This is a genomic window from Pseudomonas maioricensis, from assembly GCF_022790535.1.
GTDB classification, from domain to species: Bacteria; Pseudomonadota; Gammaproteobacteria; order Pseudomonadales; family Pseudomonadaceae; genus Aquipseudomonas; species Aquipseudomonas maioricensis.
In genome coordinates this window covers 1-57115 of record NZ_LOHG01000001.1, presented here as the reverse complement: position 1 = coordinate 57115, position 57115 = coordinate 1, and the positions used below count along the sequence as shown (strand labels likewise).

Here is a 57115-nt window from a genome sequence, read left to right as displayed (position 1 = left end):
ACGCGGCGAATTGGTCTTTCATGGACGGCAAGGGCATGTGCGATTCCTTTAACGGGAGAGCGTGCCGACCATCATAGGGCTATCGGGTGGTGGGAATAAACCGTTAAGGGCGGTTTGCCAGACATCTCACAGCGGCGGAGAAACGCAGAACCTGAGGGAGCGGTGCTTGCCTGCGATGAACGATTACGCGGTTATGCAGGTAAATCGAGGCGTCTCTATCGCGGGCAAGCACCGCTCCCTCAGGTATGGCATCCCAGCCAACGGGATTTGATCCAGCCTGTTCAAGACACATGTCCTGTACACTGCCCACCCTAAGTAGCCACGCAACAACCGGCTGCACCCCGTTATCAGTAAAAGCGTCTGGATTCCCGGCCATGCAGAAAGAAACAGAAATCAAACTCCGCGTCAGCCGCGAAACCCTCGCTGCACTGCGCGATCACCCGCTGCTGAAGAAGCGCAACAAGAGCGGCTGGGAGAGCGTGGAGCTTTCCAATCAATATTTCGATACCCCGGAGCGCGATCTGGCCAACGCCAAAGTAGCGCTGCGCGTACGTCGTGATGGCGATCAAATCATCCAGACCATGAAAACTCGGGGCCAAAGCGTTGCCGGGTTCTCCGAGCGTAACGAGTTCAACTGGGACCTGCCCAAGGCCAAGCTGGACCTGAAGAAGCTCGACGGCGAATGCTGGCCTGAGCAGTTGGCTGATCTGGACAAGAAAACCATCAAGCCACTGTTCACCACTGACTTCGTTCGTGAGCGGGCAGAAATCGCCTGGGGCCGTGGCAAAACCAAGGTTGTGATCGAAGCAGCACTCGATCTGGGCCACGTGGTCGCGGGCAAGCAGAAGGAAGAAATCTGCGAGCTGGAGCTGGAATTGCGCGAAGGCGACCCGGCTGCACTCCTGGAGCTGGCCGCTGAACTGGCCGTGACCCTGCCACTGATGCCGTGCGACATCAGCAAAGCCGAGCGCGGCTATCGTCTGCTGGACGCCAACAGCTACTCGCTGACGCTGCCTGCTCCGCAATTCCAGGCCGAAATGCCGCTGGATGACGCTTACGCCGCACTGGCCTTGCACTTGTTAGGCAGCAGCCAGCGTCTGGCCGAGCAATACCGTTTCAATGGCCACTGGCGCTTGCTTCAGGACTGGGTTGCGTTGCTCGCGGAGTTGCGCGCGCTGACGGGCAGCCTCGGTCAGGCAGCACCGCGCAGCACCAGTAGCGAACTGCGTTCCTCGCTGGATGCCTTGCTGGAAGACTGGCGTCCGCTGGTTCAAGCAGGCCAGGAAGATGAAGATGTGCGTGGCGCCGCTCACGAGCAGTTCCTTGAAGAGCTGCAAGACCCGCGTTGGGGCCTGTTCTCGCTGACCACGTCGCGTTGGTTGCTGGCACGTAGCTGGACGGTGGAACGCAATAACCGTGGCAATCGCCAAGGCGCTGCGCAACTGGACAGCTGGTTGCCGCGTTTTCTGGCCGATGAAGCCACGGCATTGCAGTTGGGTCGTTATCAGCAGCAGCCGGAAGATCTCGCTGAACAACTGCCGCGTATCGAGCGCATTCAGGCCTGGCTGCACCATGCACGTGGTGCACTGGATCTGCCGGAGCTGGATCGTCTGTACGGCGAGCTGAACAAGCTGGTGCATTTGGCTGAACAGCCGATCAGCGATGAAGTGCTGGATGCTCGCGTGCAGCAGACCATCGTCGTGTTCCAGAGCCGTGCGTGGAAGACGTTGCTGCGTTTGTAAGCCATAGTCAGGAACACGAAAACCTGTTGGAGCCGGGCTTGCCCGCGAAGAACGATGACGCTGGTATGCCTGCATAACCGCGTCGCCTGATTCGCGGGCAAGCCCGGCTCCAACAGGGGCATACGTCCAAGCTTTACGCCCCGTGTTCCACCGACCCGATAAAATTAGCCAGTTCTGGCGTTCGCGGGTTAGCGAACAGAATCTTAGGATCGCCCACTTCGTGCACCTTGCCCTGGTGCATGAACACCAATTTATCTCCCACTTCCCGGGCGAAGCGCATTTCGTGGGTCACCATGATCAGCGTCATGCCGTCTTTCGCCAACTGGCGCACCACGCTCAACACTTCGTTGACCAGCTCCGGGTCCAGAGCCGAAGTAATTTCATCGCAGAGCAATACTTTGGGCGACATCGCCAGAGCACGGGCAATCGCCACGCGCTGCTGCTGACCACCTGACAGGCGATCAGGGAAGGCATCAAACTTCTCACCCAGCCCGACACGCTCAAGCATCTCTTTGGCAATCTTCCTGGCTTCAGCTTTCGAAACCTTTTTCACCACCTGCGGTGCCAGCATCACGTTTTCGCCAACACTCAGATGCGGGAACAGGTTGAACTGCTGGAAGACCATGCCGACTTTCTGCCGCAACGAGCGCAGGTCTGCGCGGGCTGCATCCAGATATTCGCCATCGACTTCGATAACACCGTCGTTGATCGACTCCAACCCGTTCAACGTACGCAACAACGTACTCTTACCCGAGCCGCTACGGCCGATAATCGCCACGACCTGACCTTCTTCAACGGAGAGGTCGATGCCTTTGAGGACGTGATGGTCGCCGTAATATTTATGCAGCGCGGATATTCTAAGCAGAGGCATGCAGTCTCCTTTCCAGGTAGCGGGCACTGAGCGACAGGGGATAGCAGAGCATGAAGTAGCCCAGAGCGACGAAGCCATACACCATGAAGGGCTGGAACGTAGCGTTGGCGAGCATGCCGCCGGTTTTGGTCAATTCGGTAAAACCAATGATCGAGGTCACTGCGGTGCCTTTGACGACTTGCACCGAAAACCCGACCGTAGGCGCAACGGCAATGCGCAGCGCCTGGGGAAGAATCACGTAACGCAGTTGCTCCAGTGGCGTCATCGCCAGACTGGCAGATGCTTCCCACTGACCATTGGCAATCGACTCGACGCAACCACGCCAGATCTCGGCCAGGTACGCGCTGGTAAACAGCGTGAGGGCCAGTGCAGCCGCGGCCCATGGGGAAATATCAAAGCCCAGCAACGCCACACCGAAAAACACCAGAAACAACTGCATCAGCAGCGGTGTACCCTGGAACAGTTCGATGTAAACCTTGGCAATCACTCTTGGCGCATTGAGTTTGGCAATGCGCATGCACATGACCAGCAAGCCAATCACGCCGCCACCCACGAACGCTACCAGTGACAGCGCCAGCGTCCATTGCAGGCCGGTGAGCAAATTGCGCACAACATCCCAAAGGGTGAAATCCATCAGCCTTTCCTCGAAATGTAGCGACGACCGATCCAGGCCAGCAACTGGCGAACCATTAGCGCCATAAAGAGGTAAATCAGCGTGGTGACGATATACGTCTCAAAGGCGCGGAAGTTACGCGACTGAATGAAGTTGGCGAAGAAGCTCAACTCTTCGGTTGCGATCTGTGAACAGACCGCCGAACCGAGCATCACGATGATGATCTGGCTGCTCAGCGCGGGCCAGACCTTGCCCAGCGCCGGAATCAGAACCACGTATCGGAACGCCTCCATTCGCGTCATCGCCAGTGCGGCAGCCGCCTCAAGCTGACCTTTGGGGATCGCCTGAATACCTGCACGGATGATTTCCGTCGAGTAAGCGCCCAGGTTGATCACCATGGCCAGAATTGCCGCCTGCCATTCGGAAATCTGCACCCCCAGAGACGGTAGCCCGAAGAAGATGAAGAACAACTGCACGAGGAACGGGGTGTTGCGTATCAGCTCGACATAAACCCCGAAAATCGCCGAGAACGGCTGAATTTTCCAGGCCCGCACGATGGCGCCGATGATACCCAGTCCAACCCCGAGCACAGTGCCAATGGCGGTCAACTCCAGGGTGAACAACGCCCCGCGCAGTAGCAGATCGGCATTCTGCATGACCGGTACGAAGTCAAAGTTGTAAGCCATTGGCAGCCTCCGAAATCAACAAACGGTTATCAGAGGTCAGCGGGCAGAGGCTGTTTGAGCCAGGTCTGGGAGTTCTTTTCAAGCGAACCGTCTTTCTTGCCCGCTTCGATGATTTCGTTGACCTTGGCCAGCAACGTCGCCTCACCTTTGTTCACGCCGACGTAGACCGGGGAATCCTTGAGTTTCACTTTCAGCTCAGGAATGCGCTTCGGGTTCTTCTCGCTGATCGCAACCATCACCACGTTACCGCTAGCGATGAGGTCGGTCTGGCCGGCCAGATACGCAGCGATGGTGGAGTTGTTGTCTTCAAAGCGCTTGATGGTCGCTTCTTTCGGCGCAACAGCAGTCAGCTCGATGTCTTCGATGGCACCGCGGGTCACGCTGATGGTTTTGCCTTTCAGATCGTCCAGACCTTTGATCGACGCTTCAGGTGGACCGAATACGGCCAGGTAGAAAGGCGCGTAGGCCTTGGAGAAGTCGATGACTTTTTCGCGGTCAGGGTTTTTGCCAAGGCTGGAGATCACCAGGTCCACCTTGCCGGTGGTCAGGTACGGAATACGGTTGGTGCTGTTGACCGGAGTCAGTTCCAGTTTGACCTTGAGCTGGTCAGCAATCAGCTTCGCGGTGTCGATGTCCAGGCCACGAGGCTTCATGTCCGGGCCCACCGAGCCGAACGGCGGGAAGTCCTGCGGAACAGCAACTTTCAAAGTGCCGCGCTTCACGACGTCGTCCAGACCATCGGCGTGGGCAGGTGCCTGGCTGAGCATGAGGCTGGCAAACAGGGCAGTAAGCAGAGCGCTGTAACGCTTGGTCATAGGAAGACTCCGTGGTGGACGACAGGTGTTTGTACGCAACCTCAGTGCACAGCCCATGCCATCCCATCATGCACAGCCATAAACCAAGGCTTTGCGCGGTATTTCGGTCTTACTGGTCTGACCAGTCAGATCATTCGACGCCCTGCTTTGGCGCGCCTTGAGGCCCGGCCGCCCTAGGCTTGGGCGTCGCTTGCCGGATTGCACAGATGGTTATAAAAGGGACTTTTAGCGGACTGACTGGCCTGAACAGTGATATCCCATAGCCCACTAGCCGTACCCGAATCTGCCCTGAGGGCGATCCGTAAACTGATTGCCGAGCAAGGCTATATGCCGGGTGACAGCCTGCCGTCACAGCGTGATCTCGCGGCATTGCTTGGGGTCAGTCGTGCGTCCTTGCGTGAAGCGTTGTCGTCGCTGAGCGCACTTGGCGTGGTCAGCGTGCAGCCAGGCAAAGGCGTGTTCGTTCAGGCGACTTCTGAACCAGAAAAGCGCACAAGCGGTTTTTCCTGGCCTTTCGACGCACAGGTTTCACCGGCTGACACCTTTCAACTGCGTTATGCGCTGGAAGGCTTTGCTTCAGGGCTGGCTGCCGTAACCTTGACCGCCGACGAACGTGATGTGCTGGAGGACAACGTCGAAGCCATGCGCCTTGAACTGCGCGCCGGGGATTTCGAATCAGCGTCACGACTGGATTTCGAGTTCCATCGGCACATCCTGATCGCCAGCGGTAATCAGGCGATGCTCGGCATCATCACAGCAGGGGCCGATATTTTTCTGGAGAGCCAGAAAATGCCCTTCATCCGCCCCTCAAGGGCCATGGAAACCTGGCAGGAGCACCGCAAGATCCTCCGCGCCCTCGCCCGCCACGCATCAGGCCCTGCGCAAAAAGCCATGCACGAGCACATTCGCAATGCGGCGCTTCGGACCGGGATTGTGTTTGTTTCGCCAGCGAGCTAGAGCATTAATCCGTCGCAAACACGGCCCCTGTAGGAGTGAGCTTGCTCGCGATTCGGTCTACCAGTCGACTAATTTATCGCCTGACCTGACGCTATTGCGAGCAAGCTCGCTCCTACAGGTCCGTGTGCGCCGCGAGACGGCGCGGCGCCATGGCGGACCAGAAACCCTCCCGCTATAACCAGACTCATGGACGTCTATAGCCAGACTCAATCAAAGCCGACTTCCTGAACGGGGCAAGGCCCGCTATGATGGGCCACGTTTTTTAGCCTACTAACTCGGAGAACTCCATGAGTAGCGACCTTATCAAGCATGTCAGCGACGCCAGCTTTGAAGCCGACGTCCTCAAGGCTGACGGTGCTGTACTAGTTGATTACTGGGCTGAGTGGTGTGGCCCGTGCAAAATGATTGCCCCGGTTCTGGACGAAATTGCCGAAACCTACAAAGGCAAACTGACCATCGCCAAACTGAACATCGACGAGAACCAGGAAACTCCAGCCAAGCATGGCGTGCGTGGTATCCCGACTCTGATGCTGTTCAAAAACGGCAACGTCGAGGCCACCAAGGTTGGTGCGCTGTCGAAGTCTCAGTTGGCAGCGTTCCTGGACGCCAACATCTGATGCGCCAAAGCCCTGCAAATTGCGGGGCTTTTTTTCGGCCGTCGTACTAGACGGCCTGAAAATCAAGTGGTACATTCGGCCCCGCAACGGCTTCTCCGTTGCCCCCTGCTAGCCGTCGCCGACGCTCTCCTTTCGATTTAGTACGCGATCCTGTCGCCTTCTCTGCGGCGCGGCCTCATTAAGCCCAACAGCTTAATTTTTCCCCTCCCTACATGATTACGTCATTCCCCTATGAATCTGACTGAACTCAAGCAAAAGCCGATTACCGATCTGCTCGAAATGGCCGAACAGATGGGCATAGAAAATATGGCCCGTTCGCGCAAGCAGGATGTGATTTTCTCCCTGCTGAAAAAGCACGCCAAAAGCGGCGAGGAAATTTCCGGTGATGGCGTGCTGGAGATCCTCCAGGACGGCTTCGGTTTCCTGCGCTCTGCAGACGCTTCCTATCTTGCCGGCCCAGACGATATCTATGTCTCGCCGAGCCAGATCCGCCGCTTCAACCTGCGCACCGGCGACACTATTGTCGGCAAGATCCGGCCACCGAAAGAAGGCGAACGTTACTTCGCACTGCTCAAGGTCGACACGATCAACTACGACCGTCCGGAAAACGCGAAGAACAAGATCCTCTTCGAAAACCTGACGCCGTTGTTCCCGAACGTGCGCATGAAGATGGAAGCCGGTAACGGTTCCACTGAAGACCTGACCGGCCGTGTGATCGACTTGTGCGCACCGATCGGTAAAGGCCAGCGCGGCCTGATCGTTGCTCCGCCAAAAGCGGGCAAGACCATCATGCTGCAGAACATCGCGTCGAACATCACGCGTAACAACCCGGAAGTGCATCTGATCGTTTTGCTGATCGACGAGCGCCCGGAAGAAGTAACCGAAATGCAGCGCACCGTGCGCGGCGAAGTGGTTGCCTCGACGTTCGATGAGCCGCCAACCCGTCACGTGCAGGTTGCTGAAATGGTGATCGAGAAGGCTAAGCGCCTGGTCGAGCACAAAAAAGACGTAGTGATCCTGCTCGACTCCATCACCCGTCTGGCTCGCGCCTACAACACCGTGATTCCTAGCTCCGGCAAGGTACTGACCGGTGGTGTCGATGCCCACGCCCTGGAGAAACCGAAACGTTTCTTCGGCGCAGCGCGGAACATCGAAGAAGGCGGCTCGCTGACCATTATCGCCACCGCGCTGGTTGAAACCGGCTCGAAGATGGACGAAGTGATCTACGAGGAATTCAAAGGCACCGGCAACATGGAGCTGCCTCTGGATCGCAAGATCGCTGAGAAACGTGTGTTCCCGGCTATCAACATCAACCGTTCCGGCACCCGCCGCGAAGAGTTGCTGACCGCCGATGACGAGCTGCAACGCATGTGGATCCTGCGCAAACTGCTGCACCCGATGGACGAAGTCGCTGCTATCGAGTTCCTGATCGACAAGCTGAAGCAGACCAAGACCAACGACGAGTTCTTCCTGTCGATGAAACGCAAGTAACAGGCAGAACCGCAGCACAAAAAATGGCGCCCTCACCGGCGCCATTTTTTTATTCTGAAATAGCGCGAAATCCCTGTGGGAGCGAGGCTTGCCCGCGATGAGAGCGCCGCGGTTTTTACCTGAAATCGAGTCCAGCCTTATCGCGGGCAAGCACCGCTCCCACAGGAGACATACCCACCTCAGCACTTCAAAGCTGCCACGAACTCTAAGAGCAGGTACGATACGAACCTATTTTATCGGTGGCCGGGTTAATGAAATTCAAGGATCTACGGGATTTCGTGCAGCAGCTTGAGCAGCGCGGAGAGTTGAAACGCATTCAGATGCCCATTTCCCCAGTACTGGAAATGACCGAAATCTGTGATCGGACCTTGCGCGCCAAGGGTCCGGCTCTGCTGTTCGAAAAGCCGGTGGGCTTTGATATTCCGGTGCTGGGCAACCTGTTCGGCACACCGGAACGAGTGGCCATGGGCATGGGTGCCGAAGAAGTCAGCGAGCTGCGGGAGATTGGCAAGCTGCTGGCCTTCCTCAAAGAGCCCGAGCCACCTAAAGGCTTGAAAGACGCCTGGTCCAAGCTGCCGATTTTCAAGAAAGTCATCTCGATGGCGCCCAAGGTCGTCAAAGATGCGCCTTGCCAGGAGATCGTCATCGAAGGTGATGACGTGGATCTGGGCATGCTACCGGTGCAGACGTGCTGGCCTGGCGACGTTGGCCCGCTGATCACCTGGGGCCTGACCGTGACCCGCGGCCCTAATAAAGAACGACAGAACCTGGGCATCTATCGCCAGCAAGTCATTGGCCGCAACAAGGTCATCATGCGCTGGTTGAGCCATCGTGGCGGCGCGCTGGACTTCAAAGAATGGTGCATCAAGCACCCAGGCGAGCCGTTCCCGGTATCCGTCGCCTTGGGCGCGGACCCGGCAACCATTCTCGGCGCAGTGACGCCGGTACCAGACAGCCTCTCCGAGTACGCGTTCGCAGGTCTGCTGCGCGGCAATCGTACCGAGCTGATCAAGTGCCGAGGCAATAACCTGCAAGTGCCGGCCAGCGCGGAAATCGTTCTGGAAGGCGTGATTCATCCTGGCGAGATGGCCGATGAAGGCCCGTATGGCGATCACACCGGTTATTACAACGAAGTCGACAGCTTCCCGGTATTCACCGTCGAGCGAATCACCCATCGCATCAAGCCGATTTATCACAGCACTTACACAGGCCGCCCACCTGATGAGCCTGCGATTCTCGGCGTCGCGTTGAACGAAGTGTTCGTACCGATCCTCCAAAAGCAGTTCCCGGAAATCACCGACTTCTACCTGCCGCCTGAAGGCTGCTCGTACCGGATGGCCGTGGTGACCATGAAGAAGCAGTACCCCGGCCACGCCAAGCGCGTGATGCTCGGTGTATGGTCGTTTTTGCGACAGTTCATGTACACCAAGTTCGTTATCGTCACTGACGACGACATCAATGCCAGGGACTGGAACGACGTGATCTGGGCCATTACCACGCGCATGGACCCCAAGCGCGATACGGTAATGATCGAAAATACGCCGATCGATTATCTCGATTTCGCCTCACCGGTCTCCGGGCTGGGTTCGAAAATGGGACTGGATGCAACGCACAAATGGCCGGGCGAGACCACGCGTGAGTGGGGTCGGGTTATCGTCAAGGACGAAGCTGTCACACGTCGGGTCGACGAAATCTGGAATCAGTTGGGAATAGATTGATGCGCGTAACTTTGCAGCCTTCGGGTGCGGTGCTGGAAACCTTACCCGGCGAGCGGATCCTCGATGCGGCTCAACGGCTGGGTTATGAGTGCCCGCAAAGCTGTCGCAACGGCAATTGCCACGTGTGCTCTGCCCTGTTGGTGCAAGGGCGGGTGAAGCAAGCCGACGACGAGCTGACCCACGGCGAGATCTATACCTGTCTCGCAGAACCGCTGGAAGACTGCGAAGTGCTGTGGGACGGTGTGCTCGCCCTGGGTGAACTACCCGTGCGTACGCTTGCCTGTCAGTTGAGCGAATGCGTGGAGGTGGGCGGCGATGTCTGGCGAGTCGGCTTGCGTGCTCCGGCTGGCAAGCCACCGCGCTATCACGCTGGTCAGTACTTGATGATCCACAAGGACAGCGGCGAGAAATCGGCGTTCTCGCTGGCTTCCGCACCCCACAGCGGTCGCGACCTGGAAATGCACGTACTGGTCCGCGAAGCCAGCGCACAAAGCCTGATCGAGCAACTCCAACGCAATCAGATGGCCAGGATTGAGCTGCCGTTCGGCGACACTCATCTGGCCGACCTGCCCGATGGCCCGCTGGTACTGATCGCAGCCGGTACCGGCATGGCTCAGATGCACAGCCTGATCGAACACTGCCGCGCCAAAGGCTTTAGCCACCCGGTGCACCTGTACTGGGGCGCGCGCCGCCCGGACGATTTCTACGAAATCAAACATTGGGAAGAGTGGAAAAGGCTGCCCAACCTGTTCCTGCACAAAGTAGTCAGCGACCTGTGTGGCTGGGAAGGACGTTGCGGCCTGCTGCATGAAGCCGTTTGCGAAGACATCGACGACCTGTCGGCAGTCCATGTCTATGCAAGCGGATCACCCGCGATGATTTACGGCACCCTCGACGCACTGGTCAGCGCCGGGATGGATGCACATCAAATGCGTGCCGACGTATTCGCCTACGCGCCACGGCCCTGATTCACCACGACGTTAGAAACGAAACCCCACATTGAGCATCGCAGCGGAGGCTCCTAACAGGATGACCTCCGCGTTGACCGGCCCTAGATGAACCCCTATCCCAGGGATAACCACCGGGGCTATACCGTAGCGATTCAACGGAATCTTGTCGCGGTACTCACCCCGATAGCCGTGCAGCAACCCACCCGTCACCTTCACATAGACCGGATACCGACTGCTGTCGAAGCGTTTCCCCATATAGCCATAAACAGAGCGTTGGGCGAACGAATTACGGAACGTGGCCGCACCATAAACAAGTCCTGAAGCCTCGTTGCGCTCCAGACCAATCAGATTCTGATGGTTGTTGTGCTCCGGCGCGGGAGAAAAATGCCGGGTATAGACACTGGTCTGTATGACCCAAAAGCCCTGCTGAGGCTTATCGGCCTTAACCTGAGCGGCGAAGGCCCACAGCGCCAGACAAAGTGCCAGACAAAGTGCCAGCTTGATGATTGATCCCACTTTCAGACTCCGAGCTTTCGCTTAATACATTCCTAGGCTCGGCGTTATACAGCGCACATCAAGGGCTCAATAGTTGAATAGTCCTGCCGTTATGTAGGAATGGTCCTTGAATTAAACATGGACCCGTTGTGTCGCTTATCGGGAAGTCCGGGGGATCCGCCGACAGGTAACTTGCATGGATTGCTAATTGCATTAAAGATATCGAATCGTTTCAGCAGTGAAACGGCTTGCCAGCGCTTAGAAACGAAACCTGGCGGACACTGGCCAGGCCACGTCGTCCGCCCCGTCACTGCGCTCACCACACAAGATCCGCTACAACTGGCAGCGTAACGGCCAGGGGAGCCCGAATGGAGAATCAAATCAATAGCTTGTCAGCGGCCGTACACGACGGTCTGGGGCTGACGTATCCGCCTGTCATCGATCTGGGTCCACAACTGACCCGCGAGCAACTGATGCTCTCGATGAAAAACACGATGCAACGCCATGAAGGTGGGCCCGTATGGCTGTTCGCTTACGGGTCATTAATCTGGCGGCCCGAATGCACCGCTGTCGAGCGCCAGCGCGGCCGTATTCATGGCTACCACCGCGGTTTGTACCTGTGGTCTCACGAACATCGTGGTACCCCGGAAATGCCCGGACTGGTGTTTGGCCTTGATCGCGGCGGCTCTTGCAGCGGCTTTGCCTACCGCTTGCCGGAGGAAAATCTTGAAGAATCGCTGCTTGCCTTGTGGCAGCGAGAAATGCCCTTCCCTTCCTACCGTCCGCATTGGCTCAGTTGCCGCCTTGCTGACGGCCGACGGGTTCAAGCGCTCGGATTCGTGCTGGAGCGACACTTGCCAAGTTACGCAGGCAACCTGCCGGACAGCGTTCTCAGCCAAGTGCTGGCCAGCGCCAGCGGCCGCTACGGCACAACACGCGACTACGTCGAACAGACCGCCAACGCACTGCGCAGCCACGCCATGCCGGATCTGAATCTGGAGGCGCGGTTGAAGCGGTGTTGGGTTGAGGAGCAGGGGGCTTAAACCGTGGGACCGGATTTATCCGGGAAGAGGCCGGGAGGCAGCGACGCAGACGGACTCACGGATTGAAATACTTTTTACTGTAGGAGTGAGCTTGCTCGCGATAGGGGCAGTTCAACCGACAAAATTCGTCGGCCAGAAGACCGAATCGCGAGCAAGCTCACTCCTACAGATCCATGCTCGGCACGATTCTGCCAGGCCAGGGCAAACGCATAAATCAACGAATGCCCCGTCACCGCCTTAGCGACTAGTGCTCTCAATCTGCTTGTGCCACAACGTCGGCAGCAAGAAGACGATAGACAGCACGCATGCACCGATCAGCAGGACAAAACCACCATCCCAACCGAAGTGGTCAACGGTGTAGCCCATGGCGGCGCTGGCCGCAACCGAGCCACCCAGATAGCCGAACAGGCCGGTGAAGCCCGCCGCCGTACCCGCAGCCTTTTTCGGTACCAGTTCCAGCGCCTGCAGGCCGATCAGCATGACCGGGCCGTAGATCAGGAAGCCGATGGAAACCAGCGCGATCATGTCAACAGTCGGGTTGCCCGGCGGGTTCAGCCAGTAAACCAGCGTCGCGACGGTCACCAGGACCATGAACACTACGCCTGTCAGGCCACGGTTACCTTTGAAGATCTTGTCCGACATCCAGCCGCACAGCAGCGTGCCTGGAATACCCGCCCACTCATAGAGGAAGTAAGCCCACGACGTCTTGTCGACGGTGAAGTGCTTGGCTTCTTTCAGGTAAGTGGGTGCCCAGTCCAGCACGCCGTAACGCAGCAGATAAACGAACACGTTCGCCAGAGCGATGTACCAGAGCATCTTGTTGCGCAGCACGTACTTGACGAAGATTTCCTTGGCGGAAAACTCTTCTTCGTGGCTGGAATCGTAGCCCTCAGGATAATCGTTCTTGTAGACCTCGATTGGCGGCAAACCCACCGATTGCGGGGTGTCCCGCATGGTTGCAAACGCAAACACCGCCACCAGCAAAGCAACTGCTGCCGGTACGTAAAACGCAGCATGCCAGTCGTTGGTCCAGCCCATACCCAACAGGAACAGCGGGCCAATCAGACCACCACCCACGTTGTGCGCAACGTTCCACACCGATACCACGCCACCGCGCTCTTTCTGCGACCACCAGTGCACCATGGTCCGCCCGCTTGGCGGCCAGCCCATGCCCTGCGCCCAACCGTTGATGAACAACAGGATGAACATGATCGTCACACTGGACGTAGCCCAGGGCGCGAAACCGAACACGAACATGACGCCCGCTGAAACCAGCAGACCAAATGGCAGGAAGTACCTTGGGTTGGAACGGTCGGAAATGATGCCCATCAGGAACTTGGACAAACCGTACGCAATAGCAATCGCAGACATCGCCACACCCAGCTGTCCACGGGTGTAACCCTCGTCGATCAGGTAAGGCATTGCCAGCGAGAAGTTTTTACGAAGCAGGTAGTAACCGGCATAGCCGATGAAAATACCCGCGAATATCTGCCACCGCAGACGTCGATAGGTACTGTCGACCTTTTCTTCAGGCAGGGGTGCCTGATGTGCGGCGGGACGGAAGAAAGCAAACATCGGGACACTCCATTTTTGTTTTTCTGCGCGAAAGCGAATATTACATTTTCATTACAGAAAAAAGCACTGTTTCTCGTCCGAGAATTTGCAGGAAATGTGGAGTAGTGCGTGTTGTTTTATGAACATGTCGCGAAGGTATAACCGGATGCACCTTATTTAGGATCACTCCTACAGCCGTCTCGGAAGTCACCGGGTTCTGCTCCCCCACGGCGGCCGCCTACCATCGCAGCCTGCTGGGCCAACCTGGGTCCATCACCGCTAGAGGTAAGTCGTGAGGTTATTTTTATTCATTTTGATTGGCTGGTTTTCCACTGCAGCCTCGGCAGGCGACACCCTGCTCATTCCTGTTTCACAAGCAGCCACGTCCTACCCAAAACCCATATACCTGCCCTCCCCCAAATATCCCGCAACGATGTTCAAGGACAAAGAGGGAGGTTCGGTCACGGTTCGTATATTCATTCATGCCAATGGAAGCGTGACATTCAAGGAAGTCGTCAAGGCTTCCGACTCACGGCTCGCCGACGCGGTAAAGAAGGTAATTCCAGAGTGGCGCTTCGCTGCCTGGACACCGCCTGCTGACAAACCTGACGGGGAGAGCTCACTTGTGAGTTACAACTTCGATGCTAAGGCATATGACACAAACCTGGTCGCGAATATAGATCTGAAAAAACGGCGTTGCAGCCAGCTAAACAACGAGTTGATCTGGACTCGACACAGCCATTCCGTCAAAGAAGCGAAAACGTTTCGTGACACTCGGGATTACCTGCTCAACGGAGCCGTCATCAGGGAGTTCGTAACTGAAGAGGAAAGGCAGGCACTAATCGACGATTTCGACTTGGCGATACCCGCGATTATTGAAGGGTGCAGGAAACGTCCACGGGCTTTTTATGCTGACTTCTTGCCGGCACAAATGAGGGCGATGTTGTAAATCGTCAATGATGATCTGGATCTGACATCCGTCACCGATGAGAGTGGCGGATGCTTCCAGGCAGTTCAGCGCATATAGAGAGAAAGCTCCCGAAACAAGATGCTCACCGAACCCCAACAACAACCTTCCCAACCGCCCGCCTCGCCCCCAATGAATCAATCGCCTCACCCGCCTTACTCAGCGGATAAACCTTCGATACCAACGGCTTCAACTTGCCCTGCGCGTACCAGCCGAACAATTGCTGAAAGTTCGCCACATTATCTTCAGGCTGACGTTGTGCAAATGATCCCCAGAAAACACCAATGACTGAGGCGCCCTTCAACAGTGCGAGGTTGACGGGCAGTTCGGGAATGCGGCCGCTGGCGAAGCCGACGACCAACAGGCGGCCGTTCCAGGCGATGGAGCGAATGGCCTGATCAAAGAGATCGCCGCCGACGGGATCGTAGATGACGTCGACACCATTGCCATTGGTGAGGCGTTTAATTTCTTCTTTGAGGTTGGCTTCGCTGTAGTTGATCAGTTCGTCTGCGCCAGCCTGTTTGGCAACGGCTAGTTTTTCCGCAGAGCTGGCGGCGGCGATGACACGGGCGCCCATGGCTTTGCCGATTTCAACAGCGGCCAGACCAACGCCGCCCGATGCACCGAGCACCAGCAGGGTTTCGCCGGGTTGCAGGTTGGCGCGTTGTTTAAGCGCGTGCATGGAGGTGCCGTAAGTCATGCTGAACGCGGCAGCGGTGTTGAAATCCATCGCGGGTGGCATGGGTAATACGTTGTATGCGGGTACGGCGACTTGCTCGGCGAAACTGCCCCAGCCTGTGAGGGCCATCACTCGGTCGCCGACTTTTAAATGGGTAACTTTTTCGCCAACCTCAGCCACAACACCTGCGGCTTCTCCGCCTGGGGAGAAGGGAAATGGCGGCTTGAATTGGTACTTGCCTTCGATGATCAATGTGTCGGGAAAGTTGACCCCGGCAGCGTGCACATCCAGCAGGATTTCGTTCTTCTTGATTTGCGGGCTGGCGATGTCTTCGAGGACCAGGTTTTCGGCGGGGCCGAACGCTTTGCACAGCAAGGCTTTCATCGGACTATTCCTTTTGGATTTGTGGCCGATACGTTCAGGTATGTAGATTTTCGGGTCAATGAGCATGATCCGCCCTGATACTCATGCATAAGCTCAAGTAAGCTAGGCGGCAAACCGGATAAAGGAGTGGACTGTGAAAGCGTGGATCTTGATGTTACTGGCCCTGACGTTGCCGACCATGGCGCTGGCTGAAGAAGCAGCGAAAGAAGGCGAGGCGCCCAAGGTTGCCTATGTATCCCTGACGCCACCGTTCGTGGGCAATTACGCACTGGATGGCGGCCCGAAGCTGCGCGTTTTCAAAGCCGATGTCGCCTTGCGTGTGACTGGCACGGAAGCACAGGCCGCAGTAAAACGTAACGATCCGCTGATTCGTAACCAGCTAGTTGCGCTGTTCACTCAGCAAACCGTCGACACCATGAGCAGCGCCGAGGCCAAAGAGAAGTTGCGCCAGGAAGCGCTCAAGCAGGTTCAGCAAGTGATGAATGACGAAGAAGGCAAGCCAATCGTTGAAGACTTGCTGTTCAACAACTTCATCGTTCAGTAAACGTTAACGCAGTGCCAGGATCGCCGCCCATTGTTCGGCGGTCACTGGCATTACGGACAAACGAGTACCCTTCTGTACCAGTGGTAATTGCTCCAGCGCGCTTTGCTGCTTCAGATAACTCAGGCTTAGCACTTTCGGGAAGGCGTCGACAAAGCCTACGTCGACGGCGCTCCATTGATTTTTGTCCGCATTGGCTTTGGCATCGTAGTAATGACTTTGCGGATCCAGCGCCGTCGGGTCCGGATATGCCGCTTGCGTGATGCGCGCGATACCGGCAATGCCTGGCTCTGGGCAGCTGGAGTGGTAGAAGAAGAATTCATCGCCTACGGCCATGGCGCGAAGAAAGTTACGCGCCTGATAATTGCGAACGCCATCCCAGCGGGCTTCGCCAAGCCTTTTAAGGTCAGTGATAGAGAGCTCATCAGGCTCTGATTTCATCAGCCAGTAGGCCATTTTTGTTGCTCCTGAAATGTGTCGCGGACAAGTTGTCAGACAGTTTCATGACAAACCGACAGTCGGCTGACGTCAACGTTTGCGTGTGCGCACGTGTTGTCGCAGAATGCCGGGATTTTAAGCTCCACGCTGCTGCACGGCCTATACAAAAACCGATGCTGACATCGTATTGATTTGCCTAAGGAGGGCAGTCAATGAAACGCAAGCCGGATTTACTTTGGATTTTGGTTATTTTGTTCGGCTTGGGTGTCGTCACTACCGGTTACGCGCAAAGCTTGTGGTCCAGCAAAACTGATGCCCCTGTTGAAATCACCCAACAGCAGCAGAAGTATCCTTCGCGGCATTGAGCTGCACACCTGTAGGAGTGAGCTTGCTCGCGATAGCGTCAACGCAGGCGATATTCATCGGCTAGCAGACCGAATCGCGAGCAAGCTCACTCCTACAGGGCCGTAAACGCCGCGTTTTACGCCAAGTACCACCGGCGATCCGACACTGTGCCGTCCAGCGGCACGTCCCAACTGGCCTGAGCCAGACGCTCGACCTTCTGACACTCATGAGCAAGCCCGAGCAGCGCTGGTTTAAGCCACGTTTTTCTGCGGGAGCGATAGGCCAGGCTACGGTCATAAAAACCTCCGCCCATCCCCAGTCTTCCACCCTCGTCGTCAAAACCTACCAGTGGCATCAGGATCAGATCCAGCGCCCAGATTTTACGCTGTCGGGCCAGGTTGATACGCGGTTCGGGAATGCGGAAGCGGTTGGGTTTGAATTTCTCTCCAGGCTTTACCCGCTGGAAAACCATTTTGGTTCTGGGCCACGCACTGAGTACTGGAAGATAGGTCGCTTTACCGCGCTTTTGAGCCGCGCGCAGTAATAGACGCGGATCAATCTCACCGTCCATAGGGAGGTAAAGCGAGATATGCCGCGCGCGACGAAACAGAGGGTGCTGAACTAACTGACGATAGAGGCCGCGTGCCGCTTCACGCTGCTGGCTGGTGCTCAGGGCGCGACGCGCCATACGTAACTTGCGGCGCAATTGCTGGCGTGTCAGCGGAGCTTCACTGGTCATGAGCGACGGGACATGCAGACTGATCCATAACGGTTGAACCAGAACCGAGGACGCCAGAGCGACGACCTCGCGGATATCGTTGTCGGGCAAAACCGGCAACGAACAAAATTGAGACTCCCCGACGAACCGCTGTCGGTGTAGCCCTTGAACCCGAAAGTTCAAGGTGGAGATTGCAGGAGGTTTTAAGGCTTTCCGTCGAGCGGACATGCACACCAACCCCAACGTGCAACCCCCGTGGTTGTGCGTATCGGCTCAGGGACATGACCGACTGGCAAGCACTCCAGGGAGCGGGCGCAAGTATACCGAAACTAGCCGGAGAATTCAGCCCCGAGGCGCATCCGGAGGCAAATCGGAGTCTGTGGCGAGCACCAGATCAACGCGATCGAGCAGGTCGCGGACCTGTTCGCGGGTCGAGCCACTGGCCTGCAGGTCTGGCAGATCCTGCTTATGCAGCAAATCATGAGTAATGTTCAACGCCGCCATCACCGCGATCCGGTCAGCACCGATTACTTTGCCGCTGCTGCGGATTTCACGCATCTTGCCATCCAGGTAACGCGCGGCGCTGACCAGATTGGTGCGCTCCTCCTGAGGGCAGATGATCGAATATTCTTTGTCGAGGATCTGTACGGTGACGCTGTTGCCATTGCTCATGAGTCTTGCTCCAGGGCCTTGAGGCGCGAAATCATTGTCTCGACCTTTTGCCGGGCGATTTCGTTTTTTTCAATCAAATGCGCGCGTTCCTCGCGCCACGACTTTTCCTGAGCTAATAGGAGTCCGTTTTGGCGTTTTAGTTGCTCGACACGAGTGATCAGTAATTCCAGTCGGGCCATCAGCGCTTGCAGGTCGGTGTCTTCCATTGTTTCCCACTGAATACTTTCTGATGAGTGGCACAGGAGCTGGCTTTACGCCACGGCCTCTGAAGCGCCGCCTAAGGCCGCGTAGATGATCTTGTGGCCCGGATAGTCTAGGATACAGACCTTCATTCTAGACACTGAGCCGATTGGCGACTAGCTACCCATGCCTATTCAGAATTCCCCGTACAAAGCCTTCGCCACCCTGCTCAGCAGCAGCGGTCACCCTGTGTCTCCCGCCGAGCTGCATGGCCTGTTGCTAGGTCGCAGTTGCGCCGGTTCCGGCTTTGACGCCGGGGACTGGTTGAACGATGCGGCCGAGCTGCTCGAGTCCGCGCCCGAAGACAATGTCCGTCAGGCGTTGATCGGTTTGCAAGAGATGGTCAAAGGCGAGCTGACCAGCGACGACATGACTGTCGTGTTGCTGCTCCCAAGTGACGACGAACCGCTGGGCGAACGTGCCATTGCGCTTGGTCAATGGTGCCAGGGCTTCCTGACCGGCTTCGGTCTGACGGCGGGAGACACTGCGTTGAGCGCCGAGGCCATGGAAGTGTTGCAGGATCTCGCTGCCATCGCTCAGGTACAGGATGCGCTGGAAGAGTCCGACGACGGCGAGAGCGACTACATGGAAGTCATGGAATACCTGCGCGTCGCGCCGTTGCTGCTGTTCACCGAGTTCAACAAAGCCGTTGCTGCCGAGCCAAAGCCTTCCTTGCATTGATCCTTCATCGCCGCTTTTGCGGTCATCGTCCATGATCTTCGACGATGGCCGCAGCGCTCAAAGGGAATCCGCCTGCCTATGATCCATATCCCGAAGTCGGAATACGCTCGTCGACGCAAGGCCTTGATGGCGCAGATGGAACCCAACAGCATCGCCATCCTGCCCGCTGCTGCCGTGGCGATCCGCAATCGCGATGTCGAGCATGTTTATCGTCAGGACAGCGACTTTCAGTATCTGAGCGGCTTCCCCGAACCCGAAGCAGTGGTGGTGTTGATCCCCGGCCGTGAATACGGCGAGTACGTGCTGTTCTGCCGTGAGCGTAACCCTCAGCGTGAACTCTGGGATGGGCTGCGCGCTGGCCAGGAAGGCGCTATTCGTGACTTCGGTGCCGACGACGCCTTCCCGATCAATGACATCGACGAAATCCTGCCTGGCCTGATTGAAGGCCGTGACCGGGTGTACTCGGCAATGGGCAGTAACGCAGAGTTTGATCGGCACCTGATGGAATGGATCAATGTCATCCGCTCCAAAGCTCATCTGGGCGCGCAGCCGCCGAACGAATTCGTTGCCCTGGATCACTTGCTCCACGACATGCGCCTGTATAAATCGGCGGCAGAAATAAAGGTGATGCGCGAGGCTGCGCAAATTTCTGCCCGTGCGCACGTGCGCGCCATGCAGGCGTGCCGCCCGGGGTTGTATGAGTTCAGTATCGAGGCAGAGCTCGATTATGAGTTCCGCAAAGGCGGCGCGAAGATGCCCGCTTATGGCTCCATCGTTGCCTCGGGCCGAAACGCCTGCATCCTGCACTATCAGGAAAACGATGCGCTGCTCAGGGATGGCGACCTGGTGATGATCGACGCCGGCTGTGAGATTGATTGCTACGCCAGTGACATCTCACGAACCTTCCCGGTCAGCGGCAAATTCTCCCCTGAGCAGAAAGCTATCTATGAGCTGGTGCTCAAGGCTCAGGAGGCAGCCTTTGCGGCCATTGGCCCGGACAAGCACTGGAACCAGGCGCACGAGGCGACGGTTCTGGTTATTACCGAAGGCCTGGTGGAGCTGGGCTTGCTACAAGGCGATGTGGACGAACTGATCGCCGACGAGGCGTACAAAGCTTTTTACATGCACCGGGCCGGACACTGGTTAGGGATGGACGTGCATGACGTGGGTGACTACAAGGTCGGCGGCGAATGGCGGGTACTGGAAGTCGGCATGACCCTGACGGTCGAGCCGGGTATTTATATTGCGCCGGACAACCAACAGGTCGCGAAAAAATGGCGAGGTATCGGTGTGCGAATCGAGGATGACGTCGTGGTGACCAAAAAAGGCTGTGAAATTCTTACAGGTGGCGTGCCCAAGTCTGTCGCAGAAATCGAGGCGTTGATGGCCGCCGCCCGCAACCAACCGGAATTCGCAGCATGAGCCGTTTCAATCTGGCAATCGTGGGCGGCGGCCTGGTCGGTGCAAGCCTCGCCATGGCGTTGCAGGCCGGTGCCAAAGAGCGAGGCTGGAAGATCGTGTTGATCGAGCAGTTCGCACCAGGCGATACCTATCAGCCTAGCTATGACGCTCGCTCTTCGGCGCTGTCGTTCGGCGCTCGACAAATTTATGAGCGTCTCGGGCTGTGGCAAGCCATCGCCCGCCGCGCCGAGCCTATTCTGCAAATTCAAGTGTCAGATCGCGGTCGGTTCGGCTCTGCGCGCTTATCGGCAATGGAAGAAGGCGTGCCCGCCCTCGGCTACGTGGTAGAAAACGCCTGGCTGGGCCAGTGCCTCTGGCAAGGCCTGGACAAGGACGTGGTCAGCTGGAGGGTTCCGGCTGAAGTCAAACACATGCAGGCGTTGCCCAATGGCTATCGTCTGCTGCTTGACGACGAAACCGAGCTGGAATGCGATCTGGCGGTTCTGGCTGACGGCGGCCGCTCAAGTCTGCGCGAACAGTTGGGCATAGGCGTTCGTCAGCGCCCCTATAATCAGAGCGCACTGATCGCCAATATCACCCCGAGCGAAGCCCATTGCGGCCAGGCATTCGAGCGTTTCACCGATGAAGGCCCGATGGCCCTGTTGCCGCTGCCGGAAAATCGCTGTGCGTTGGTCTGGACCCGCACGGGGGCCGACACTCAGCGCTTGCTCGAACTGGACGACCGCAGCTTCCTCAACGAACTGCAGACTGTATTCGGCTATCGCCTCGGTACGCTGCAGCAAGTCGGGGCGAGGCATGTCTATCCGCTGAATCTCATCGAAGCCGAAGAACAAGTCCGCTCACATCTGGTCGTACTGGGTAACGCAGCGCACAGCCTGCACCCGATTGCCGGGCAGGGTTTCAACCTGTCGCTACGGGATGCCCATGCGTTGGCGCAGACGTTACTGACCAGCGGCACGCTGCCCGGCGACCTGTCGACGTTGCAGCTCTATCGCGAACAACAGCGTCTGGACCAGCAACTCACGGTCGGTTTTTCAGATCAGGTCACCCGCTTGTTCGGCAGCAACCAGCCGCTGATCGCGGCAGGGCGTAACCTCGGCTTACTCGGTCTTGATTTGTTGCCCCCGGCCAAGCGCTGGTTTGCGCGGCAGGCAATGGGGCTGGGAACCCGACCCAATGTTTGATCTTCAGTCTCTTAACCACCGGCTCACGCCTACAGCGGGAACGATTTAAAGCATGGAAATCCGCGCAGATCTGCTGATTGTCGGAGCCGGAATGGTCGGCAGCGCCCTGGCGCTTGCACTTCAAGGCAGCGGCTTGAACATTGTCGTGGTCGATGGCGGCCCGCTGAGCGTCAAGCCGTTCGACTCCCAGGCCATGTTCGAACCTCGGGTCAGCGCGTTGTCTTCCGCCAGCCAGCGGATCCTGCAACGCTTGGGCGCGTGGGAAGGCATCGCCGGGCGTCGCACCAGCCCCTACGGCGAAATGCAGGTCTGGGATGGCAGCGGCACCGGGCAGATTCATTTCTCGGCTGCCAGCGTGCATGCCGACGTACTCGGCCATATCGTTGAAAACCGTGTTGTTCAAGACGCCTTGCTGGACCGTCTGCATGATTGCGATATCGGCCTGCTGGCCAACGCGCGGCTGGAGCAAATGAGACGCTCTGGCGACGATTGGTTGCTGACACTGGCTGACGGTCGCCTGCTACGGGCACCGCTGGTCATTGCCGCTGACGGCGCCAACTCGGCTGTCCGACGCCTGACCGGGACTCAAACCCGTGAGTGGGACTACCAGCATCACGCTATCGTGACGAGCGTACGGACCAGCAACTCGCACCGCAAAACTGCATGGCAACGTTTTACCGATAATGGTCCGCTGGCATTTTTACCGTTGCAGCGTGAAGGCGAGCATTGGTGCTCCATTGTCTGGTCGGTGACTCCAAAAGAAGCAGAACGACTGACAGCCCTTGATGATGAAACCTTCTGCCGTGAGCTTGAACAGGCCTTCGAGGGGCGTCTGGGTTCAGTTGTGGCCGCAGACCCTCGCGTGTGCGTGCCATTGCGCCAGCGCCACGCCAAGCGTTATGTCGCTGAAGGCCTGGCCTTGATCGGCGACGCCGCACACACCATCCACCCACTGGCAGGCCAGGGCGTAAACCTGGGCTTCCTCGACGCCGCAGTGCTGGCCGAAGTGTTATTGCATGCCAGCGAGCGCGGCGAACGTCTGGCCGATGTGCGTGTGCTGAGCCGCTTTGAGCGTAGGCGCATGCCCCACAACCTGGCTCTGATGGCCGCTATGGAAGGCTTTGAGCGCTTGTTCCAGGCAGATCAACTGCCATTACGCTGGTTGCGCAACACAGGTCTGAAAATGGTTAATCAGGTCCCTGAAGCCAAAGCGACATTCGTGCGACAGGCTCTGGGGTTGAGTGGGGACTTGCCGGAGTTGGCTCGGCTGTAGACCGCAACAGACCTGTGGGAGCCGGGCTTGCACGCGATACAAACACCTCGGTGCAGCAGACATATCGCGTCATCGTACATCGCGGGCAAGCCCGGCTCCCACAAGACTGAGGCACAATTTCGCAACATTCTGTTACGCGTCTATCCAGACGTGGCAAATGGGATTAACTACCATTTCGCCTCATTTTTGAGATTGCGAGACCCTTCCATGCAGGCGAGCAAGCGTCTTCTGGCTGCTTTGACACTGACAGTGCTTGGCAGCACAGCCCAGGCTGCCGACGAGGTAGTGGTTTACTCCTCACGAATCGATGAACTGATCAAACCGGTATTTGATGCGTACACCGCCAAGACCGGCGTGAAGGTCAAGTTCATCACCGACAAGGAAGCACCGTTGATGCAGCGCATCAAGGCCGAGGGCGAGAACGCCACAGCCGATCTGCTGCTCACCGTCGATGCGGGCAACCTCTGGCAAGCCGAACAGATGGGCATTTTGCAGCCATTCACCTCACCGGTGATCGACGCCAATATTCCTGCGCAATATCGCTCCTCGACTCATAGCTGGACCGGCCTGAGCCTGCGCGCCCGGACCATCGCCTATTCGACTGATCGTGTTAAACCCCAAGAGCTGACCACCTACGAAGCTCTGGCAGGTAAGGACTGGGAAGGTCGCCTGTGCCTGCGTACCGGCAAAAAGGTTTACAACCAGTCGCTGACCGCAACCCTGATCGAAACCCACGGCGCCGAGGCCTCCGAGAAGATCCTCAAGGGCTGGGTGAACAACCTGTCCACCGACGTATTCTCCGACGACATCGCCGTGCTGGAAGCGATCAATGCCGGGCAATGCGATGTCGGCATCGTCAACACCTACTACTACGGCCGCCTGCACAAGGAAAACCCTGATCTGGCAGTGAAGCTGTTCTGGCCGAATCAGTCGGACCGTGGCGTGCACGTCAATCTGTCCGGTATCGGCCTGACCAAATACGCCCCTCACCCGGAAGCTGCCAAGGCCATGGTCGAGTGGATGACTGGTCCGGAAGCACAAGCGATCTTCGCGGGTACTAATCAAGAGTTTCCGGCCAACCCGAAAGTCGCGCCTTCCGAGGAAGTTGCGAGCTGGGGTCAGTTCAAGGCTGATACCATCCCGGTCGAAGTCGCAGGCAAGCGCCAGGCCGAAGCGATCCGCATGATGGATCGGGTTGGCTGGAATTGATTACCGCCTGAACGCATATTCCTCCTGTGGGAGCAGAGCTTGCTCGCGATAAGGGCACCGCGATATCAGATAGATCGCGTCGCTCTTATCGCGAGCAAGCTCTGCTCCCACAGGCGTTTCCAACAGACTGATTCTGCTGCAGAGAGCCCTCTTGGCCCACCCCGCCCAACGCCGCTGGTATCCGCTGGTCTTCGCCATCGCTGCTTTGGTGCTGCTGCCGCTCAGCGTTTTGCTGATGTCGTGGCAGACCATCGACATGCAGATCTGGTCGCACCTGTGGGAAACACAGATGCCACGCCTGCTAGGCAACACCCTGACGCTGATCGTTGGGGTCGGCGTTGGGGTTACCTTGCTCGGCGTCAGCCTCGCGTGGCTCACCAGCCTGTGTGAATTCCCCGGGCGACGCTGGCTGGACTGGGCCTTGATGCTGCCTTTTGCAATTCCGGCCTATGTGCTGGCCTTTGTGTTTGTCGGCCTGCTGGACTTTGCAGGCCCCGTACAAACACTGTTGCGCGAGTGGTTCGGCACCGGGCTGCGACTGCCACGCGTACGCTCCACCGGCGGCGTGATTATCGTGCTGGTGCTGGTGTTTTATCCCTACGTGTACCTGCTTGCCCGCACCGCGTTTCTCGCGCAGGGCAAAGGTTTGATGGAAGCCGCAAGAGTCCTCGGCCAAACGCCTTGGCAAGCGTTCTGGCGCGTAGCACTGCCCATGGCACGCCCTGCCATTGGTGCGGGGGTGGCACTGGCGCTGATGGAAACCCTCGCCGATTTCGGCGCGGTTTCGGTGTTCAACTTCGATACCTTCACCACCGCCATTTATAAAACCTGGTACGGCTTCTTCAGCCTCTCCAGCGCAGCGCAGCTGGCCAGTTTGCTGCTGCTGGCGGTGATGATCGTGCTGTACGGAGAACGCCGAGCCAGAGGTGCGAGCCGGGCGACCAACGAGCGGCCTCGGGTCAAGGCGCTTTATCACCTGCGTGGTATCAAGGCGGCAGCCGCCAGTAGTTGGTGTGGGCTGGTATTCATCTGCGCCTTTGCGATCCCGCTGTTGCAACTCATCGTCTGGGTCTGGCAACGCGGGCGCTTCGATCTGGATGAACGCTACACCGGGCTGATCCTGCACACCTTGTATCTGGGTAGCATAGCAGCGCTCATAACCGTGAGCGTGGCGTTGGTACTGGCATTTGCCCGACGCCTGGCCCCGACTCCAGCGATCAACTCCGGGGTCGGTCTTGCGAACCTGGGCTATGCGCTGCCTGGCTCGGTACTGGCCGTGTCGATCATGCTTGCCTTCAGTTATCTGGATCGCGTGCTGGTGATCCCTGTGTCCAGTTGGCTCGGGGGTGCGGGCAAACCGTTGCTGCTGGGAAGCCTCGCCGCGTTGCTGTTGGCCTATCTGGTGCGTTTCATTGCAGTGGCCTATGGACCGCTCGAGAACAGCCTGTCACGCATCCGCCCTTCTCTACCGGAAGCAGCACGTAGTTTGGGTGTCAGTGGGCCCCGATTGTTTTTCAAGGTGTATCTACCGTTGCTGGTCCCTGGCGCACTCAGCGCAGCGTTGCTGGTCTTCGTCGATGTGCTCAAGGAGATGCCCGCCACCCTGCTGATGCGCCCGTTTGGCTGGGACACTCTGGCGGTGCGCATCTTCGAGATGACCAGCGAAGGCGAGTGGGCCCGCGCTGCCCTGCCCGCCCTGACGCTGGTTCTGGTTGGCCTGTTGCCGGTCATCGGCTTGATCAGACGCTCGGCTCGTCAATTTCGTTAGATGCGGGTCTACAACCTTGCGGCTACAATGCGCCGCAATCGGTGTGGTCTGTCAGACTGTTCGACATGTTGCTATCTGTTCTACACCCCAATTCACGGGGGCATGTGAGCACTCTGCCTGTCCGCATCTTCGCCACGCCCGGAAGGAGAAACCCATGGGACAGCGCACGCCGCTTTTTGACCTGCACCTCGCGCTTGGCGCGAAGATGGTCGATTTTGGTGGTTGGGACATGCCGTTGCATTATGGATCGCAGGTCGAAGAGCACCATCAGGTGCGCCGCGACTGCGGTGTGTTCGACGTCTCACACATGCATGTGATTGATGTAACAGGCAGCCAGGCAAAAATCTGGTTGCAGTACTTGCTCGCCAATGACGTCGACCGGCTGAAAAATGTCGGGCAGGCGTTGTATAGCGCAATGCTCGATAACGATGGCGGGATCATCGACGACATGATCGTCTACCTCACCGACAGCGGTTACCGACTGGTGGTCAACGCCGCCACGGGTGAGAAAGACCTGGCCTGGATGTTCGTGCATCTGAATGACTTCGATGTTCAGTTGAACAAGCGTAATGACCTGTCGATGTTGGCCATCCAGGGCCCCAACGCCCGAAACAAGATCGCCGAACTGGTCAGCGCCTCCCGCGCCGAACTTATCCGTCAGCTCAAGCCGTTCGAAGGTCGCGACGATGGCGACTGGTTCATAGCCCGCACCGGGTACACCGGCGAAGACGGGCTGGAAATCATTCTGCCGTCGCAACAAGCACCTAGTTTCTTCAATGATCTGGTGGGCGCGGGTATTTCTCCGATTGGTCTGGGTGCAAGAGACACCTTGCGCCTTGAAGCAGGGATGAACCTTTATGGCCAGGACATCGACGAGCAGGTCACGCCACTGGTAGCCAATATGGCCTGGACCCTCGCCTGGGAGCCGACTTCGCGCAAATTCATCGGACGAGCAGCTCTGGAAGCCGAGCGCGCACGGGGCATAGCGTCAAAACTGGTCGGACTGGTACTCGAAGAGCGCGGCGTTTTGCGTGCTCATCAGGTGGTCCGTATCGCAGAAATTGGCGAAGGAGAGATCACCAGTGGTAGTTTCTCTCCTACGCTAAGCAAGTCGATTGCCTTGGCACGTGTGCCCATGGCCACTGCTGACCGTGCCGAAGTCGAAATTCGTGGCAAATGGTACCCGGTTCGCGTGGTGAAGCCCGCGTTTGTACGTCATGGCAAAGCCCTGATCTGAATTTTCCTGGCGGGTTTACCGCTGACCCGATTTTGAGGATGACTAAATGAGCAATATCCCCGCCGAACTGCGTTTTGCTGAAAGCCACGAGTGGGCGAAGAAAGAAGGTGACTTGATCGTTGTCGGTATTTCCGATCACGCTCAGGAAGCGCTGGGTGACGTGGTATTCGTCGAGCTGCCAGAAATCGGCAAGGTCTTCGCTGCTGGCGACGCTGCAGGTGTCGTTGAATCGGTGAAAGCCGCTTCCGATATCTATTCGCCGATTGCTGGCGAAGTCGTCGAAGTCAACGAAGCGCTGGCCGATGCGCCGGAATCGTTGAATAACGACTCTTACGGTGCCTGGATTTTCAAGATCAAGCCAAGTGCAGCGGATGCCGACCTGGCAAAACTGCTGGATGCTGCAGGTTACAAGGCCGCTATCGGCGAATAAGCCAAACAGCCCGCCATAAAAAATGCCGCTCATTGAGCGGCATTTTTTTTCCTGCAATTACTGGTTTTCAGCAACCAGATTCTTGGCCAGGATGGCGTTGGCCAGATCCATGTCCGAAGCATTGAGGCCTGGGTTTTCACTGCGAACCTGCTGGATGGCAGCTTCCAGGAAAGGACCACGGATGCCGCCGTCGCTGGCAACGAAGCTGCCTGCGTCGTCTTGAGCAGCCACGATCAGCTTGTGATCCTTGAAAGTCAGGTAGGTGGAGCCGGTAGTGGCACCAGAGGAAATAACATCACGCCAGAACCCAGCGTCAGCCATTGCTGAACCGACCGGGAGAGAGAGCAGAGCAAACGTGGCGACAGCGAGCTTGAGACGCATGGTGAAGTACTCCAACAGTGATTGTTCTGAAACTGTTGGATGTCGGGAGTGATGCGGTAGTTCCATGTGGGAGCCGAGCTTGCTCGCGATAGGGACGACACCTATCTCAGATGCATTACGTCCAGCCTTATCGCGAGCAAGCTCGGCTCCCACAGGTGCTGCACCGGCCCCCACCTAAATCGCCTCAACCCGCAATATCGCCCCATCCTGGCCAATCACCCGCACCTGCGTGCCCACTGGCGAGTCTGGCCCACTGGCCAGCCATACGCCATCGCCGACCTTGATCTTGCCGCGACCGTCGACAATTGCGTCCTGAACGACAAAAACACGACCGATCAACTCCTGGCCGCGCATATTCAAACCGGGTTGATCGGAAGGCCGGTTCACCGTTCGCTGGCGGCGCCACCAATAGACGGCGGTCAGCACCGAGGTCACTGCAAAGAGCAAGAACTGCAGGGTCCAGAGCATGCCGGGAATGATGAACGTCAGCACCCCGACCGCTGCAGCTGCTACGCCCATCCACAACAGATAGCCGCCCGCGCCGAACACTTCAAGAATCAACAGCACGGTGCCTAACCCCAACCAATCCCAGAACGACAGGTTTTGCAGGTATTCCATAGCGCCCGCCTCAGACCTTCTTGCTGTCAAAAGTGGCCTTGACGATTTCGCCGATGCCACCGACGGCGCCAATGACCTGACTGGCCTCCAGAGGCATCAGGATGACTTTACTGTTATTGGCTGAAGCCAGTTTGCCCAGCGCATCAATGTACTTCTGCGCGACGAAATAATTGACCGCTTGAACATTGCCGCTGGCGATCGCTTCGGACACCACCTGAGTGGCTCGCGCTTCGGCCTCGGCTTGACGCTCACGCGCTTCAGACTCCAGAAACGCCGCCTGCCGGCCGCCTTCAGCCTCAAGAATCTGCGCCTGCTTCTTGCCTTCAGCCGTCAGAATCGCCGACGCCCTCAGGCCCTCGGCTTCGAGAATTTGCGCCCGCTTGATCCGCTCGGCTTTCATCTGACCGGACATGGCGGCCATCAGATCGGCTGGCGGGCTGATGTCCTTGATTTCAATCCGGGTGATCTTGATGCCCCACGGCGCCGTGGCTTCATCCACCGTGCGCAGCAGCCGCTCGTTGATGTTGTCACGCTGGCTGAGCATCGCATCCAGCTCCATGGAGCCCAGTACGGTGCGGATGTTGGTTTGCAGCAAGTTGCGAATGGCATGCTCGAGGTTGTTCACCTCGTAGGCCGCCTGCGCGGTATTCACCACCTGAAAGAAGCACACCGCATCGATTTGCACCGTTGCGTTGTCAGCTGTGATCACCTCCTGCGGAGGAATGTCGAGCACGCTTTCCATGACATTGATTTTGCGCCCGATACGGTCCATCACCGGCACGATGATGTTCAGGCCTGGCTTGAGGGTTGTCGTGTAGCGGCCAAAGCGCTCGACCGTCCATTGGTAGCCCTGCGGCACAACCTTGAAGCCCATGAAGACGATGGCGATTGCCAGCGCAACGAAAAGTAAAACCACACTGCCCAGTTGCATAACATTTCCCTGTTGGTTACGAACGGTTATCAGGGAGCTATTTAGTCAGACTTCGGCCACAGAAAGCCAATGATTCGATGGAATATTGGTTCTGGATGTGAACTTTAGAGCAGCGCGGGCTCTTCGTAGGAGCGGCTTCAGCCGCGAGGGCTTCACACATGGAAGAGACTGCATCGTCAGCAACCAAGTCCTTCCGGCTAAAGCCTGTCCTACGGGGCTGCGTTGACCTCAGCGCTGCTCGCTCTGCGGCGTCACGCGCAGTACTTCTTCAAGCGTAGTCAGCCCTGCGGAGACTTTCTGGGCGCCGGACAGACGCAAGCTGCGCATGCCCTCCTTGAACGCCTGGCGGCGCATCGCCGTGAGGTCAAGATCAGCGCTGATCAAGCCTTGAACGCCATCGGACATCAACATGATTTCATACACCCCGGCACGGCCACGGTAACCGGTATCACGGCACTCCACGCAACCTACTGCCCGGTGCGCTCCCGCAGGGACTGGCGCTTGCCAGGGACGGGTCAAACTCTGCCAGTCGCCTTCGTCGAGCTGCACGGGAGCCTTGCAGTGCGGACACAAGGTTCGCACCAGCCGCTGCGCCATGACGCCGAGGATGGTGGCTTTGAGCAAATAATGCGGCACCCCAAGCTCCAGCATCCGGCTGATCGCACTCGGCGCGTCATTGGTATGCAGTGTCGAAAGCACCAAGTGACCGGTGAGCGCCGCCTGAATAGCCATTTCGGCGGTTTCCAGATCACGTATCTCGCCGATCATGATGATGTCCGGGTCTTGCCGCATCAACGCGCGTATACCGCTGGCGAAAGTCAGGTCGATGTTGTGCTGAACCTGCATCTGGTTAAAAGCGGGCTCGACCATCTCGATAGGGTCTTCGATCGTGCACAAATTGACTTCAGAGGTCGCGAGCATCTTGAGCGTGGTGTAGAGCGTGGTGGTCTTGCCCGATCCAGTGGGCCCGGTAACCAGAATGATGCCGTTGGGTTGGCGGGTCATCCCTTCCCAACGTCGCAAGTCATCGTTGGAAAAACCCAATTGATCAAAGTTTTTCAGCAGCACTTCCGGATCGAAGATCCGCATGACCATCTTTTCCCCAAACGCGGTAGGCAGCGTCGACAAACGTAGCTCGACCTCACCGCCATCGGGCGTGGTGGTTTTGACGCGCCCGTCCTGAGGCTTGCGCTTCTCGGCAACGTTCATACGCCCCAGGCTTTTCAAACGGCTGACAATCGCCATCGTCACCTGTGCGGGGAACTGATAGACATTGTGCAGCACACCGTCAATCCGGAAGCGTACCGTGCCTTGCTCACGACGGGGTTCGATATGTATGTCGCTGGCTCGTTGCTGAAACGCGTACTGGAACAGCCAGTCGACGATGTTGACGATATGCGCGTCGTTCGCGTCAGGTTCCTGATCGCTGGCTCCCAGTTTGAGCAGCTGTTCAAAGTTGCCCATGCCGCTGATTTTCTGATCCGTCGCGGCAGCGCCACTGACGGATTTGGCCAGTCGATAAAACTCCACTGCAAGCCGCTGAATATCAGTCGGGTTGGCCACCACACGTCTGATTGGCAGCTTCAGTACATGAGTCAGGTCGGCTTCCCAGGCACGCACATACGGCTGTGCACTGGCGATGGTTACAGAATCACGATCCACCGCCACTGCCAGAATTTTGTGGCGCTGGGCAAACGCGTAAGACATCAGCGGGGTAACCGACGCCACCTGGATCTTCAACGGGTCAATGCGCAGGTAAGGCTGCCCGCTTTGCGCGGCAAGCCAGGCAGTCAGTGTTTCCAGATCCAGCTTGCGCCCCGGGCGCTTGAGGTCGTCGAGCTGTTGCGCGGCGATAAATTCCAGAGGGTGCAGTTGCAGGTTCGCGGCGCTGCGGCGCTGCGTCAACGCTTGCTCGGCGCTGTTCTGATCAATGAACTCTTGGGCGACCAGATCGCGCAGCAGATCATTCAGATCCAGCCAACGGTCCTGTGATGATGAGGCGTGAGCTGACATGCGGATTCCTTTGGACAATTCGGTTCAAACGAACCAAGAGTAGCCCCCAGCGTGTCAGTTATTTCGGCATATGCGTACACATGAGTGACGTTTTCTTTCAGCCTGGCTCAACCGACGGCTAGGGAAACCGTTGAGGTTGAGACGTGTGGCTGAGCAACTTGTTCCAGCTCAACTGAACAGACATTGATCAGGCTGCGCATTTTTTCCGCAATGACCTGCGCCCGGTGCCAGGTCAGGTGGGTGACTTCGACATCGATGGCCAGCGCGTCGTCCTGCTGTAAAACGTTGACCTGACGAGGTATCAGGTACTGCATCGCAAACAGATTCAACACTCGACACAGCGAATCGGCCTCAGCTTCGATAATAATTTCAAAGCGCGCATAGCAATGGGCATTGTCGGCCGACCAGCTGTCTGGACGGTGTGGCAGAGAGGTGACGGCTTCGAGATTGGGCATGTTGGCCTCTGCGATGTCGAGGTTTGAACGATTGAAGAAATTCTTACATGCAGAAAAAGAAATTTCTGGTCCATGATTGATTGATTTAGTCTCAATAAGACTTGTTAATGCTCGCTATGGATTAATCAGGAAATAATTATGCAAATCGAGCTGGATGCGTACGATCGCAAGATCCTCGCGCTGCTGCAGGAGGACGCTTCGCTGTCCAGCGCGCAAATTGCCGAGCAGGTAGGTTTGTCCCAATCGCCCTGCTGGCGCAGGATTCAGCGGCTTAAAGATGAAGGGGTTATTCGCCGCCAGGTTTCCCTGCTGGACCGAAAGAAAATTGGCCTGAACACGCAGATCTTTGCCGAGGTGAAGCTCAATGCTCACGGGCGCTCGAACTTCACGGAATTCACCGAGGCGATTCGCGGCTTTCCCGAAGTACTGGAATGTTACGTGCTGATGGGCTCAGTCGACTTTCTGCTGCGCATCGTGACGCCGGATATCGAGGCTTATGAGCGATTCTTTTTTGAAAAGCTGTCGCTGGTGCCGGGCATACAGGAGGTGAACTCAACCGTGGCGCTGTCGGAGATCAAGTCCACCACCAGTTTGCCGGTCTAATGCTCCGCCTGTAGGAGCCGAGCTTGCCCGCGATAAGAACACCACATATCCGAATATGATGGTGCTCTTATCGCGGGCAAGCCCGGCTCCCACAGGTATGCGTCAGGCCTGCCAATTAATTGATCCAGACCATGGATATAGCAGGCCAAGCGCCAGCTTCAAAGCTTCGCGTTGGCGTTAGCCATGGATCGTGGCACGATGGCGCGGTTATCGACCGAGATTTTCTGATCATGCCGCAATCCAAAGCCAAGAATCTTTCCCTGATCGCCGCCATTGACCTTGGCTCGAACAGCTTCCACATGGTGGTGGCCCAAGCCAACTCAGGTGATATCCGCATCCTGGAGCGCCTGGGAGAGAAGGTTCAGCTGGCAGCCGGCATTAACGAAGAGCGGCAACTCAACGAAGAATCCATGCAGCGCGGCCTCGATTGCCTGAAGCGCTTCGCACAGTTGATCAACGGCCTGCCGCTTGGTGCGGTGCGCATCGTGGGTACCAATGCCCTGCGTGAAGCACGCAACCGTAATGAATTCATCGTTCGCGCCGAGGAAATTCTGGGCCACCCGGTGGAAGTGATTTCAGGTCGTGAAGAAGCCCGCCTGATTTACCTAGGTGTGTCGCACACACTGGCTGATACTCCCGGCAAACGACTGGTAGCGGATATCGGCGGTGGCAGTACTGAATTCATTATTGGCCAGCGTTTTGAACCGCTGCTGCGCGAAAGCCTGCAGATGGGCTGCGTCAGCTTTACTCAGCGCTATTTCAAGGATGGCAAGATCACCCCGGCGCGCTATGCACAGGCTTACACTGCCGCGCGCCTGGAGATCATGAGTATCGAACACGCTCTGCATCGCCTGAAGTGGGATGAAGCCATCGGCTCGTCGGGCACTATTCGTGCGATCGGTCTGGCGCTCAAGGCCAACGGCCACGGTTCAGGTGAAGTGAACGCCGATGGCCTGGCCTGGCTCAAGCGCAAGCTGTTCAAACTGGGGGATGTCGACAAGATCGACTTCGACGGCATCAAGCCGGATCGCCGCTCGATCTTCCCGGCAGGCCTGGCCATTCTTGAAGCGATCTTCGACGCGCTGGAGCTGCAGCGTATGGATCACTGTGAAGGTGCGCTGCGCGAGGGTGTGCTATACGACCTGATGGGTCGCCATCATCATGAAGACGTCCGTGAGCGCACTCTGAGCTCGCTGATGGAGCGTTATCACGTAGACCTTGAACAAGCCGCACGTGTGGAACGCAAAGCGCTACACGCGCTTGAGCAGGTCGCTCACGCGTGGGACCTGGAAGACGACAGCTATCGGGAACTGCTGAGTTGGGCAGCCAAGGTTCATGAGGTGGGTCTGGACATCGCTCACTATCACTACCACAAGCATGGCGCTTACCTGATCGAGCACTCCGACCTCTCCGGTTTCTCACGGGAAGATCAGCAAATGCTTGCGCTGCTGGTACGCGGCCACCGTCGCAATATCCCCAAGGACAAGTTCGCCGACTTCGGCGCGGAAGGCGAGAAACTGATTCGTCTGTGCGTGCTGCTGCGCTTTGCGATCCTGTTTCATCACATTCGCGGCACGCAAGAAATGCCGCAGCCGGTTCTCACCGCCAACGGCAACAATCTTGATGTGGTATTCCCCAAAGGTTGGCTGGAAAACAACCAACTGACCCAGGCCGACTTCGCGCTGGAAGCGGAGTGGCTGACCCGGGTCGGTATCGTCCTCAGCGTACGCTGAGGACCGGGTTGCTCAGGCGCTCCAGCAGGGTCGCCTGAACGTTGCGCGCATTCTGATTGCCGGTCGGCGTGCTGCGCACGTAAGTGCCATCTGGCTGCAAGAGCCAGCTGTGGGTGTTGTCGGTCAGATAAAGCTCTAGTTCTTTCTTCACCCGCAGGATCAGCTTTTTACCCTCTACCGGGAAGCAAGTCTCGACGCGCTTGTCGAGGTTGCGCTCCATCCAGTCGGCGCTGGACAGGAACATCTGCTCGTCACCGCCGTTGAGGAAGTAGAAGACCCGCGTATGCTCCAGGAAGCGACCGATGATCGAGCGCACGTGAATATTGTGCGATACCCCCGGGATACCCGGACGCAGGCAGCACATACCGCGTACGACCAGATCAATGCGCACACCTGACTGACTGGCCTTGTACAGCGCCCTGATGATTTTCGGATCGGTCAGCGAGTTGAATTTGGCGATGATATGCGCCGGCTTACCGTCCACAGCGAACTGTGTTTCCCGGGCAATCATGTCCAGCATGCCCTTCTTCAGAGTGAACGGTGCATGCAGCAGCTTCTTCATGCGCAGGGTTTTACCCATGCCGATCAACTGACTGAACAGCTTGCCGACGTCTTCGCACAAGGCATCATCGGAAGTTAGCAAACTGTAGTCGGTGTACAGACGGGCGTTACCTGCGTGGTAGTTACCGGTTCCAAGGTGCGCGTAACGGACGATTTCGCCTGCTTCGCGACGCAATATCAGCATCATCTTGGCGTGAGTCTTGAAGCCCACCACACCGTAGATCACGACTGCGCCCGCGGCCTGTAGACGGCTGGCCAGTTGCAGGTTGGACTCTTCGTCAAAACGCGCACGCAACTCGATCACCGCAGTGACCTCTTTGCCGTTGCGGGCGGCATCGACCAGTGCATCAACGATTTCCGAGTTCGCGCCGCTGCGATACAGCGTCTGGCGAACCGCCAGAACGTGCGGGTCTTTAGCAGCCTGACGCAGCAGATCAACCACTGGCGTGAAGGATTCGTAGGGATGCAGCAGCAGAATGTCCTGCTTGCCGATCACGTTGAAAATGTTCTCGCTGTTTTGCAGCAGCTTCGGAATGGCCGGAGTGAACGGCTGGTATTGCAGCTCCGGATGGCTGTCCAGCCCGGTAATGCTGAACAGTCGCGTCAGGTTGACCGGGCCGTTGACCTGATACAGCTCGGACTCTGCCAGGTTGAACTGCTTGAGCAGGTAATCCGACAGGTGTTTAGGGCAGGTATCGGCCACTTCCAGACGTACCGCATCGCCATAACGACGGGAGAACAACTCGCCACGCAGTGCGCGGGCCAGGTCTTCCACGTCTTCGGAATCCAGCGCCAGGTCGGCGTTGCGAGTCAGGCGGAACTGATAGCAACCCTTGACCTTCATGCCTTGGAACAAGTCGTCAGCGTGGGCGTGGATCATTGACGAGAGGAAGACAAAGTTGTCGCCAGGACCACTGATCTCTTCCGGCACTTTGATCACACGAGGCAGCAAGCGCGGAGCCGGAATGATCGCCAGACCCGAGTCACGACCAAAGGCGTCGATACCTTCCAGCTCAACGATGAAGTTCAGGCTCTTGTTCACCAGCAGCGGGAACGGGTGAGTCGGGTCGAGGCCGATCGGTGTAATGATCGGCGCAATTTCGTCACGGAAATAACGACGTACCCAGGCTTTGAGCTTGGCTGTCCAGTGACGACGACGAATGAAGCGCACCTGATGCTTTTCAAGCTCAGGCAGCAGAATGTCATTGAGGATCGCGTATTGACGATCAACGTGGCCGTGCACCAGTTCACTGATGCGGGCCAGGGCCTGATGCGGTTGCAGACCATCGGCGCCGGCTTGTTCACGGGCGAAGGTGATCTGCTTTTTCAGACCGGCGACACGAATTTCGAAGAACTCATCGAGGTTGCTGGAAAAGATCAGCAGGAACTTGAGCCGCTCCAGCAATGGATAGGACTCATCCAGTGCCTGTTCCAACACGCGAATGTTGAACTTGAGCTGCGACAGCTCTCGGTGAATGTACAGACTGCTGTCGTCCAGATTTGGCACGACAATAGCCGGAACCGGCGGCGTCTCGACGATAGCGGGTATGACCTCGACGCTTGGCTCGACCACAGTAAGAACTTCCTGATCGTTGACTTCAACAGCAGCTTCGGTGAGTCCTTCGGTATTCATGAATGTTCCTGTACGGCTATTGCCCTTTTAACAGTTCTGCAGCGCGGACGGCGAAATAAGTAAGGATGCCGTCAGCCCCTGCGCGTTTGAAAGCGGTGAGCGATTCGAGAATAACGCCTTCACTGAGCCAGCCATTCTGGATGGCCGCCATGTGCATCGCGTACTCGCCGCTGACCTGATAAACAAATGTCGGCACCTTGAACTCATCCTTGACCCGATGAAGGATGTCCAGATAAGGCATGCCCGGTTTGACCATGACCATGTCCGCGCCTTCAGCCAGATCGGCAGCCACTTCATGCAGCGCTTCGTTGCTGTTGGCCGGGTCCATCTGATAGGACGCCTTGTTCGCCTTGCCCAGATTCAACGCCGACCCGACCGCATCACGGAATGGACCGTAGTAGGCGCTGGCGTACTTGGCCGAGTAGGCCATGATCCGCACATTGACGTGGCCAGCCAGTTCAAGCGCTTCACGAATAGCCTGGATTCGACCGTCCATCATGTCAGAGGGTGCCACAACCTGAGCACCGGCATCGGCATGGGACAGTGCCTGTTTGACCAGTGCATCGACGGTGATGTCGTTCTGCACATAGCCTTCTTCGTCAAGAATGCCGTCCTGACCATGAGTCGTGAACGGGTCAAGCGCCACATCAGTGATGACGCCCAGCTCCGGGAAGCGGTCACGCAGCGCGCGGGTGGCGCGCTGGGCAATACCGTCCGGGTTCCAGGCTTCGGCACCATCCAGGGTTTTCTTTTCGACCGGGGTCACCGGGAACAGCGCCAGGGCAGGAATGCCCAGCGCCACCCACTTCTGCGCTTCTTCGAGCAGCAGATCGATACTCAAGCGCTCAACGCCAGGCATAGACGCGACTTCTTCACGACGGTTTTCACCGTCGAGTACAAATACGGGGAGGATCAGGTCATCGACAGTCACAACGTTTTCGCGGACCAGGCGACGAGAGAAATCATCGCGACGATTGCGGCGCAGGCGGGTAAGAGGAAACAGGCGGTTGGCGGGGGTAAAGCTCACGGCGAGACTCCTGAGCCCGCGTACACGGGCAAGCGTGACAGTTATAAGCGACCATTATGACTAATGTGTGACAGTCATGGGCCACGTGCGACTCGGGGCCGCAGTTGAGGCTTTTGCCATTGTCCTTGTAGGAAAGATTAACGTCGAGACACATTTCCACACTTTCCTGAATGCCTTGGCCGAGTTAGGCTGCGCGTTCATTTCGCCAGCATCCAGACAATGCTCCAGAATTTCTTGCACGAATTTGGCTACTTTGCCCTCTTCATCGGCACCTTCTTTGAAGGCGAGACCATATTGGTCCTCGCTGGATTTCTGGCGTTCCGTGAGTACATGGACATCAAACTGGTCGTGGTCGTGGCCTTCTTCGGAAGCTACGCCGGGGACCAGCTCTGGTATTACATGGGGCGCAAGCACGGTCGAAAAATCCTGGCGCGCAAACCGCGCTGGCAACTCATGGGCGACAAAGCGCTCGCGCACGTACGCAAGCACCCGGATCTCTGGGTCCTGAGCTTTCGCTTCGTCTACGGGCTGCGTACGGTCATGCCTGTGGCCATCGGCCTCTCGGGCTATCCGCCGCTGCGCTACTTGATCCTCAACGGCATTGGCGCAGCTGTCTGGGCCGCGGCGCTGGGTTATGCGGCCTATCACTTTGGCGCAGTGCTCGAAGGCATGCTGGGTAACATCAAGAAGTACGAATTGTGGGTACTCGGCGCACTGCTGGTACTTGGGTTCGCCCTTTGGTTGCGTCGTCGTTTCAAGAACGCGCGCATTGCCAGAGAAGAAGCTGCCGCAGCGTCCATGGCAGCGGCAGCCGATGCTGAAGCGGGTGTCGCTAACCCGGTTCCGGCTGAAGTCACCGTTGAAGTGCCTGCTGACAGCAAGAAACACGGCGACCGCTAGGTCCACCACGAGCGCAATACTGCGGTATTGCGCTCGCCTGTAACGCCCCTCCTTCTATCAAAAGAATACAGCTACCTACTTGCCTGTAGGAGTGAGCTTGCTCGCGATAGCGTCAGCACAGGCTCTATATTTATAGACTGACAAACCGAATCGCGAGCAATGTGGAACGCCACCCCGGTCACTTCTACAGGTCCAATGTTTGCTGCGCGACAGCGCGGTGCCAAGACGTACGCATAGACTATCCGATTGAATCCCCGCCCCAGACGCTTGTCCCAATACCAGGTTAAAAGTCGTTGGGCAGACCGCTGCTTTCGATAGGGAGAATGATCATGCAAAAGAAAGTCGCCGTGATTTTGTCCGGCTGTGGCGTCTATGACGGCGCAGAAATTCATGAAAGCGTGCTCACGCTGCTGCGCCTTGATCAGCGTGGCGCAGCGGTGCAATGCTTCGCGCCCAATATCACGCAGCATCATGTGGTCAATCACCTGACGGGCGAAGAGATGCCGGAGACCCGCAACGTGCTGGTGGAGTCGGCACGCATCGCTCGCGGTGCCATCGAAGATATACGTGAGGCCGATGTCACCCAGTTTGATGCACTGATTATTCCTGGTGGTTTCGGCGCAGCCAAAAATCTGTCTGACTTCGCCACCGCAGGCGCGGACTGCAAGGTACAGGCTGAAGTCCTGGCATTAGCCGAAGCATTCGCTGAAGCGGGCAAGCCAGTCGGGCTTATCTGCATAAGCCCTGCGCTGGCCGCAAAAATCTACGGCCCCGGCGTGACCTGCACCATCGGCAACGATGCCGAAACCGCAGACGCCATCACCCGCATGAAGGGTGAGCATCAGGAATGCGAAGTGACCGATATCGTCGAAGATAAAGCCCGCAAACTGGTCAGTACTCCGGCTTATATGGTTGCCAAAACCATCGGCGAGGCGGCCGCCGGGATCAACAAACTAGTGGACCGGGTGCTGGAGTTGACTCACGAGGAATAGGCTTGAATAGCCACCTTGTAGGAGCTGCCGAAGGCTGGGAAGCGGTTGTCCTGATGCGCCGCGATTCGCAGCCTTCGGCAGCTCCTGCAGGACAGCGCAGTATGGCGGTTTAACTAAACTCAACCCGCTCCGGCACCCGCGTCATCAGTACCTTCCCGCCGCGAATCGACACCCGAGCCTTTGCCTGACGGCGCACGGCCTCGTAATCACTTTCAGCATCGAGGATCAACAGGTTCGCCGGTCGGCCCACTGCGATGCCGTAGCCCTCGCCCAAGTTGAGGGTGCGAGCGCTGTTGTCAGTGACAAGATCAAGGCTGCGCGCCAGATCCTCGAAACCCATCATGTGGCAGATGTGCAAGCCTGCATCCAGAACACGCAGGATGTTGCCATTGCCCAGCGGGTACCACGGGTCCTTGATCGAGTCCTGACCAAAGCACACGTTCATCCCGGCTCGATCCAGCTCGGCGACTCGGGTCAGGCCGCGGCGCTTGGGGTAACTATCGAAACGCCCTTGCAAGTGAATGCTCTCGGTTGGGCAGGAGACGAAATTGATCCCCGAGCGCCTCAACAAGCGGAACAGCTTCGAGCAGTACGCATTATCGTAGGAGCCCATAGCGGTGGTGTGGCTGGCCGTCACGCGGCTGCCCATCTCACGCACGCGGGCCTCTTCAGCCAGCACCTCCAGAAACCGCGAATTCGGGTCATCAGTCTCGTCGCAATGTACATCCACCAGGCAACCGGTTCGCTCAGCCAGATCCATAAGGAACTTGATAGAACTGACGCCCTGCTCACGGGTGTTCTCGAAATGGGGGATGCCGCCTATCACATCGGCGCCCATCTCCACGGCACGCTCTATCAGCTCACGACCGCCTGCGTAGGATTCGATGCCTTCTTGAGGAAACGCAACGATTTGCAGATCAATCAGGTGACGGGCCTCTTCACGCACCTCAAGCATCGCCTTGAGCGCGCCCAGTGTCGGGTCGGTGACGTCGATATGGGTTCGTACATGCTGAATGCCATGCTCGGCCAGCATCCGAATGGTGGTATGCGCGCGCTGCTTGGTGTCTTCATGAGTGATGGTTTCCTTACGCTGGGCCCAGCGCTCGATACCTTCGAACAAAGTCCCGCTCATGTTCCATTCTGGTTCGCCAGCGGTCAGCGTTGCGTCCAGATGGATATGCGGCTCTACCAATGGCGCAATCACTAGCTGGCTGCGAGCATCGATGTCATCAGCCCCGGGATGCAGGCTTTCAGCCTGAGCGGTGATAGCCGTAATGCAGCCGTTTTCCCAGCTGACAGTGTGTAGCCCTTGGGTTTTACGCAATGTGGCATTGATGATGTTCATGTTCATTCCTGTCGCTGGGCTTCGGACATGCGCCATACCAGCAGCGCAACCGAAGCGTTCATTCGAAAATTCGGGTCATCGAGACATTGCCCACTGAGCTGCTCGATTCTTTGAATACGCTGGTTGATGGTGTTGCGATGAATGCCCAGGCGCTGAGCGGCCTTGAGTCCGTTGCCGTTTTCCTGAAGCAGGGCGTCCATGGTTTCAATCAGGCTATGAGGCTGCTTGCGGTGAGTTTCGATCAGCGGCCCGAGGATCTGCTTGACGAAGCTATCGATGACCGAGCGATCAGCAACGGCTTGCAGCAAGCGCAATACGCCCAGCTCGCTGAAATCGCAAAGGCCACTGGCGGGGCGTAGGTGCTCGGCAACGTCCAATGCCTGCCGAGCCTCGTTCAGCGCCTGCCGATATTGCCCACAGTCTGCGACCGGGTTGGCCAGCCCCATAAACAACGCCATTTTGCCGAGCACCGACGCGAGCTCTCGATAAAGCAACGCCAGTTCATGACGAATCGCTTCAAGCCTGGGCAGCAACAGGATGAAAAGATCGCCCTGCACAATAACCGGCAAAGCGTCTGGCAAAGCGCGATTCCAGGCGTCGAGATGATCCAGCACCGCTTGCCGGGTCTGTTGCAGCAGGCGCTCCGCCGCCTCCGGCTCATGGCTGTCGAACAGCACGCTGACCGCCGACAAGCGCAGCGCTACCAGATGCCGGGGCACTTCCAGCGGCAAACGCAAATGCGCAGCGCGCTGCCGGGCGATACTCAGGCTCGGGTAATCACCACTGAGCAATTGGCCGAGGATGTCGTGGCGCGAGCGTTTGGTCTGCGCCATCTGCACCAGTGCTGTACCGATCAGATGGGTGACGATGACCATCTTCAACAGATACGGCTGCTCAATAAGCGGCAAGCCGTACTGTTCAGCAAGCTGGATTACAGACTCGGGAATATGCTGGATATAAGCATCACCGGTGAGGATCACCAACCCGGCGATGCCACTTGCATCGCCTTCACGAACCATACGCAGCAGGTTGGCTTCGTCGCGCAGATAATTGATGCCGGTGACGAACACCAGTTCGCCGCCCATGATCCAGTCGGCAATACCCTCATTCTCCGCCACATAGGACCAGCGCACACTGCGATGCAGATTCGCCGACCCTGCGCGCACGGTCATTTCCTCCAGCCCCGGTAGCTGGAGGATTTCTTCAACGGTCAGGGTCAAAGCTCCTCCTGAACGCTGACAACCATGCTCCGCTTGCCGGTGACTTCAAGCAGGACGATGTAGAAAATAGCCGACGCGGCAATGCCTACAAGTGGCGCAATCCACGGCGAGAAATACGCCAGTGCGGCGCCAACCGCATATGCCGATAGGCCCAGCAGGTTGTAGCGTGGCAACACGACGCTGGCCAAAGCAGGGTATTTACCGTGATGGCGATACCAGAAGTCAGCCATGATTACGCCACCTATCGGCGGGATGATCGAGCCCAGCAGGACCAGAAACGGAATCAGCATTTCGTACATGCCGCCGATGGCCAACACGATACCGAGCGCTGCGGCGATCAACGTCATGGTCCGCCGCCGCTCGCTACGCAACAGGTGGCAGGCCGCGGCAGATACGTTGTAAATAGTCGGCCCCTGAATGGTCCACAGGTTCAGGCAAAGCATGATCACTGCCGCAAACGACAGCCCCTGCAGCATCATCACTTCAACGATATCGGCTTGCTGATAAACCATCGCGCACCAGGCGCCAGCGACGACCATCAAACCGTTGCCCACCAGAAAGGCAACGACACTGGCAGTCACGGCCACGCGTCCGCTGCGCGACAAACGTGTCCAGTTGGTGGCCTGAGTCGCGCCACTGGCGAACGTACCGAACACCATGGTGATAGCCGCTGAAAGCGTCATGGTTTCGTGAGGAATAACCGCTGCCAGTCCCTGAAAACCGCCCACATCGCGGGTGGCAATGTACATGGAGATAACCAACAGAACGAACATCAGTGGCACTGAGACTCGCGACAGCACGTCCAGACCTTTGTAGCCGATGATTGCCGTGATGCTGAAGCCAAGACCAAACAAGACCATCAGTGGTGACGTGAAGCCCTCCGCCAGGCCGAGCATTTTTACCAACACGATGGCAACCGTCGCGGTGCCCCACGCGTACCAGCCCAGTTCGGCAAAGCCAAGCAGGACGTCCGACAGTCGGCTACCCGCCTCACCAAAACAAAAACGGCCCATCAGCACAGTGTTCAAGCCGCTGCGCGACGCGATGAAGGCCAGCGCCGCCGCGTAGATCGCCAACAGACTGTTGCCAATGGCTGCGATCCACAGCATGTCGACGAAGTTGAACGCCATACCCAGCTTTCCACCAGCAAACATAGTCCCGGTGAAGAACGTGAAACTGAACAGCACCATAGAAATCGACAACAGCCCTTTGCGTCCTTCACGCGGGGCTTCGCTCAAGGGAAACTCGCTGGGTGAACTCATATCGTTTTTCTCCACATCGAAAGGGTCGGGGCAGGCTGGTGCCAGAGCAATAACCAGGCCGTTTCCGGACGTCGCTTCGAAGCAGAAAAAAGCAGGCAGTGTTGATATCGGCAGATGTGCGAACTGCACACTTCAACGCGCTATTTTTGCGGAAGACTGTGCAGAGTGATTCATTCTGAGGCGGGCATGCACCGTTTTAGGGTGCAATTTTCAGCGGGTGAGACGCGTGAGAATGCGGTCAAGAGAGTTGGCAAAGGCCTGTTTTTCCCGGTCGCCATACGGCGGCTGCCCGCCACCCATCTGGCCTTGATCACGCAGGTCGGTGAACAGATTACGCACAGCGAGACGGTCGCCCATGTTCTGCGCGTCGAACTCCTTGCCACGCGGATCCAACGCAGCGACGCCCTTTTTAACCAGGCGATCGGCCAGCGGCACATCGCTGCAAATCACCAGTTCGCCGGGCACAGCATGCTCCACCAGATAATCGTCCGCGGCATCAGGACCACTCGGTACCACGATCAGCTTGACCAGCGTGTACGTGGGCTTGATCTGACTCTGACCGGCAACCAGCACCACTTCGAACTGACGTTTGAGGGCGAACTTGATGACCTGGTCTTTTGCTGCCTTGGGTCAGGCGTCGGCATCGATCCAGACGCGCATGGGGGTACCTCGCAGTTCGAATTTAAACAGTCCTGTAGGAGTGAGCTTGCTCGCGATCACGGTCTGTCAGCCAACACATTTGTCTGCTGAACAATGCTATCGCGAGCAAGCTCACTCCTACAGATAGAACTCACACTACCTGCGCCCTGCGCTTCTCGGCCAGCCAACTGCGGCTGTACAGCACCGCGATGGCCAGCAAGGCAATGAACTGGGCGCTCAGGGAATACGCGTCGGCATGAATCCCAAGCCAGTCGAACTCGAAGAACGGCACGGGGCGAGTCCCGAATATGCCAGCTTCCTGCAGAGCTTTGACACCATGCCCGGCGAACACCACCGACAGTGCGCACAACAGCGCAGCGTTAATTCCGAAGAACAGCGTCAATGGCAGTTTTGCCGAGCCGCGCAGGATGATCCACGCCAGACCGATCAGCAATACCAGCGCCGTAGCGCCGCCAGCCAACACGGCGTTGTGCCCAGCCGGGCCAGCTTGCAACCACAGGGTTTCGTAGAACAGGATGACTTCGAACAGCTCACGATAAACCGAAAAGAACGCCAGAATCGCAAAACCGAAACGACCACCGCCGCCTACCAGGCTGCTTTTGATGTAATCCTGCCAAGCCGCGGCATGACGACGGTCGTGCATCCAGACACCCAGCCACAACACCATCACACTGGCGAACAAGGCCGTCGCGCCCTCAAGCAGTTCACGTTGAGCGCCACTGACGTCGATCACGTAAGCCGCCAGCGCCCAGGTTCCGAGCCCCGCCAGCAAGGCCAGTGCCCAACCGATATTGACGCTGCGTACCGCTGACTCCTGACCCGTGTTACGCAGGAAAGCGAGGATCGCCGCCAACACCAGAATCGCCTCAAGGCCTTCACGCAGCAGAATCAACAGCCCGGAAATGTAGCTCAGCGAAGTGCTGAGTCCATCGCTGCCCAACAAGCCTGCTGACTCTTTAAGTTTGGCTTTGGCGAAATCCAGCTTTTGCGCAGCCTGCTCAAGCGGCAAGCCGTCCTGCAAAGACTGACGGTAAGCCATCAAAGCCTTTTCAGTGTCTTTGCGGACATTGGCGTCGACGTTATCCAGCGAACTTTCAACCAGCTCGAAGCCTTCCAGATAGGCCGCAACGGATAAGTCATAAGCCTGTTCGTGATCGCCTGTTCGATAAGCCGCCAGACTCTTGTCCAGCGTCTGGCTGGTGTAATCGAGCAACTGCGCAGGGCCGCGCTGAACCTGAGGAGGCTGAGCACGTTGAGCGCGGAAAGTGGCAACAGCCTGCTCACCCTCGGCAGCGCTGACTTCGAATGGGGTTTGCCGCGCCAGGTCAGCGAGGTTGTAGGTCTTGGTGGGCGCCGTCACTGGCTGCGCGCTAAAACTGGCGATATAAGTGGCAACATCCCAGCGCTGACGATCATCCAGCTGGTCAGCGAAGGCCGGCATATCAGTCCCGGCAATCCCGAGGCCTAGTGCGTTGTATAAGTCGTAAAGGCTCAGACGATCCAGACGAGCGACATCGCTTAAATCCGAGGGAGGCGGCTCAAGGCCGATACCCGCCGGGCCATCACCGGCGCCAGCGTCGCCATGACAGACCGAACAACGCTGGGCATACAACGGCGCGCCACGCGCAGGATCGGGTGTGATCACTGGCGCCTGACTGACCTCATAAGCCACGGCCAAACGCGCTCCCAACTGGCGGGCCTGACGGGTAATCACTGCCCCGTCCTGCTTCTGGGCAACGGCATCGGCAAGGCTTGAAACAGCTCTTCCGAGTTCGGCGCGCTCTGCCCGCTCAGGCAGTGCAGCAACCAGACCTCGCAAAACGCCCAGGGAATCCACCTGTTGCCGGTATTCATCTTCATCAACGATCTTGCCGTCCGCCACGCTCGACGGGTAATCGGCACCGATGTAATCAAGTAAATGCAGGGCTTGCGCCGCGCCATCAGTGGTATCAGCCAGCAAGCTGGAACTGCACAGCGCCAGCAATGGCAACATCAGCCAGGCCAGAAAACGGGAACGCATGGACATCAGTGATCTCGGCAAGTTAATCAGGTCGCGCATCGTTCACCCGGCTACCTCGCGACTAAGGCTAGGCCAGATCTTTGTTGCTAAATATTACATTAACCGCAGCTTATCCACAGCGCCGCTCAACGGTAATGAGAATTACTGGCATAAATAGCCAAAGGCTTACACGAAGAGACGGCAATTCGCCCTATTGATGCTGTGGGTTCCTGCGTAACATTGGATCCAACAACTGATGCGCAGGACGCGCACAGGATCAAGGATGATCGACCATGGCCCGGAGGGCTTACCGACAGGATGTTGGAATGGTCTTGAAGAAAACCCGCCTCGGCGGGTTTTTTGTTTGGGGACGAAAAATCTCTGAAAGCCGCTCGTGACTCCCGCCCTCAACAATTCATGAAAGATGCCACGCCAAATGCCGGGGAACATTCGCGGCGTTACAGGGTTCACACGTTTTCAGGCAGCTATCGCCATCGAGGCCGACGGGCCAAAACCGAGAGGGTCCGCTCGGCTTAAAGTCATTTTTGCTGTGGGTACCGTCGATGGAATATCTGTTGCCCCAGAGCTGGCTGGAGGCAGTGCCTCTGCCATGGCTCAAGACTCTGATCGCCGCGTGTGTTGCGGTATTACTGGCCTTGCTGATCCGTTGGCTGGCATTGAGCGTTCTGCGTCGCATCGCCAGTTCATTCGTGCTGCCACAACAGCTGGTTTATCGAGCGGCCAATCCGACGCTATGGCTCATGCCACTACTGGCGTTGCAGACAGTCTGGACTTCAGCGCCCGATGATCTGGTGCTGATCGGCACGGTGCGCCACGTCAATGGCTTGCTGGTTACTGCCGGGTTTACCTGGCTGGTGCTCAGTTGCGTCAAGGCGGTGGGTGAAGCGGTGGCAATCCGTAACCCGCTGGACATCGTCGATAACCTGCATGCACGCCGCATACAAACGCAGGTCCGCGTTCTGGTGCGCTGCCTGAATGCGCTGGTTTTGCTTTTTGGTACGGGCTTGATCCTGATGAGCTTCCCGCCTGTCGCCAAGATCGGCACCAGCTTGTTGGCGTCAGCAGGTCTGGCCGGACTGGCTGCGGGTTTTGCCGCAAAACCGGTACTGGGGAATTTGATCGCGGGTCTGCAAATCGCCATTTCCCAGCCGATCCGGCTCGACGACGTGGTCATTGTCGAGGGCGAATGGGGACGCGTTGAAGAGATCAGCGGCACGTACGTGGTCATCAAGATCTGGGACGAACGACGCATGGTCGTTCCGCTGCAGTATTTCATCGAGAAGCCTTTCCAGAACTGGACACGTGCCACCTCAAGCCTTATTGGCTCGGTGTTTGTCTGGGTGGACTATTCATTACCGGTGGAAGAACTGCGCGCAGAGGTACAACGCATTTGCGAAGACATCCCTCATCTGTGGGACGGTCGAGTGTGCGTACTGCAAGTCGCGGACACCAATGCCAAAGCCATGCAGCTTCGGGTTCTATTGAGTTCGGCAGACTCCTCGCGCAGTTGGGACGCTCGCTGTCACATGCGTGAACGCCTGATTGCCTTCATCGCCAAGCAATACCCACAAAGCCTGCCGCAACTGCGTACGGAAATTTCCTCGCGCAATGTACGACCAGAAATCGACGTCCACGAAACGCCAGTCGACATTCCTCGTCAGCCGCCGGTTTGAGGCTTGCTTCCACATTCTTGTTGGAGCGAGGCTTGCCCGCGAATCAGTCGACGCGGTGCACCAGTTGCACCGCGTTATCGTTTTTCGCGGACCAGCCTCGTGCCAACAGATTAGCGGCTCCCCTATAAGAGCAGGCCCGCGCCCTCTTACTTCATCCGCATTCCGATGACCTTGCTCATGATCAGGGCAATGAATTGCTCAGGGGTCATTTTCTGGCCATTGAAATCAACGATGTCATTGGCGTATTGCAAGTTGGAGACGATGTTATCGCCATCAACCTTTGCCACTTGCATCATGACGGCCATTGCACCGGCCATGTCACCGGCAGCTTTGGCTTGTTCAGCGATCGCAGCAGGGTCGGTCTGCCCAGCAAGACCTGCCTGCAGAGTCGCCAGGTCACTGATCATTGGCTTGGACAAAACCAGACGCGCGTCCAGTTGAGCAATGGCGTTGCGGAAGCGATCAGGCGATGGCTGTTCGGTCGAGCCGGTGTCAGTCAAATCCACGGCAACGTGCAGATGGCTTTCACCATTGGCAGTTTTGAGCGCGAGCCTTTCAAGCTCGACGTGTGGCTTGGCGGCCAGCAATTTGATGATTTGCGTATCGATCAATTGCTGGTCTGCGGGGCTGAGTTGCAGCGCCAGCTTCTCACCCGCTGCGTTGGCGGCCTGTTGTTGCGGCAGGATTTTGGTCTGATACAGGTCGTAAAGTGCCTGTGAAGCGGCCACATCAAAGTTGCTGATCTTGAACGCCGACTGCAACGCACCGACGTCCTTGCCGTTGTAATTGATCATGCCGACGTTGTAGCTCATCTGCGCAGCAAGATTGCCGCCCTCTTCCTGAGCCAGACTGGTCCCGGTCACGTCCTTGAGCGCGATAGGGGCCTGCCCTGCAACCTGTGCCACGAAGCTATCGGCTTTCAGGTTGTTATGGCCCAGATAGAAACCGGATTTGCCTTTGGTGCCGCCCATGTCCAAGGTCACGCCTTTGGCACCCAACGCGACCTCACCCTCTGGCGAGGTGACGTTCAGTTGGAAGTTATCCATTTTGCCAAGCAGCTTGATCTTGTCAGCATCAGCGCTGGCCTCGGTATCCAGTCGCAGACCTGAGAAGGTGAACGTCCCGTCGGTGTCCTTCAGCTCCAGCGGCGCCAGCAACAGAGCGCCAGTGGCAGAGCGGTCATAGCCGACGCTGGCGTAGCCGGTGACCGGACTTGCACCGTTGCTCATGGCAAACCATTTCTCGGCGCTTGGGCTCTTCTCCATCTGGAAGTTGCTCTGAGCCATGACCGGCAGGAGCTTGAAGCTTTTCAGACGCGAAACCGGCAGCGGTCCGTGTTCGATGTTGTCGACGAACAGGAACTCGGCATTCTTGCCATCGGTGGTCAGATTCTCATCGTGAACAAGCACACGATAATGTGCGGTGCTGCTGAACAGATGCCGATCAATCGACACCATCTCCAACGTGATGCGGCTATCAGAGCCTTTGAGGGATTTAGCCAGCTCCTGATTGCTCTGATCGATCGAATCACGCAGCACGCCTTCGATTCGGGTCCCCGTGTACCACGCTCCGGCGGTGGCCAGCGCCCCCACGACAACGATGACGCCTGCTGCGATGCCTACTGATTTATTCATGTTTGACTCGAAGAGATCCGTTTCTGGGTAATTTGAAAAAAGTCTTCCCTGAACCCTTCGCGGGTTTTCGGCAGCCTGATTCCAGGCCGACCAAAACAGCACGATGCATGGGCGAAAAGTCGCGAGAGGTTATCATCGCCATCTTCTCATGACCCAGTACTGTTGCTGTTTTGTGTGTACGAATGCTCCTTTTCTAAGGCTGTTGGGCAGCGTTCCGGCGGTTTGGTTGCAAACTGCCTGCATTCAGGTGTGGGGTAGCAATAGTCTTGCTCCAGACGTTAGGCTGGGGGCCGGTTTGGAATAACAGGATCCGAGACGATGACTGAACAGCGAAGCGAGCGAGGCCCAATCAAGGCCGTGATTTTCGACATGGACGGCTTGTTGCTGGACACCGAAGGGGTTTATACCGAAGTGACCCATTTGATCGCCAGCCGGTATGGCCGCACATTTGACTGGGGTGTCAAACAGCACACTATCGGCCGCGGCGCGCAGGACTTCGCAAGTTACGTGATTCAGGCGCTGGAACTGCCACTCTCAGTGGATGAGTTCCTCGAAATCCGCGCCCCCATGCTGGATGAGCGCTTCCCGAAAGCCCCCGCAATGCATGGCGCTGAAGCCTTGGTACGGCATCTGGCGGATAACAATATTCCCATCGCCGTCGGCACCAGTTCATCGATCCATTACTTCCACGCCAAGACCGAGATGCACCGCAGCTGGTTCGAACTGTTCGAAACCGTGGTGACTGCGGATGATCCGGAAGTCGGTGCGGCCAAACCTGCGCCGGATATTTTCCTGGTCGCCGCCAGCCGTCTGGGTGTTGCGCCAGCCGACTGCCTGGTGTTCGAAGACTCGCCCTTCGGCGTTACGGCCGCCAAGGCTGCTGGCATGTACGCCGTTGCGGTGCCCGACTCGCACATGCCGCTGGAGCAGTATGAGCACGCGGATCTGATTCTGAAATCGCTGGCCGACTTCCCGCTGCCAAACTGGGGATTGCCAGCAATGAAAGGCTAGTCCTAAGGGTTGCGGCGCTGCAGCTGAGTCATTAGCGGAGCGAGGCTTGTTGATAGGTACTGCGCTCGCTCCCGCTTTCAAAAATTGCCACCTCTGGCTGAACGCGGATAGAATTGCGATCAATTCTTAATTACATCTGGCAAGGATGCCGGACGCGCTCCAGTGGTTATCTATGTCGTCCGCCGATCGATCACTCAATCTGGAAATCCACAACCTCTACTGCGATCACCACGGTTGGTTGCAGGGTTGGCTTGTCCGCAAGCTGGGTAACGCCAGCGATGCTGCGGATCTGGCACACGACACGTTCCTGCGCCTGCTCACCCGACAGGCTCGCACTATGGGGAGTGAACCGCGAGCGCTACTGACTCACATCGCCAAGGGGCTGGTAATTGATCGCTGGCGACGCCAGGACGTCGAGCGCGCCTATCTTGAGACGATCGCTCATTTACCTGAGCCGGAAGTCCCCTCGCCTGAAACCCGTTTGCTGATTCTTGAGACGCTCTATCGCATCGAAGCCATGCTCAGAGAGCTGCCGGACAAAACTCGCCAGGCATTCCTCATGTCCCAGCTCGATGGCCTGACCTACGCGCAAATTGCCGAAGAATTGGGCGTGTCCCTTATCAGTGTCAAACGCTACATGCGCGATGCATTTCTTGCCTGCCTGAGCGTGGCCTGATGAACCAGCCCATTGATCCTCAGATTCTTGGCGAAGCCGCAGACTGGTTGGTGCAGCTGCACTCCGGGTCAGCAACGGATGAAGACCATCGCGCCATTCAGAGCTGGCGTGGCCGCAGTGCCCAGCATGCCCAGGCCTGGCAGCGGGCAGAAGCTATCCTCGGTGACTTCCGCTCGGTACCCGGCTCGATTGCTACGCAGACACTGCAGCAGATTGGCCGCAATAAAGGGATAGGACGTCGTCAGGCCCTGACCCGTCTTGGCCTGCTGTTACTCGCGGGCCCAAGCGCGTGGCTGGCCTACCAGCGTCTGCCCTGGCAGCAATGGACAGCCGATCAGCACACAGCGATTGGCGAGCAGCGCAAAATCACCCTGCCTGATGGAACTCATCTGGTGCTCAACACGGCCAGTTCGGTGAACATCGCTTTCAGCGATGACGAGCGCCGCGTCGAGTTGATCAAGGGTGAAATGTTGATTACCACCGCGAAAGACCCTGCGACCCGCTATCGTCCTTTTATCGTCAAAACACCACACGGCAGCGCCCGTGCGTTGGGCACACGATTCAGCGTCCGCCTGGATGAACAGTGGAGTCGTGTAGCCGTTCTGGAGGGCGCGGTGGAGATGCGTCCATTCAGCTCCGTGCAGAGCCTTGTGCTTCAGGCTGGCGAGCAAGGTGCGTTCAGTGATAACTCGCTGACACCCGTCAGCAGTGTGGATGCCAGTGCACTGACGTGGGAAAACGGCATGCTGGTGGCCAAGGATATGCGACTGGCTGATTTGCTGGCGGAGTTGGGACGCTATCGGCCGGGCATGTTGCGCTGCCATACCGCCGTTGCCGAGCTGCGCGTCTCTGGCGCATTTTCACTGCGTGATACCGACGCCAGCCTACGCTTGCTGAATGACACGCTCCCGATCACCGTCAGCAACATGACCCGTTACTGGGTCACGGTTGAGCCTCGCGCCTAGCTCGCAAAAATAATTTCACTTTCACTGATACCTTTTCCCGTGTCGTTCGGTGTGCAGATAACGCCCACATTTTCTCTGCGCCGACAGGTATGCCGCATGACAGCCAGGTTGCTTCAGCATTCGCTCCACAATCGCCCATCCCGTTCGCGCCTCAAGGCATTGAGCGTCGCCATCGCCCTGACGGCAGCCCTGCCAATGCATAGCACTCTGGCGGCTGATGCGACCACCAACACCACTGCGCAAGACTATGCTATCGCCCCGGGTCCGCTGGGGCATGTGCTCGCGCAGTTTGCGGCGTTGTCCGGCGTACCACTGTCATTCGATGCGACGTTGCTCAACAATCGTCAAAGTAACGGGCTGAAGGGCAGTTACACCGTACAAACAGGCTTTGAGCAGTTGCTGGCGGGAACTGGCTACACGTTGCTGAGCACTGGCAGCAACGGATACACCGTGGCCCCTCGGATTGAAGCCGGCGAGGCTGTAGAGCTGGGCGCGACCACGGTAGACGGGCAATCGATCAGTCAGAGCGAAACTTACGCAGGTGGCCAAGTCGCCCGTAGCGCCCGGCTGGGTGTACTGGGCAACCGCGAGATCAAGGACGTGCCTTTCAGCGTCGTGAGCTATACGGCGCAAACGATCGCTGATCAGCAAGCTAAAACCGTCGGCGACGTCTTACTCAATGACGCATCGGTGCGCCAATCGGCAGGCTTCGGTAACTTCTCTCAGGTCTTCACTATTCGTGGCCTGCCCTTGCAAACCGATGACATCTCGTTCAACGGTATGTACGGCATTCTGCCCCGGCAAATCATTACCACTCAGTCGCTGGAGCGCGTCGAGCTGTTCAAAGGCCCCAATGCATTCATCAATGGCGTCTCCCCCTCGGGCAGCGGTATCGGCGGTAGCGTGAACCTGGTGCCCAAGCGGGCGATGGACACACCTACCCGCAGTGTCACCCTGGACTACACCGGAAAAAGCCAGGTCGGCGGGCATCTGGACCTGGGCCAGCGTTTTGGCGAAGACAATCAATTCGGCGTGAGGGTTAACCTGGCCCAGCATGGAGGCGACACGGGCATTGATGATGAATCACAGCGCTCGTCGCTGATTGCCGTAGCGCTGGATTATCGCGGTGACCGGCTACGCCTTTCGGCGGATCTTGGTTATCAGAAAGAGCGCATCAACCAGGGTCGAGCGGTGGTTTATCCCACCGGTACTTCGGTCCCAAAGGCACCTTCGGCCAGTCATAACTACTCGCAGGACTGGACCTGGTCGCAGCTCGAAGATACCTACGGCATGCTCAACGGCGAGTACGACCTGAATGACAACTGGACGGTGTATGCCGGTGTGGGCGCCAAGCACACGCGCGAAAACGGTGTGTATTCGTCGCTGTATGTCAGCGACAAGTCGGGTACCGCCCGGGGTGGCTTCCTCTATCCGCCCCATGACGAAGACAACAAGAGCGCAATGGCCGGGCTTAACGGGCACTTCAATACCGGCCCTGTCACTCATCAGATGAACTTCGGCCTGTCCGGTGTATGGGGTGAACAGCGCTCGGCTTATGAGGCGCTGTATGTCGCCAGTCGTTTTCCCGGCAACCTTTATGACCCGGTGCAGGCCCCGCGCCCGACGCCACCGGCAACGTACTTTGGCAGCGACCTTCACGACCCGCGTATCGTCGGCAAAAACCGTATGAAAAGCGTGGCGCTTTCGGACACGCTGGGCTTCGTCGATGACCGCATTCTGCTGACGCTGGGCTTGCGTCGCCAGACCATTGAAGTTGACTCGTGGAACACTGCGACTGGGGCGCGCGGAACGCCTTACGACAAATCCATCACGACGCCAGTCTATGGCTTGGTACTCAAGCCGTGGGAACACGTTTCCTTCTACGCGAACCGTATTGAAGGCCTTGCACAAGGACCAACTGCGCCACTAACGGACGCAACCAACCCGGGCAAAGTGTTCCCGCCCAAGCGCAGCAAGCAGACAGAGGCGGGAGTCAAGCTGGACTGGGACTCTTACGGCGCGACCTTGGGTGTATATCGGATTGAGCAACCCAATAACACAACCTATCTAAACTCCTTGAGCGTAGATGGCCAGCAGGTAAATAAAGGTGTTGAACTGAACGTCTTCGGCGAGCCGCTCGATGGTTTGCGCCTGCTGGCCGGCGCGACCTGGATGGACACTGAGCAGACTAAAACCGCCGGGGGTGCCACGGATGGGAATCGTGCGGCTGGCGTTCCGCGCTTTCAATTCAATTTGGGAGGCGACTGGGACGTGCCAGGCATTCGCGGGGCAGCGCTCAATGCGCGCCTGCTGCGTACTGGCGGTCAGTACGTCAACAGCACCAACACATTGAGCATCCCGGCGTGGACGCGAGTAGATCTGGGTGCTCGCTACACATTCACCATGGACGAACGTGACATCACCCTGCGCGCCAATGTCGAAAACGTGGCGAACAAAGCGTATTGGGCTTCGGCGTCGACCGCCAATAATTATCTGACCCAGGGTACGCCAAGGACGCTCAAGGTATCAGCTACGGTGGACTTCTGATCACTGGCGAGAAAGTGCTTTATTGCGCTTTCTCGCACGTGGTGACTCATCTCAACGCACGCGTTTTCTGGACTGCATTCATCCTCTGTGGGAGCTGCCGAAGGCTGCGATCTCGGTATTCGAGTATGAATGCTTCGCAGCCTTCGGCAGCTCCAACAGACTCTCCCGTGTTTGCAGCGGAGTCATCTCCCGCCAGTACGCCTTATCGCGGTCAGCACAATCGCTGACGCCAGCCCACTTTGTATATAAGCTTGCCGTACAACCCGATTGACTGAAGAGAGCAGGATAATCCTGCCATCCTGATCAGTTGTCCTGGGTGGCGGTACGCGCCACGCCCAATCATCCTTTGCGGACGTTATCCACGCGTGGTCATGTATTCCCTCGTCATCCGTCGGCTGCTGATCTGCTCGCTGACCATTGTTGTCAGCCGCGCTATCACCAGCCCCTTGCTGACGCTGTTCTTGAGCAATCGACTAGGGCTGGACCAGCAAGATGTCGGCTTGCTGATGGGCATAGCTGTGTTTCTCGCCACGCTACTTGGGCTGTATGGGGGCTACATCATCGACCGCCTGGACAAGCGCAGGCTGTTGATTATGGCGATGCTTTCCAGTGCCATCGGCTTCACCTTGCTGACCTTTGCCCACAACGTCTACCTGACGACCCTGACATTGGTAATTACCGAGGCAGCATCAGCGTTATTTCTAATCGGCTCCAAAGCGATCATCAGCGAAAACCTGCCCATCGGTATGCGTGCCAAAGTCTTTTCGCTGCGCTACACGCTGACCAATATCGGCTATGCCACCGGGCCAATGCTGGGCGTGATCATCGCAGGATATCTACCGCTCGCACCGTTTCTGATTGCAGGTGCAATTGCGCTGGGAAGCGTGTTTCTGATGGTCGGGATCGCTCCGGTTAAACCTACCGAGAGCACGAAACCTCAGAGTTTCCTCGACACTCTGCGTATCTTGAAAAGCGACCGCACGCTGATCCTGTTCACTTGTGGGAGTTTGCTCAGCACGATCGTTCATGGCCGTTTTACGCTGTATCTATCGCAGTTCCTGCTAGTCACTCATGTACAGGAGGACGCGCTGCACATCCTGTCCGCCGTGCTGGCCTGCAACGCGGTGACGGTCATCCTCATGCAATATCAAGTAGGCCGCTTACTCAAGCGCGAGCAACTGGCCGGATGGATTTGTGTGGGAATAGGATTGTTCGTGTTGGGCCTGATCAGCTTCAGTTTTTCTTACAATATGCTGACGTGGTGCATCGCAATGTTCATTTTTACCCTCGGGGAAATGATCATATACCCCACCGAATATTTGTTCGTCGATACAATCGCTCCAGAGGCCTTGCGGGGCAGTTACTATGGTGCGCAGAACCTGGCCGCCTTCGGCGGTGCTTTGAGCCCGGTGATTTGCGGCTACCTGTTGATCAATACACCACCCACCACAATGTTTTATGTTCTGGCCGGACTGACGACTGCTGGCGGCGCACTATGCTTTATGAGTGCGCGCAAGCGTATGTCAGCCACGGCTACAGATCGCTGATCTCCAGGCCAGCAGGTTTGACAACCTATCGAGCACCACCTAGTGTCAATTGGATCCAATAATTTCACCCATGAAGAAAAGTAGCGATGCCCAACTCCGCTAGAGAAAGCCTCTTGCGCGCGATCATAGGCGACGAGCAGCCGCCTGCGCATTTAGCCAGAGCAGTGATCGAGGAAAAACTACGCAGCGCAATCCTGGATGGTCGATTGCCAGCCGGTACCGCTTTGCGTCAGCAAGAACTCGCCACTCTGTTCGGCGTAAGCCGTATGCCTGTGCGCGAGGCTCTTCGGCAGCTTGAAGCTCAGTCATTGCTTCGGGTTGAGCGGCACAAAGGGGGCGTGGTAGCTCCATTGATTGGCGAAGATGCTGTTGATGCCTACGCACTACGCATCCTTCTTGAATCAGAGGCAATACGCTTGTCCATCCCCCTCCTTGATGCCAGCGATATTGCCGAAGCGCGGCTCTGCATCGAAAAGCTTGAAGTTGAAACAGAATACGCCGAAATCGGCAGGCTCAACCGTATGTTCCACATGGCGCTCTATGCCAAGGTTTCTAACAGGCGGTTAATGGCGGCAGTGGAACAAGGGTTAAGCGAAGAGGAGCGTTTCCTGCGCTTTAATCTGGCAGCGATGGGTTTGGGCAAACTCGCTCAGGACGACCATTGGGAGTTGCTTAAACTGGCTGAGGAGCGGAAGGTAGAGGAAACCGTACAGGCTCTGCAGTTGCACCTTAGCCGAGGTGTGAAAGCCGTTACTCAGTATTTGCAAAGCCAGGCTAACGCTCAACCATTGCCCGCACGTAAAGCAAAAATCAGAGTTAGTAGCTAGCTCTCATTTCTGTGCAGTCATCGAATAAGCCTGCTTGATACTGCCTCCTGTCGTGGCTACCTCAGCTGTTACAGGCCGCCAAAACATCTGATTCTCCCCAGAAAGACAAAACCCCCGATCGCGTTAGCGATCGGGGGTTTT

General features: G+C 57.5%; 54 protein-coding genes and 1 other RNA gene (1 of these 55 cut by a window edge). 29 read left to right on the top strand and 26 right to left on the bottom strand.

The genetic code is table 11. The features are described from left to right. On the bottom strand, positions 1–37 hold the 5' portion of the coding sequence (gene argE, locus AUC61_RS00275) for an acetylornithine deacetylase (protein ID WP_243243953.1). It extends 1112 nt beyond the left edge of the window; the window shows 37 of its 1149 coding nt (coding positions 1–37); it begins with the start codon at positions 35–37; the stop codon falls past the left edge of the window. 337 nt (positions 38–374) lie between these two features. On the opposite strand from argE, the gene AUC61_RS00270 reads away from it, so the two are divergent. After that, on the top strand, positions 375–1742 hold the full coding sequence (locus AUC61_RS00270; protein ID WP_243243951.1) for a CYTH domain-containing protein: 1368 nt from the start codon (positions 375–377) through the stop codon (positions 1740–1742). A gap of 133 nt (positions 1743–1875) precedes the next feature. Here the strand turns inward: AUC61_RS00270 and AUC61_RS00265 are convergent, their stop codons facing one another. Genes AUC61_RS00265 through AUC61_RS00250 form a run of 4 tightly spaced genes read right to left on the bottom strand, consistent with a single transcriptional unit; the run spans position 1876 to position 4727 of the window. Next, on the bottom strand, positions 1876–2613 hold the full coding sequence (locus AUC61_RS00265; RefSeq protein ID WP_243243949.1) for an amino acid ABC transporter ATP-binding protein: 738 nt from the start codon (positions 2611–2613) through the stop codon (positions 1876–1878). Next, entirely contained in the window at positions 2600–3250 is a 651-nt protein-coding gene (locus tag AUC61_RS00260; protein WP_243244335.1) for an amino acid ABC transporter permease, read from the bottom strand. Before AUC61_RS00260 ends, AUC61_RS00265 begins: the two co-directional genes overlap by 14 nt. Further along, positions 3247–3912: an amino acid ABC transporter permease gene (locus AUC61_RS00255; RefSeq protein ID WP_243243947.1), complete on the bottom strand. Its 666-nt coding sequence runs from the start codon at positions 3910–3912 to the stop codon at positions 3247–3249. The genes AUC61_RS00260 and AUC61_RS00255 overlap by 4 nt, the downstream gene beginning before the upstream one ends. 29 nt (positions 3913–3941) lie before the next feature. Further along, entirely contained in the window at positions 3942–4727 is a 786-nt protein-coding gene (locus tag AUC61_RS00250; RefSeq protein ID WP_243243946.1) for a transporter substrate-binding domain-containing protein, read from the bottom strand. A gap of 252 nt (positions 4728–4979) precedes the next feature. Between AUC61_RS00250 and AUC61_RS00245 the strand changes: the two genes are divergently transcribed. From AUC61_RS00245 to AUC61_RS00225, 5 genes are all read left to right on the top strand, one after another. Continuing rightward, a complete protein-coding gene (locus AUC61_RS00245) occupies positions 4980–5684 on the top strand; it encodes a FadR/GntR family transcriptional regulator (protein ID WP_243244334.1) in 705 nt (234 codons plus the stop codon). Positions 5685–5971: 287 nt separating this feature from the next. Next, the gene (gene trxA / locus AUC61_RS00240) at positions 5972–6301 is read left to right on the top strand and encodes a thioredoxin TrxA (protein WP_005792406.1); all 330 of its coding nucleotides are present in this window, start codon (positions 5972–5974) and stop codon (positions 6299–6301) included. A gap of 231 nt (positions 6302–6532) precedes the next feature. Next, a complete protein-coding gene (rho, locus tag AUC61_RS00235; RefSeq protein WP_024689162.1) occupies positions 6533–7792 on the top strand; it encodes a transcription termination factor Rho in 1260 nt (419 codons plus the stop codon). A gap of 251 nt (positions 7793–8043) precedes the next feature. Next, positions 8044–9510: a 4-hydroxy-3-polyprenylbenzoate decarboxylase gene (gene ubiD, locus AUC61_RS00230; protein WP_122667047.1), complete on the top strand. Its 1467-nt coding sequence runs from the start codon at positions 8044–8046 to the stop codon at positions 9508–9510. After that, positions 9510–10478 carry a CDP-6-deoxy-delta-3,4-glucoseen reductase gene (locus tag AUC61_RS00225; RefSeq protein WP_243243945.1) on the top strand — a complete coding sequence of 323 codons (969 nt, stop codon included), beginning with the start codon at positions 9510–9512 and terminating at the stop codon, positions 10476–10478. Before ubiD ends, AUC61_RS00225 begins: the two co-directional genes overlap by 1 nt. A gap of 12 nt (positions 10479–10490) precedes the next feature. Here the strand turns inward: AUC61_RS00225 and AUC61_RS00220 are convergent, their stop codons facing one another. Then, positions 10491–10967 (bottom strand): sn-glycerol-3-phosphate transporter, encoded by a 477-nt coding sequence (locus AUC61_RS00220; RefSeq protein ID WP_422764883.1) that lies wholly within the window; start codon positions 10965–10967, stop codon positions 10491–10493. A gap of 356 nt (positions 10968–11323) precedes the next feature. Here AUC61_RS00220 and AUC61_RS00215 point away from each other — a divergent pair, with 356 nt between their 5' ends. Continuing rightward, positions 11324–11998, top strand: coding sequence for a gamma-glutamylcyclotransferase (locus AUC61_RS00215; RefSeq protein WP_243243943.1), 675 nt, complete (start codon positions 11324–11326; stop codon positions 11996–11998). Between the two features lie 237 nt (positions 11999–12235). Here the strand turns inward: AUC61_RS00215 and glpT are convergent, their stop codons facing one another. Next, complete coding sequence (glpT, locus tag AUC61_RS00210; RefSeq protein ID WP_243243941.1) at positions 12236–13573, bottom strand: glycerol-3-phosphate transporter; 1338 nt, start codon at positions 13571–13573, stop codon at positions 12236–12238. A gap of 271 nt (positions 13574–13844) precedes the next feature. Between glpT and AUC61_RS00205 the strand changes: the two genes are divergently transcribed. Continuing rightward, a complete protein-coding gene (locus AUC61_RS00205; protein ID WP_243243939.1) occupies positions 13845–14501 on the top strand; it encodes an energy transducer TonB family protein in 657 nt (218 codons plus the stop codon). A gap of 103 nt (positions 14502–14604) precedes the next feature. Here AUC61_RS00205 and AUC61_RS00200 read toward each other — a convergent pair whose 3' ends face one another. Next, positions 14605–15582 carry an NADPH:quinone oxidoreductase family protein gene (locus tag AUC61_RS00200; protein ID WP_243243938.1) on the bottom strand — a complete coding sequence of 326 codons (978 nt, stop codon included), beginning with the start codon at positions 15580–15582 and terminating at the stop codon, positions 14605–14607. 133 nt (positions 15583–15715) lie between these two features. On the opposite strand from AUC61_RS00200, the gene AUC61_RS00195 reads away from it, so the two are divergent. After that, a complete protein-coding gene (locus AUC61_RS00195; RefSeq protein ID WP_243243937.1) occupies positions 15716–16126 on the top strand; it encodes a flagellar basal body-associated protein FliL in 411 nt (136 codons plus the stop codon). Positions 16127–16129: 3 nt separating this feature from the next. On the opposite strand, the gene AUC61_RS00190 is transcribed toward AUC61_RS00195, so the two are convergent. Beyond that, a complete protein-coding gene (locus AUC61_RS00190) occupies positions 16130–16579 on the bottom strand; it encodes an EVE domain-containing protein (RefSeq protein WP_243243935.1) in 450 nt (149 codons plus the stop codon). A 194-nt stretch (positions 16580–16773) separates the two neighbouring features. Between AUC61_RS00190 and AUC61_RS00185 the strand changes: the two genes are divergently transcribed. Further along, positions 16774–16926: a hypothetical protein gene (locus AUC61_RS00185; protein ID WP_087271945.1), complete on the top strand. Its 153-nt coding sequence runs from the start codon at positions 16774–16776 to the stop codon at positions 16924–16926. Positions 16927–17042: 116 nt separating this feature from the next. On the opposite strand, the gene AUC61_RS00180 is transcribed toward AUC61_RS00185, so the two are convergent. The 4 genes from AUC61_RS00180 to AUC61_RS00165 all read right to left on the bottom strand — a co-directional run bounded on the left by AUC61_RS00180 (position 17043) and on the right by AUC61_RS00165 (position 18502). Next, entirely contained in the window at positions 17043–17645 is a 603-nt protein-coding gene (locus AUC61_RS00180) for a 5-formyltetrahydrofolate cyclo-ligase (protein WP_243244332.1), read from the bottom strand. A gap of 111 nt (positions 17646–17756) precedes the next feature. After that, a non-coding RNA gene (gene ssrS / locus AUC61_RS00175) (6S RNA) lies at positions 17757–17935 on the bottom strand. A gap of 31 nt (positions 17936–17966) precedes the next feature. Further along, positions 17967–18296, bottom strand: coding sequence for a cell division protein ZapA (locus tag AUC61_RS00170; protein WP_027902405.1), 330 nt, complete (start codon positions 18294–18296; stop codon positions 17967–17969). Continuing rightward, positions 18293–18502, bottom strand: a complete 210-nt coding sequence (locus AUC61_RS00165; RefSeq protein ID WP_027902404.1) for a TIGR02449 family protein — start codon at positions 18500–18502, stop codon at positions 18293–18295. The genes AUC61_RS00170 and AUC61_RS00165 overlap by 4 nt, the downstream gene beginning before the upstream one ends. Before the next feature lie 160 nt (positions 18503–18662). Here AUC61_RS00165 and AUC61_RS00160 point away from each other — a divergent pair, with 160 nt between their 5' ends. The 8 genes from AUC61_RS00160 to gcvH all read left to right on the top strand — a co-directional run bounded on the left by AUC61_RS00160 (position 18663) and on the right by gcvH (position 27740). After that, positions 18663–19217 carry a YecA/YgfB family protein gene (locus AUC61_RS00160; RefSeq protein ID WP_243243933.1) on the top strand — a complete coding sequence of 185 codons (555 nt, stop codon included), beginning with the start codon at positions 18663–18665 and terminating at the stop codon, positions 19215–19217. Positions 19218–19295: 78 nt separating this feature from the next. Continuing rightward, positions 19296–20639: a Xaa-Pro aminopeptidase gene (gene pepP / locus AUC61_RS00155; RefSeq protein ID WP_243243932.1), complete on the top strand. Its 1344-nt coding sequence runs from the start codon at positions 19296–19298 to the stop codon at positions 20637–20639. Then, positions 20636–21823, top strand: a complete 1188-nt coding sequence (gene ubiH / locus AUC61_RS00150) for a 2-octaprenyl-6-methoxyphenyl hydroxylase (protein WP_243243930.1) — start codon at positions 20636–20638, stop codon at positions 21821–21823. Before pepP ends, ubiH begins: the two co-directional genes overlap by 4 nt. A 58-nt stretch (positions 21824–21881) precedes the next feature. Next, the gene (locus AUC61_RS00145) at positions 21882–23096 is read left to right on the top strand and encodes a 2-octaprenyl-3-methyl-6-methoxy-1,4-benzoquinol hydroxylase (RefSeq protein ID WP_243244331.1); all 1215 of its coding nucleotides are present in this window, start codon (positions 21882–21884) and stop codon (positions 23094–23096) included. 207 nt (positions 23097–23303) lie between these two features. Beyond that, the gene (locus tag AUC61_RS00140) at positions 23304–24305 is read left to right on the top strand and encodes an extracellular solute-binding protein (RefSeq protein ID WP_243243928.1); all 1002 of its coding nucleotides are present in this window, start codon (positions 23304–23306) and stop codon (positions 24303–24305) included. A 151-nt stretch (positions 24306–24456) separates the two neighbouring features. Next, positions 24457–26073, top strand: coding sequence for an ABC transporter permease (locus tag AUC61_RS00135; protein WP_243243926.1), 1617 nt, complete (start codon positions 24457–24459; stop codon positions 26071–26073). Between the two features lie 154 nt (positions 26074–26227). Beyond that, positions 26228–27310: a glycine cleavage system aminomethyltransferase GcvT gene (gene gcvT, locus AUC61_RS00130; RefSeq protein WP_243243925.1), complete on the top strand. Its 1083-nt coding sequence runs from the start codon at positions 26228–26230 to the stop codon at positions 27308–27310. Positions 27311–27356: 46 nt separating this feature from the next. Then, positions 27357–27740, top strand: coding sequence for a glycine cleavage system protein GcvH (gene gcvH / locus AUC61_RS00125; protein WP_122667063.1), 384 nt, complete (start codon positions 27357–27359; stop codon positions 27738–27740). Positions 27741–27797: 57 nt separating this feature from the next. Here gcvH and AUC61_RS00120 read toward each other — a convergent pair whose 3' ends face one another. The 5 genes from AUC61_RS00120 to AUC61_RS00100 all read right to left on the bottom strand — a co-directional run bounded on the left by AUC61_RS00120 (position 27798) and on the right by AUC61_RS00100 (position 32138). Continuing rightward, the gene (locus AUC61_RS00120) at positions 27798–28121 is read right to left on the bottom strand and encodes a DUF2388 domain-containing protein (protein WP_027901291.1); all 324 of its coding nucleotides are present in this window, start codon (positions 28119–28121) and stop codon (positions 27798–27800) included. Between the two features lie 174 nt (positions 28122–28295). Further along, entirely contained in the window at positions 28296–28739 is a 444-nt protein-coding gene (locus AUC61_RS00115; RefSeq protein ID WP_243243924.1) for an NfeD family protein, read from the bottom strand. A 10-nt stretch (positions 28740–28749) separates the two neighbouring features. Next, on the bottom strand, positions 28750–29670 hold the full coding sequence (locus AUC61_RS00110; protein WP_122667065.1) for an SPFH domain-containing protein: 921 nt from the start codon (positions 29668–29670) through the stop codon (positions 28750–28752). 228 nt (positions 29671–29898) lie between these two features. After that, positions 29899–31683: a type IV pilus assembly ATPase TfpB gene (gene tfpB / locus AUC61_RS00105; protein ID WP_243243922.1), complete on the bottom strand. Its 1785-nt coding sequence runs from the start codon at positions 31681–31683 to the stop codon at positions 29899–29901. 107 nt (positions 31684–31790) lie between these two features. Beyond that, positions 31791–32138, bottom strand: coding sequence for a hypothetical protein (locus AUC61_RS00100; protein WP_243243920.1), 348 nt, complete (start codon positions 32136–32138; stop codon positions 31791–31793). A 138-nt stretch (positions 32139–32276) separates the two neighbouring features. Between AUC61_RS00100 and AUC61_RS00095 the strand changes: the two genes are divergently transcribed. Continuing rightward, the gene (locus tag AUC61_RS00095) at positions 32277–32741 is read left to right on the top strand and encodes an Lrp/AsnC family transcriptional regulator (protein WP_243243918.1); all 465 of its coding nucleotides are present in this window, start codon (positions 32277–32279) and stop codon (positions 32739–32741) included. A gap of 230 nt (positions 32742–32971) precedes the next feature. Further along, a complete protein-coding gene (gene ppx / locus AUC61_RS00090) occupies positions 32972–34474 on the top strand; it encodes an exopolyphosphatase (protein WP_122667093.1) in 1503 nt (500 codons plus the stop codon). On the opposite strand, the gene ppk1 is transcribed toward ppx, so the two are convergent. Both ppk1 and hemB read right to left on the bottom strand, forming a co-directional pair. Continuing rightward, the gene (gene ppk1 / locus AUC61_RS00085; protein WP_122667068.1) at positions 34461–36668 is read right to left on the bottom strand and encodes a polyphosphate kinase 1; all 2208 of its coding nucleotides are present in this window, start codon (positions 36666–36668) and stop codon (positions 34461–34463) included. The two genes, ppx and ppk1, sit on opposite strands and share 14 nt — an antisense overlap. Before the next feature lie 16 nt (positions 36669–36684). Continuing rightward, positions 36685–37695: a porphobilinogen synthase gene (gene hemB / locus AUC61_RS00080; protein ID WP_087271991.1), complete on the bottom strand. Its 1011-nt coding sequence runs from the start codon at positions 37693–37695 to the stop codon at positions 36685–36687. 219 nt (positions 37696–37914) lie between these two features. On the opposite strand from hemB, the gene AUC61_RS00075 reads away from it, so the two are divergent. Together AUC61_RS00075 and elbB are read left to right on the top strand one after the other, a co-directional pair. Further along, a complete protein-coding gene (locus AUC61_RS00075) occupies positions 37915–38595 on the top strand; it encodes a DedA family protein (protein WP_243243916.1) in 681 nt (226 codons plus the stop codon). Positions 38596–38924: 329 nt separating this feature from the next. Next, a complete protein-coding gene (gene elbB / locus AUC61_RS00070) occupies positions 38925–39587 on the top strand; it encodes an isoprenoid biosynthesis glyoxalase ElbB (protein ID WP_122667070.1) in 663 nt (220 codons plus the stop codon). Between the two features lie 109 nt (positions 39588–39696). Here elbB and codA read toward each other — a convergent pair whose 3' ends face one another. The 5 genes from codA to AUC61_RS00045 form a co-directional block, all read right to left on the bottom strand. Next, entirely contained in the window at positions 39697–40932 is a 1236-nt protein-coding gene (gene codA / locus AUC61_RS00065; protein WP_243243914.1) for a cytosine deaminase, read from the bottom strand. 2 nt (positions 40933–40934) lie between these two features. Next, complete coding sequence (locus AUC61_RS00060) at positions 40935–42152, bottom strand: PucR family transcriptional regulator (protein ID WP_243243912.1); 1218 nt, start codon at positions 42150–42152, stop codon at positions 40935–40937. Further along, complete coding sequence (codB, locus tag AUC61_RS00055; RefSeq protein ID WP_243243909.1) at positions 42149–43414, bottom strand: cytosine permease; 1266 nt, start codon at positions 43412–43414, stop codon at positions 42149–42151. Before codB ends, AUC61_RS00060 begins: the two co-directional genes overlap by 4 nt. A gap of 210 nt (positions 43415–43624) precedes the next feature. After that, positions 43625–44020 (bottom strand): YaiI/YqxD family protein, encoded by a 396-nt coding sequence (locus AUC61_RS00050; RefSeq protein ID WP_243244330.1) that lies wholly within the window; start codon positions 44018–44020, stop codon positions 43625–43627. A gap of 184 nt (positions 44021–44204) precedes the next feature. Next, on the bottom strand, positions 44205–46100 hold the full coding sequence (locus AUC61_RS00045; protein WP_243243908.1) for a cytochrome c/FTR1 family iron permease: 1896 nt from the start codon (positions 46098–46100) through the stop codon (positions 44205–44207). A gap of 536 nt (positions 46101–46636) precedes the next feature. Between AUC61_RS00045 and AUC61_RS00040 the strand changes: the two genes are divergently transcribed. Beyond that, entirely contained in the window at positions 46637–47767 is a 1131-nt protein-coding gene (locus AUC61_RS00040) for a mechanosensitive ion channel family protein (protein ID WP_243243905.1), read from the top strand. 146 nt (positions 47768–47913) lie between these two features. Here AUC61_RS00040 and AUC61_RS00035 read toward each other — a convergent pair whose 3' ends face one another. Continuing rightward, the gene (locus AUC61_RS00035) at positions 47914–49401 is read right to left on the bottom strand and encodes a YdgA family protein (RefSeq protein WP_243243903.1); all 1488 of its coding nucleotides are present in this window, start codon (positions 49399–49401) and stop codon (positions 47914–47916) included. A gap of 318 nt (positions 49402–49719) precedes the next feature. Between AUC61_RS00035 and AUC61_RS00030 the strand changes: the two genes are divergently transcribed. From AUC61_RS00030 to AUC61_RS00005, 6 genes are all read left to right on the top strand, one after another. After that, a complete protein-coding gene (locus tag AUC61_RS00030; protein ID WP_243243901.1) occupies positions 49720–50412 on the top strand; it encodes an HAD-IA family hydrolase in 693 nt (230 codons plus the stop codon). 172 nt (positions 50413–50584) lie between these two features. Next, positions 50585–51088, top strand: a complete 504-nt coding sequence (locus tag AUC61_RS00025; protein ID WP_243243899.1) for a sigma-70 family RNA polymerase sigma factor — start codon at positions 50585–50587, stop codon at positions 51086–51088. Next, positions 51088–52053, top strand: coding sequence for a FecR domain-containing protein (locus tag AUC61_RS00020; protein WP_243243897.1), 966 nt, complete (start codon positions 51088–51090; stop codon positions 52051–52053). The genes AUC61_RS00025 and AUC61_RS00020 overlap by 1 nt, the downstream gene beginning before the upstream one ends. 96 nt (positions 52054–52149) lie before the next feature. Further along, entirely contained in the window at positions 52150–54600 is a 2451-nt protein-coding gene (locus AUC61_RS00015) for a TonB-dependent receptor (RefSeq protein WP_243243896.1), read from the top strand. 371 nt (positions 54601–54971) lie between these two features. Next, positions 54972–56147, top strand: a complete 1176-nt coding sequence (locus AUC61_RS00010) for an MFS transporter (RefSeq protein ID WP_279290869.1) — start codon at positions 54972–54974, stop codon at positions 56145–56147. Positions 56148–56233: 86 nt separating this feature from the next. After that, positions 56234–56974, top strand: a complete 741-nt coding sequence (locus tag AUC61_RS00005; protein ID WP_243243892.1) for a GntR family transcriptional regulator — start codon at positions 56234–56236, stop codon at positions 56972–56974. Positions 56975–57115: the final 141 nt, after the last annotated feature.

Coding starts and splice junctions, on each gene's coding strand:
- AUC61_RS00100 (WP_243243920.1), bottom strand. CDS start 32,138: ATGCCCAATCTCGAAGCCGTCACCTCTCTGCCACACCGTCCAGACAGC.
- AUC61_RS00005 (WP_243243892.1), top strand. CDS start 56,234: ATGCCCAACTCCGCTAGAGAAAGCCTCTTGCGCGCGATCATAGGCGAC.
- AUC61_RS00200 (WP_243243938.1), bottom strand. CDS start 15,582: ATGAAAGCCTTGCTGTGCAAAGCGTTCGGCCCCGCCGAAAACCTGGTC.
- gcvH (WP_122667063.1), top strand. CDS start 27,357: ATGAGCAATATCCCCGCCGAACTGCGTTTTGCTGAAAGCCACGAGTGG.
- AUC61_RS00045 (WP_243243908.1), bottom strand. CDS start 46,100: ATGTCCATGCGTTCCCGTTTTCTGGCCTGGCTGATGTTGCCATTGCTG.
- AUC61_RS00170 (WP_027902405.1), bottom strand. CDS start 18,296: ATGAGCAATGGCAACAGCGTCACCGTACAGATCCTCGACAAAGAATAT.
- ubiH (WP_243243930.1), top strand. CDS start 20,636: ATGAGCCGTTTCAATCTGGCAATCGTGGGCGGCGGCCTGGTCGGTGCA.
- AUC61_RS00270 (WP_243243951.1), top strand. CDS start 375: ATGCAGAAAGAAACAGAAATCAAACTCCGCGTCAGCCGCGAAACCCTC.
- AUC61_RS00160 (WP_243243933.1), top strand. CDS start 18,663: ATGCCTATTCAGAATTCCCCGTACAAAGCCTTCGCCACCCTGCTCAGC.
- AUC61_RS00180 (WP_243244332.1), bottom strand. CDS start 17,645: ATGACCAGTGAAGCTCCGCTGACACGCCAGCAATTGCGCCGCAAGTTA.
- AUC61_RS00110 (WP_122667065.1), bottom strand. CDS start 29,670: ATGCAACTGGGCAGTGTGGTTTTACTTTTCGTTGCGCTGGCAATCGCC.
- AUC61_RS00030 (WP_243243901.1), top strand. CDS start 49,720: ATGACTGAACAGCGAAGCGAGCGAGGCCCAATCAAGGCCGTGATTTTC.
- ppx (WP_122667093.1), top strand. CDS start 32,972: ATGCCGCAATCCAAAGCCAAGAATCTTTCCCTGATCGCCGCCATTGAC.
- rho (WP_024689162.1), top strand. CDS start 6,533: ATGAATCTGACTGAACTCAAGCAAAAGCCGATTACCGATCTGCTCGAA.
- trxA (WP_005792406.1), top strand. CDS start 5,972: ATGAGTAGCGACCTTATCAAGCATGTCAGCGACGCCAGCTTTGAAGCC.
- codA (WP_243243914.1), bottom strand. CDS start 40,932: ATGAACATCATCAATGCCACATTGCGTAAAACCCAAGGGCTACACACT.
- tfpB (WP_243243922.1), bottom strand. CDS start 31,683: ATGTCAGCTCACGCCTCATCATCACAGGACCGTTGGCTGGATCTGAAT.
- AUC61_RS00115 (WP_243243924.1), bottom strand. CDS start 28,739: ATGGAATACCTGCAAAACCTGTCGTTCTGGGATTGGTTGGGGTTAGGC.
- AUC61_RS00250 (WP_243243946.1), bottom strand. CDS start 4,727: ATGACCAAGCGTTACAGCGCTCTGCTTACTGCCCTGTTTGCCAGCCTC.
- AUC61_RS00010 (WP_279290869.1), top strand. CDS start 54,972: ATGTATTCCCTCGTCATCCGTCGGCTGCTGATCTGCTCGCTGACCATT.
- AUC61_RS00185 (WP_087271945.1), top strand. CDS start 16,774: ATGAAACGCAAGCCGGATTTACTTTGGATTTTGGTTATTTTGTTCGGC.
- AUC61_RS00215 (WP_243243943.1), top strand. CDS start 11,324: ATGGAGAATCAAATCAATAGCTTGTCAGCGGCCGTACACGACGGTCTG.
- ubiD (WP_122667047.1), top strand. CDS start 8,044: ATGAAATTCAAGGATCTACGGGATTTCGTGCAGCAGCTTGAGCAGCGC.
- AUC61_RS00075 (WP_243243916.1), top strand. CDS start 37,915: ATGCTCCAGAATTTCTTGCACGAATTTGGCTACTTTGCCCTCTTCATC.
- AUC61_RS00255 (WP_243243947.1), bottom strand. CDS start 3,912: ATGGCTTACAACTTTGACTTCGTACCGGTCATGCAGAATGCCGATCTG.
- AUC61_RS00035 (WP_243243903.1), bottom strand. CDS start 49,401: ATGAATAAATCAGTAGGCATCGCAGCAGGCGTCATCGTTGTCGTGGGG.
- glpT (WP_243243941.1), bottom strand. CDS start 13,573: ATGTTTGCTTTCTTCCGTCCCGCCGCACATCAGGCACCCCTGCCTGAA.
- AUC61_RS00140 (WP_243243928.1), top strand. CDS start 23,304: ATGCAGGCGAGCAAGCGTCTTCTGGCTGCTTTGACACTGACAGTGCTT.
- AUC61_RS00095 (WP_243243918.1), top strand. CDS start 32,277: ATGCAAATCGAGCTGGATGCGTACGATCGCAAGATCCTCGCGCTGCTG.
- AUC61_RS00020 (WP_243243897.1), top strand. CDS start 51,088: ATGAACCAGCCCATTGATCCTCAGATTCTTGGCGAAGCCGCAGACTGG.
- AUC61_RS00165 (WP_027902404.1), bottom strand. CDS start 18,502: ATGGAAGACACCGACCTGCAAGCGCTGATGGCCCGACTGGAATTACTG.
- AUC61_RS00120 (WP_027901291.1), bottom strand. CDS start 28,121: ATGCGTCTCAAGCTCGCTGTCGCCACGTTTGCTCTGCTCTCTCTCCCG.
- gcvT (WP_243243925.1), top strand. CDS start 26,228: ATGGGACAGCGCACGCCGCTTTTTGACCTGCACCTCGCGCTTGGCGCG.
- codB (WP_243243909.1), bottom strand. CDS start 43,414: ATGAGTTCACCCAGCGAGTTTCCCTTGAGCGAAGCCCCGCGTGAAGGA.
- AUC61_RS00015 (WP_243243896.1), top strand. CDS start 52,150: ATGACAGCCAGGTTGCTTCAGCATTCGCTCCACAATCGCCCATCCCGT.
- AUC61_RS00225 (WP_243243945.1), top strand. CDS start 9,510: ATGCGCGTAACTTTGCAGCCTTCGGGTGCGGTGCTGGAAACCTTACCC.
- ppk1 (WP_122667068.1), bottom strand. CDS start 36,668: ATGAATACCGAAGGACTCACCGAAGCTGCTGTTGAAGTCAACGATCAG.
- AUC61_RS00025 (WP_243243899.1), top strand. CDS start 50,585: ATGTCGTCCGCCGATCGATCACTCAATCTGGAAATCCACAACCTCTAC.
- elbB (WP_122667070.1), top strand. CDS start 38,925: ATGCAAAAGAAAGTCGCCGTGATTTTGTCCGGCTGTGGCGTCTATGAC.
- AUC61_RS00265 (WP_243243949.1), bottom strand. CDS start 2,613: ATGCCTCTGCTTAGAATATCCGCGCTGCATAAATATTACGGCGACCAT.
- pepP (WP_243243932.1), top strand. CDS start 19,296: ATGATCCATATCCCGAAGTCGGAATACGCTCGTCGACGCAAGGCCTTG.
- AUC61_RS00040 (WP_243243905.1), top strand. CDS start 46,637: ATGGAATATCTGTTGCCCCAGAGCTGGCTGGAGGCAGTGCCTCTGCCA.
- AUC61_RS00190 (WP_243243935.1), bottom strand. CDS start 16,579: ATGGCCTACTGGCTGATGAAATCAGAGCCTGATGAGCTCTCTATCACT.